At 71.6% G+C, this 55,539-nt stretch carries 54 protein-coding genes and 2 pseudogenes (1 of these 56 only partly in view); 37 read left to right on the top strand and 19 right to left on the bottom strand.

Features of this window, described 5'->3' with window-relative positions:
- The 4 genes in view from ACFY3L_RS48465 to ACFY3L_RS48450 are tightly spaced (at most 28 nt apart) and all read left to right on the top strand, a layout consistent with a single transcriptional unit that may run on beyond the window.
- Window positions 1-612, top strand: the 3' portion of a protein-coding gene (locus ACFY3L_RS48465) for an ABC transporter permease (protein ID WP_389340623.1). It extends 279 nt beyond the left edge of the window; 612 of the gene's 891 nt are visible here — the last part of the coding sequence; its start codon lies off the left edge, out of view; it ends in the stop codon at window positions 610-612.
- Window positions 609-1,610, top strand: a complete 1,002-nt coding sequence (locus tag ACFY3L_RS48460; protein ID WP_389340621.1) for an ABC transporter ATP-binding protein — start codon at window positions 609-611, stop codon at window positions 1,608-1,610. Before ACFY3L_RS48465 ends, ACFY3L_RS48460 begins: the two co-directional genes overlap by 4 nt.
- Window positions 1,607-2,650: an ABC transporter ATP-binding protein gene (locus ACFY3L_RS48455; protein ID WP_389340619.1), complete on the top strand. Its 1,044-nt coding sequence runs from the start codon at window positions 1,607-1,609 to the stop codon at window positions 2,648-2,650. The genes ACFY3L_RS48460 and ACFY3L_RS48455 overlap by 4 nt, the downstream gene beginning before the upstream one ends.
- A gap of 28 nt (window positions 2,651-2,678) precedes the next feature.
- Window positions 2,679-3,512, top strand: a complete 834-nt coding sequence (locus tag ACFY3L_RS48450) for a sugar phosphate isomerase/epimerase family protein (RefSeq protein ID WP_389340617.1) — start codon at window positions 2,679-2,681, stop codon at window positions 3,510-3,512.
- 86 nt (window positions 3,513-3,598) lie between these two features.
- Here the strand turns inward: ACFY3L_RS48450 and ACFY3L_RS48445 are convergent, their stop codons facing one another.
- Both ACFY3L_RS48445 and ACFY3L_RS48440 read right to left on the bottom strand, forming a co-directional pair.
- Window positions 3,599-4,141, bottom strand: a complete 543-nt coding sequence (locus ACFY3L_RS48445; RefSeq protein ID WP_389340615.1) for a hypothetical protein — start codon at window positions 4,139-4,141, stop codon at window positions 3,599-3,601.
- 293 nt (window positions 4,142-4,434) lie between these two features.
- Window positions 4,435-5,001 (bottom strand): RNA polymerase sigma factor, encoded by a 567-nt coding sequence (locus tag ACFY3L_RS48440; RefSeq protein WP_389340613.1) that lies wholly within the window; start codon window positions 4,999-5,001, stop codon window positions 4,435-4,437.
- Between the two features lie 211 nt (window positions 5,002-5,212).
- On the opposite strand from ACFY3L_RS48440, the gene ACFY3L_RS48435 reads away from it, so the two are divergent.
- Window positions 5,213-5,443 carry a hypothetical protein gene (locus tag ACFY3L_RS48435; protein ID WP_389340696.1) on the top strand — a complete coding sequence of 77 codons (231 nt, stop codon included), beginning with the start codon at window positions 5,213-5,215 and terminating at the stop codon, window positions 5,441-5,443.
- Window positions 5,444-5,553: 110 nt separating this feature from the next.
- On the opposite strand, the pseudogene ACFY3L_RS48430 reads toward ACFY3L_RS48435, so the two are convergent.
- From ACFY3L_RS48430 to ACFY3L_RS48420, 3 genes and pseudogenes are all read right to left on the bottom strand, one after another.
- Window positions 5,554-5,688: pseudogene (locus ACFY3L_RS48430) on the bottom strand (AAA family ATPase); the annotation flags it as partial.
- A gap of 40 nt (window positions 5,689-5,728) precedes the next feature.
- Window positions 5,729-6,211 (bottom strand): hypothetical protein, encoded by a 483-nt coding sequence (locus ACFY3L_RS48425; RefSeq protein ID WP_389340611.1) that lies wholly within the window; start codon window positions 6,209-6,211, stop codon window positions 5,729-5,731.
- 147 nt (window positions 6,212-6,358) lie between these two features.
- Entirely contained in the window at window positions 6,359-8,170 is a 1,812-nt protein-coding gene (locus tag ACFY3L_RS48420) for a DUF6461 domain-containing protein (RefSeq protein WP_389340609.1), read from the bottom strand.
- Between the two features lie 702 nt (window positions 8,171-8,872).
- On the opposite strand from ACFY3L_RS48420, the gene ACFY3L_RS48415 reads away from it, so the two are divergent.
- The 3 genes from ACFY3L_RS48415 (at window position 8,873) to ACFY3L_RS48405 (ending at window position 9,939) form a co-directional block, all read left to right on the top strand.
- The gene (locus ACFY3L_RS48415; RefSeq protein WP_389340607.1) at window positions 8,873-9,214 is read left to right on the top strand and encodes a hypothetical protein; all 342 of its coding nucleotides are present in this window, start codon (window positions 8,873-8,875) and stop codon (window positions 9,212-9,214) included.
- 88 nt (window positions 9,215-9,302) lie between these two features.
- Window positions 9,303-9,551 carry a DUF6193 family natural product biosynthesis protein gene (locus tag ACFY3L_RS48410; protein ID WP_389340605.1) on the top strand — a complete coding sequence of 83 codons (249 nt, stop codon included), beginning with the start codon at window positions 9,303-9,305 and terminating at the stop codon, window positions 9,549-9,551.
- 10 nt (window positions 9,552-9,561) lie between these two features.
- On the top strand, window positions 9,562-9,939 hold the full coding sequence (locus tag ACFY3L_RS48405) for a VOC family protein (RefSeq protein WP_389340603.1): 378 nt from the start codon (window positions 9,562-9,564) through the stop codon (window positions 9,937-9,939).
- Window positions 9,940-10,004: 65 nt separating this feature from the next.
- Here ACFY3L_RS48405 and ACFY3L_RS48400 read toward each other — a convergent pair whose 3' ends face one another.
- The 4 genes from ACFY3L_RS48400 to ACFY3L_RS48385 form a co-directional block, all read right to left on the bottom strand.
- Window positions 10,005-10,490 carry a hypothetical protein gene (locus tag ACFY3L_RS48400; protein WP_389340601.1) on the bottom strand — a complete coding sequence of 162 codons (486 nt, stop codon included), beginning with the start codon at window positions 10,488-10,490 and terminating at the stop codon, window positions 10,005-10,007.
- 396 nt (window positions 10,491-10,886) lie between these two features.
- Window positions 10,887-11,456 (bottom strand): DUF6461 domain-containing protein, encoded by a 570-nt coding sequence (locus tag ACFY3L_RS48395; protein ID WP_389340599.1) that lies wholly within the window; start codon window positions 11,454-11,456, stop codon window positions 10,887-10,889.
- A 39-nt stretch (window positions 11,457-11,495) separates the two neighbouring features.
- Window positions 11,496-11,957, bottom strand: coding sequence for a hypothetical protein (locus tag ACFY3L_RS48390; RefSeq protein WP_389340597.1), 462 nt, complete (start codon window positions 11,955-11,957; stop codon window positions 11,496-11,498).
- A gap of 138 nt (window positions 11,958-12,095) precedes the next feature.
- Window positions 12,096-12,518, bottom strand: a complete 423-nt coding sequence (locus ACFY3L_RS48385; protein WP_389340595.1) for a hypothetical protein — start codon at window positions 12,516-12,518, stop codon at window positions 12,096-12,098.
- A gap of 417 nt (window positions 12,519-12,935) precedes the next feature.
- Between ACFY3L_RS48385 and ACFY3L_RS48380 the strand changes: the two genes are divergently transcribed.
- From ACFY3L_RS48380 to ACFY3L_RS48365, 4 genes are all read left to right on the top strand, one after another.
- Window positions 12,936-14,126: an MFS transporter gene (locus ACFY3L_RS48380; RefSeq protein ID WP_389340593.1), complete on the top strand. Its 1,191-nt coding sequence runs from the start codon at window positions 12,936-12,938 to the stop codon at window positions 14,124-14,126.
- 180 nt (window positions 14,127-14,306) lie between these two features.
- Window positions 14,307-14,642 (top strand): hypothetical protein, encoded by a 336-nt coding sequence (locus ACFY3L_RS48375; RefSeq protein WP_389340591.1) that lies wholly within the window; start codon window positions 14,307-14,309, stop codon window positions 14,640-14,642.
- Between the two features lie 452 nt (window positions 14,643-15,094).
- Window positions 15,095-15,571: a response regulator gene (locus tag ACFY3L_RS48370; protein ID WP_389340589.1), complete on the top strand. Its 477-nt coding sequence runs from the start codon at window positions 15,095-15,097 to the stop codon at window positions 15,569-15,571.
- A gap of 69 nt (window positions 15,572-15,640) precedes the next feature.
- Entirely contained in the window at window positions 15,641-16,549 is a 909-nt protein-coding gene (locus tag ACFY3L_RS48365; protein WP_389340587.1) for a universal stress protein, read from the top strand.
- 164 nt (window positions 16,550-16,713) lie between these two features.
- Here the strand turns inward: ACFY3L_RS48365 and ACFY3L_RS48360 are convergent, their stop codons facing one another.
- Both ACFY3L_RS48360 and ACFY3L_RS48355 read right to left on the bottom strand, forming a co-directional pair.
- The gene (locus ACFY3L_RS48360) at window positions 16,714-17,619 is read right to left on the bottom strand and encodes a universal stress protein (protein ID WP_389340585.1); all 906 of its coding nucleotides are present in this window, start codon (window positions 17,617-17,619) and stop codon (window positions 16,714-16,716) included.
- A 14-nt stretch (window positions 17,620-17,633) separates the two neighbouring features.
- A complete protein-coding gene (locus ACFY3L_RS48355) occupies window positions 17,634-19,073 on the bottom strand; it encodes an AMP-binding protein (RefSeq protein ID WP_389340583.1) in 1,440 nt (479 codons plus the stop codon).
- A gap of 290 nt (window positions 19,074-19,363) precedes the next feature.
- Here ACFY3L_RS48355 and ACFY3L_RS48350 point away from each other — a divergent pair.
- Window positions 19,364-19,984: pseudogene (locus tag ACFY3L_RS48350) on the top strand (phosphoribosyltransferase); the annotation flags it as partial.
- A 703-nt stretch (window positions 19,985-20,687) separates the two neighbouring features.
- Here the strand turns inward: ACFY3L_RS48350 and ACFY3L_RS48345 are convergent.
- Together ACFY3L_RS48345 and ACFY3L_RS48340 are read right to left on the bottom strand one after the other, a co-directional pair.
- Window positions 20,688-21,689 (bottom strand): zinc-binding dehydrogenase, encoded by a 1,002-nt coding sequence (locus ACFY3L_RS48345; protein WP_389340581.1) that lies wholly within the window; start codon window positions 21,687-21,689, stop codon window positions 20,688-20,690.
- An 87-nt stretch (window positions 21,690-21,776) separates the two neighbouring features.
- Complete coding sequence (locus ACFY3L_RS48340; RefSeq protein ID WP_389340579.1) at window positions 21,777-22,760, bottom strand: PAS domain-containing methyl-accepting chemotaxis protein; 984 nt, start codon at window positions 22,758-22,760, stop codon at window positions 21,777-21,779.
- A gap of 482 nt (window positions 22,761-23,242) precedes the next feature.
- On the opposite strand from ACFY3L_RS48340, the gene ACFY3L_RS48335 reads away from it, so the two are divergent.
- The 3 genes from ACFY3L_RS48335 to ACFY3L_RS48325 are packed head-to-tail and all read left to right on the top strand — an operon-like array spanning window position 23,243 to window position 26,516.
- Window positions 23,243-24,880 carry an FAD-dependent oxidoreductase gene (locus ACFY3L_RS48335; RefSeq protein ID WP_389340577.1) on the top strand — a complete coding sequence of 546 codons (1,638 nt, stop codon included), beginning with the start codon at window positions 23,243-23,245 and terminating at the stop codon, window positions 24,878-24,880.
- Window positions 24,877-25,710 (top strand): alpha/beta fold hydrolase, encoded by an 834-nt coding sequence (locus tag ACFY3L_RS48330; RefSeq protein WP_389340575.1) that lies wholly within the window; start codon window positions 24,877-24,879, stop codon window positions 25,708-25,710. The genes ACFY3L_RS48335 and ACFY3L_RS48330 overlap by 4 nt, the downstream gene beginning before the upstream one ends.
- Entirely contained in the window at window positions 25,707-26,516 is an 810-nt protein-coding gene (locus ACFY3L_RS48325) for an SDR family NAD(P)-dependent oxidoreductase (RefSeq protein WP_389340573.1), read from the top strand. Before ACFY3L_RS48330 ends, ACFY3L_RS48325 begins: the two co-directional genes overlap by 4 nt.
- 156 nt (window positions 26,517-26,672) lie before the next feature.
- Here the strand turns inward: ACFY3L_RS48325 and ACFY3L_RS48320 are convergent, their stop codons facing one another.
- Window positions 26,673-27,362, bottom strand: coding sequence for an IclR family transcriptional regulator (locus ACFY3L_RS48320; protein WP_389340571.1), 690 nt, complete (start codon window positions 27,360-27,362; stop codon window positions 26,673-26,675).
- Window positions 27,363-27,552: 190 nt separating this feature from the next.
- Between ACFY3L_RS48320 and ACFY3L_RS48315 the strand changes: the two genes are divergently transcribed.
- The 13 genes from ACFY3L_RS48315 (at window position 27,553) to ACFY3L_RS48255 (ending at window position 41,851) form a co-directional block, all read left to right on the top strand.
- Complete coding sequence (locus tag ACFY3L_RS48315; protein WP_389340570.1) at window positions 27,553-28,491, top strand: 3-carboxyethylcatechol 2,3-dioxygenase; 939 nt, start codon at window positions 27,553-27,555, stop codon at window positions 28,489-28,491.
- 189 nt (window positions 28,492-28,680) lie between these two features.
- Window positions 28,681-30,348: a bifunctional 3-(3-hydroxy-phenyl)propionate/3-hydroxycinnamic acid hydroxylase gene (locus ACFY3L_RS48310; RefSeq protein WP_389340569.1), complete on the top strand. Its 1,668-nt coding sequence runs from the start codon at window positions 28,681-28,683 to the stop codon at window positions 30,346-30,348.
- Complete coding sequence (locus ACFY3L_RS48305; protein WP_389340567.1) at window positions 30,341-32,056, top strand: FAD-binding protein; 1,716 nt, start codon at window positions 30,341-30,343, stop codon at window positions 32,054-32,056. The genes ACFY3L_RS48310 and ACFY3L_RS48305 overlap by 8 nt, the downstream gene beginning before the upstream one ends.
- Window positions 32,053-32,886, top strand: a complete 834-nt coding sequence (locus ACFY3L_RS48300; RefSeq protein WP_389340565.1) for a coniferyl-alcohol dehydrogenase — start codon at window positions 32,053-32,055, stop codon at window positions 32,884-32,886. Before ACFY3L_RS48305 ends, ACFY3L_RS48300 begins: the two co-directional genes overlap by 4 nt.
- Entirely contained in the window at window positions 32,883-33,746 is an 864-nt protein-coding gene (locus ACFY3L_RS48295) for a branched-chain amino acid ABC transporter permease (RefSeq protein ID WP_389340563.1), read from the top strand. Before ACFY3L_RS48300 ends, ACFY3L_RS48295 begins: the two co-directional genes overlap by 4 nt.
- Window positions 33,743-35,584 carry an ATP-binding cassette domain-containing protein gene (locus tag ACFY3L_RS48290; RefSeq protein ID WP_389340561.1) on the top strand — a complete coding sequence of 614 codons (1,842 nt, stop codon included), beginning with the start codon at window positions 33,743-33,745 and terminating at the stop codon, window positions 35,582-35,584. Before ACFY3L_RS48295 ends, ACFY3L_RS48290 begins: the two co-directional genes overlap by 4 nt.
- A complete protein-coding gene (locus ACFY3L_RS48285) occupies window positions 35,581-36,306 on the top strand; it encodes an ABC transporter ATP-binding protein (RefSeq protein WP_389340559.1) in 726 nt (241 codons plus the stop codon). The genes ACFY3L_RS48290 and ACFY3L_RS48285 overlap by 4 nt, the downstream gene beginning before the upstream one ends.
- 46 nt (window positions 36,307-36,352) lie before the next feature.
- Window positions 36,353-37,567, top strand: coding sequence for an ABC transporter substrate-binding protein (locus ACFY3L_RS48280; RefSeq protein WP_389340557.1), 1,215 nt, complete (start codon window positions 36,353-36,355; stop codon window positions 37,565-37,567).
- 29 nt (window positions 37,568-37,596) lie between these two features.
- The gene (locus tag ACFY3L_RS48275; protein ID WP_389340555.1) at window positions 37,597-38,445 is read left to right on the top strand and encodes an alpha/beta fold hydrolase; all 849 of its coding nucleotides are present in this window, start codon (window positions 37,597-37,599) and stop codon (window positions 38,443-38,445) included.
- Window positions 38,442-39,233, top strand: coding sequence for a 2-keto-4-pentenoate hydratase (locus tag ACFY3L_RS48270; RefSeq protein ID WP_389340553.1), 792 nt, complete (start codon window positions 38,442-38,444; stop codon window positions 39,231-39,233). Before ACFY3L_RS48275 ends, ACFY3L_RS48270 begins: the two co-directional genes overlap by 4 nt.
- A gap of 1 nt (window position 39,234) precedes the next feature.
- Entirely contained in the window at window positions 39,235-40,167 is a 933-nt protein-coding gene (locus tag ACFY3L_RS48265; RefSeq protein WP_389340551.1) for an acetaldehyde dehydrogenase (acetylating), read from the top strand.
- An 11-nt stretch (window positions 40,168-40,178) separates the two neighbouring features.
- A complete protein-coding gene (gene dmpG, locus ACFY3L_RS48260) occupies window positions 40,179-41,174 on the top strand; it encodes a 4-hydroxy-2-oxovalerate aldolase (protein ID WP_389340694.1) in 996 nt (331 codons plus the stop codon).
- Complete coding sequence (locus ACFY3L_RS48255) at window positions 41,171-41,851, top strand: hypothetical protein (RefSeq protein ID WP_389340549.1); 681 nt, start codon at window positions 41,171-41,173, stop codon at window positions 41,849-41,851. The genes dmpG and ACFY3L_RS48255 overlap by 4 nt, the downstream gene beginning before the upstream one ends.
- A gap of 150 nt (window positions 41,852-42,001) precedes the next feature.
- Here ACFY3L_RS48255 and ACFY3L_RS48250 read toward each other — a convergent pair whose 3' ends face one another.
- Entirely contained in the window at window positions 42,002-43,108 is a 1,107-nt protein-coding gene (locus tag ACFY3L_RS48250) for a uroporphyrinogen-III synthase (protein ID WP_389340547.1), read from the bottom strand.
- Window positions 43,109-43,385: 277 nt separating this feature from the next.
- Here ACFY3L_RS48250 and ACFY3L_RS48245 point away from each other — a divergent pair, with 277 nt between their 5' ends.
- The 8 genes from ACFY3L_RS48245 (at window position 43,386) to ACFY3L_RS48210 (ending at window position 51,316) form a co-directional block, all read left to right on the top strand.
- Window positions 43,386-43,868 carry a TOBE domain-containing protein gene (locus ACFY3L_RS48245; RefSeq protein WP_389340545.1) on the top strand — a complete coding sequence of 161 codons (483 nt, stop codon included), beginning with the start codon at window positions 43,386-43,388 and terminating at the stop codon, window positions 43,866-43,868.
- Window positions 43,865-45,226 (top strand): ABC transporter substrate-binding protein, encoded by a 1,362-nt coding sequence (locus ACFY3L_RS48240; protein WP_389340543.1) that lies wholly within the window; start codon window positions 43,865-43,867, stop codon window positions 45,224-45,226. The genes ACFY3L_RS48245 and ACFY3L_RS48240 overlap by 4 nt, the downstream gene beginning before the upstream one ends.
- Window positions 45,226-46,491, top strand: a complete 1,266-nt coding sequence (locus tag ACFY3L_RS48235) for an ABC transporter permease subunit (protein ID WP_389340541.1) — start codon at window positions 45,226-45,228, stop codon at window positions 46,489-46,491. Before ACFY3L_RS48240 ends, ACFY3L_RS48235 begins: the two co-directional genes overlap by 1 nt.
- Entirely contained in the window at window positions 46,488-47,405 is a 918-nt protein-coding gene (locus ACFY3L_RS48230; protein WP_389340539.1) for a carbohydrate ABC transporter permease, read from the top strand. The genes ACFY3L_RS48235 and ACFY3L_RS48230 overlap by 4 nt, the downstream gene beginning before the upstream one ends.
- A 91-nt stretch (window positions 47,406-47,496) precedes the next feature.
- The gene (gene treS / locus ACFY3L_RS48225) at window positions 47,497-49,203 is read left to right on the top strand and encodes a maltose alpha-D-glucosyltransferase (protein ID WP_389340537.1); all 1,707 of its coding nucleotides are present in this window, start codon (window positions 47,497-47,499) and stop codon (window positions 49,201-49,203) included.
- On the top strand, window positions 49,193-49,804 hold the full coding sequence (locus tag ACFY3L_RS48220) for a hypothetical protein (RefSeq protein ID WP_389340535.1): 612 nt from the start codon (window positions 49,193-49,195) through the stop codon (window positions 49,802-49,804). The genes treS and ACFY3L_RS48220 overlap by 11 nt, the downstream gene beginning before the upstream one ends.
- 59 nt (window positions 49,805-49,863) lie before the next feature.
- Window positions 49,864-50,025, top strand: coding sequence for a hypothetical protein (locus ACFY3L_RS48215; protein ID WP_389340533.1), 162 nt, complete (start codon window positions 49,864-49,866; stop codon window positions 50,023-50,025).
- Window positions 50,026-50,509: 484 nt separating this feature from the next.
- The gene (locus ACFY3L_RS48210; protein WP_389340531.1) at window positions 50,510-51,316 is read left to right on the top strand and encodes a polysaccharide deacetylase family protein; all 807 of its coding nucleotides are present in this window, start codon (window positions 50,510-50,512) and stop codon (window positions 51,314-51,316) included.
- A 6-nt stretch (window positions 51,317-51,322) separates the two neighbouring features.
- Here ACFY3L_RS48210 and ACFY3L_RS48205 read toward each other — a convergent pair whose 3' ends face one another.
- The 4 genes from ACFY3L_RS48205 to ACFY3L_RS48190 all read right to left on the bottom strand — a co-directional run bounded on the left by ACFY3L_RS48205 (window position 51,323) and on the right by ACFY3L_RS48190 (window position 55,371).
- Window positions 51,323-52,486 (bottom strand): serine hydrolase domain-containing protein, encoded by a 1,164-nt coding sequence (locus tag ACFY3L_RS48205; protein WP_389340692.1) that lies wholly within the window; start codon window positions 52,484-52,486, stop codon window positions 51,323-51,325.
- 431 nt (window positions 52,487-52,917) lie between these two features.
- Window positions 52,918-53,361 carry a hypothetical protein gene (locus tag ACFY3L_RS48200; RefSeq protein WP_389340529.1) on the bottom strand — a complete coding sequence of 148 codons (444 nt, stop codon included), beginning with the start codon at window positions 53,359-53,361 and terminating at the stop codon, window positions 52,918-52,920.
- Between the two features lie 323 nt (window positions 53,362-53,684).
- Window positions 53,685-54,608 (bottom strand): hypothetical protein, encoded by a 924-nt coding sequence (locus tag ACFY3L_RS48195; RefSeq protein WP_389340527.1) that lies wholly within the window; start codon window positions 54,606-54,608, stop codon window positions 53,685-53,687.
- A 181-nt stretch (window positions 54,609-54,789) separates the two neighbouring features.
- A complete protein-coding gene (locus tag ACFY3L_RS48190; protein ID WP_389340525.1) occupies window positions 54,790-55,371 on the bottom strand; it encodes a suppressor of fused domain protein in 582 nt (193 codons plus the stop codon).
- Window positions 55,372-55,539 lie beyond the last annotated feature (168 nt).

Here is a 55,539-nt window from a genome sequence, read left to right as displayed (position 1 = left end):
ACCACCTTCGGGCTGGTGGGCGGCTTCTTCCGCGGCTTCATCGGCGGCCTGTCCATGCGGGCCACCGAGGTCGTGCTCGCCTTCCCGCCGATCGTGCTCGCGCTGCTCGTCGTGGCGCTGTTCGGTCCCGGCACGGCGACGCTCATCATCACCATGGGGATCCTGTTCACCCCGACCTTCGCCCGGGTCACCTACGGCCAGGTGCTGTCGGTCCGGCAGCAGGACTTCGTCACCGCCAGCCGGATGCTCGGCGCCGGGCCCGGCTGGCTGCTCTTCCGCGTCGTGCTGCCCAACGTCCTCGGCCCGATCCTGGTGCAGACGTCGCTGACCCTCGCCGCGACGATGCTGCTGGAGTCGGGCCTGAGCTACCTCGGTGTCGGCGTCGTGCCCCCGACGCCGTCGTGGGGCAGCATGATCGCCGAGGCGCAGAACCTGGCCCTGAGCAACCCCGGCTTCCTCATCATCAGCTGCGGCATCGTCGTGGTGACCGTCCTGGCGTTCAGCATCCTCGGCGACAGCCTCGACCGCCGCTTCGACCCGCGGCGCCGCAACCGCCCCGCCGGCGCGACGACGGCGGCCAACGATCTGCGTACGGTTGGGGGTGCCGCATGAGCATGCGTCCGGTCCTCGAGGTCGAGAACCTGTCGGTCTCGGTCGCCTCGGCGCGCGGTGAGCTGACGCTCGTGCACGACGTCAGCTTCGGCGTCTCGGCCGGGCGTACGCTCGGCGTGGTCGGGGAGTCCGGCTGCGGCAAGAGCGTCTCGCTGATGTCCCTGGTGCGGCTGCTGCCGCCGGAGGCGCGGATCGGTACGTTGTCGGTCGTCAGGATCAACGGCCGCGACGTCACCGGGCTGTCGCAGCGCGAGCTCGAGGACGTCCGCGGCCGCGAGGTCGGGTTCGTCTTCCAGGACCCGATGACCGCCCTCAACCCGGTCTACAAGGTGTCGTACCAGGTCGGGCAGGTCCTGCGGCGGCACTTCAAACTGTCCCGCCGGGCCGCCCGGGAGCGGACGCTGGACGTGCTGCGATCGGTCGGGTTCCCCGATCCGAAGCGGGTCGCGTCCAGCTACCCGCACCAGCTCTCCGGCGGCATGCGCCAGCGGGTGGTCATCGCGATGGCGATCGCCGCCGAGCCGCGGCTGCTGCTGGCCGACGAGCCGACCACGGCTCTCGACGCGACCACGCAGGCCGAGGTGCTCGAACTGCTGCTGAACCTGCAGCGGGAGCGGGACATGGCACTGGTACTGGTCTCCCACGACCTCGGCCTGATCGGCGAGGTGGCCGACGAGCTGTGCGTGATGTACGCGGGCACGGTCATCGAGCGGGGTTCGGCGGCGGAGGTGCTGGAGCGGCCACAACACCCGTACTCGCAGGCGCTGCTGGCGGCCGCCCCGGCCCTGGACTCGCCGTCGCACGTGCCGCTGCCGGTCATCCCGGGCGGCCTGCCGGCGCCGGGAGAACTCATCACCGGCTGCCCGTTCCGGCCGCGCTGCGCCCACGCGTTCGACGCCTGCACCGAGCGGCCGCCGTTCGTCAGGGGCGGCCGGGCGGCGTGCTGGCTGCCGGAGCAAGACGACATCCAGCACAGTGAGAAGGCGGTGACTGCGTGAACGACGAGATCCTGCTGTCGGCTCGCGACATCGTGCGCGAGTACCGGGTGGCCGGGTCGGGCACGCTGGGCCGGCGCACCACGATCCGCCCGGTCAACAACGTGAACCTGGACATCCGCCGGGGCGAGACCCTCGGCCTGGTCGGGGAGTCCGGCAGCGGCAAGTCGACCCTCGGCCGCAGCCTCATCATGGTCGACCCGCCCACCAGCGGCACCGTCCAGTTCGGCGGGCAGGACATCACCAGGCTCAGGCGCGGAGGTCTGCGACGCATCCGCACCGACCTGCAGATGATCTTCCAGGATCCGTACGCCTCGCTGAACCCCCGCTGGCGGGCCCAGGACATCGTCGGGGAAGGGCTCGCGCTGCAGACCCAGCTGAGCCGGCGGGAACGCCGTGACCGGGTCGCCGAGGTGCTCGAGCGGGTCGGGCTGCCGGCCGGTGCGGCGGAGAAGTACCCGCACGAGTTCTCCGGCGGGCAGCGCCAGCGTCTGGGCATCGCCCGTGCGCTGGTGCTCAACCCCCAGCTCATCGTGGCCGACGAGTCCGTCTCGGCGCTCGACGTGTCCGTGCAGTCGCGGATCCTCAACCTGCTCCAGGACCTCAAGGCCGACCTCGGGCTGACCTACCTGTTCATCTCGCACGACCTCGCCGTGGTCAAGTACGTCTCCGACCGGGTCGCGGTCATGTACCTGGGGCGGGTGGTCGAGCTGGCGTCGTCGGACGACGTCTACGCCGCACCGCTGCACCCGTACACGCTGTCCCTGCTCAGCGCGATCCCGCAGTCGTCGCGCACGGCCGCACCCGTGCGGCAGCGACTCGTCCTGCACGGTGACCCGCCGTCGCTGAGCCGGCTGCCCAGCGGATGCCCCTTCCGCACCCGATGCCCCTTCGTCCAGCCCACCCGCTGCGACAGCGAACTGCCGCCGCTGCGGGCCGCGGCACCCGGCCACTCGGTCGCCTGCCACTGGGCCGAGGACATCGCCGCCGGGCGGATCACGCCCCGTGCCGACCGGACGGCCACCGCACCGACCCCTGCCTGACCACACCAACCTGTAAGGAGAAGCTGCCGTGCGATTCGGCGCCCACAGCCAGATGCTGGTCCACGATCTCGACGACGCCGCGCTGTGGATCTTCGATCGCGGCCGCGAATGGGGCCTCGACGCTCTGGAACTGCACGTCGCCGACCCTGACACGTTCCCCGTCGACGGAGTGCGGAGCGCCGCCGAGCGGGCCGGCCTCGAAGTCGTCCTCGGCACGGCGCTGCAGGCGCACAACTCGACCGTGAGCGACGACCCGGAGATCCGCGTCCGCGGGCTGCGGCACCTCAAGGGCTGCATCGACGTCGCCGCCCGGATCGGCGCCCGCAAGATCTGCGGTGGCCTGCACTCCGCCAACGGCCACTTCGTCGGACGCGGGCGCACCAACCAGGAGTGGGACCGGTCGGTCGCGGCGCTGCGGGAGGCCGGCGAGTACGCGGGCGAGCGCGGCATCATCCTCACCGTCGAGCCGGTCAGCCGGTACTCGGGGTACTTCCTCAACACGGCGGCGGACGCGGTCACCCTCGTCGACGAGGTCGGGCTGCCCAACGTCGGCATCCAGCTGGACACCTTCCACATGAACATCGAAGAATCGGACCCCGCCGCCGCGATCCGTCTCGCCGGCCGCCGCCTGATGCACTTCCACGCGGTCGAGAACAACCGCGGGGTGCCGGGCACCGGACAGGTGCCGTGGGCGGACTGCTTCGCCGCGCTGCGCGACGTCGGCTACGACGACCTGTGCGTCTTCGAGTTCTTCCCACTCGACCTGCCGGTGATGGCGGTGCGCACCCACACCTGGCGCGAGCTGGCCACGAGCAAGCAGGTCGCGGTCGAAGGCATGCGCAACCTGAAGAACCTCCAGTAGATCGGGGGCTCGTGCGGCGGGCGGCACGGCATGAACGTGCGCACCGAGCCGCTTCGCCGGCCGCTCCGACACGTGCGGTCCGTCGCTCAGCGGGTCCAGGGTTCCGCTGGCAGGCAGGAGGGGCCGGGCTTGCCGTAGACGGTGGTTCCTTGCGGGTCGACGTAGCAACGGCCGAGCCGGTCGAACGGAACGAACAACGGCCGGCGGTCGAGCTCGTTGCCGGCGCTGTCGTAGCTGACCAACTGTGGGCTGTCGCGTTCGCGGACGTCGCCCTGAGCGATGATTCCGAAGGCGCCGTTGGCGATGCGTGCTGTCGTCGTCCTGCCGTCGCCGTGATCGAGCACCAGCCGGTGTACCCGTGCGCTGACCCGCCCGATGGCGACCACGTCGCCGCCGTCCTGCTCGGTCGAGGTGAGCAGGAGCCGGTCAACCGGACCCGGCAGCCAGTCGTGCCGCCAGCCGGGCCTGTCGGTGTCGATGGCAAGGCCGCCGGACCGGCCCCGGTGCGGCGGGTCCCATTCAGTACAGGCGAGATAGTGATCCTCGGTGAGGAACAGCACCGCGACGTGATCGCCGTGCTCGGCGCCCACGGCCAGATCAGCACCGGCTACCGGCAGCCGGGCGTGCATGTCGTTCAACTTGAGGCACCGTCCGGCCGCCGCTCGCAGCGACGGCGACATCTCGCCGGGTCCGAGTGCCAGCAGTTGCTCACCGTCCCCACCGGACCACGCGGATGCCCCGATGGCAGCCACGGCGACGATGCCGGCGAGGGCGAGCCCGACACCGACACGGCGCCGCGCCGGCCGCGCCGGCCGCGCCGGCTGCCGCGCCGGTTCGGTGATGTCGGCGAGAAGCCTGGTGCGTATCTCTTGCACTCTGCCGGGCGGGAGATCCCGCTCCACCGGTGGGGTGAACAGGTCGTTCATCGATCCTCCGTGGTGTCGTGGGACAGCTGGCGGGTCAGCCGGGCGCGCGCCCGGCTGACCCGGGAGCGGAGCCCGGCCTCGGTGATGCCGAGGACGGCGGCGGCGTCGGCGTAGGACACGCCGGACCACACGCACAGCGCGACCGCCTCCCGCTCGGCTCGCGGCAGCCGACGCACGGCGGCCAGGATCGCGCGCATCCGCCGCTCGTCATCGACGCGGGCCGCGACCTCGTCAAACAGATCAGCGTCGGTGCCACGCTCCGCCGGCAGCCGTCGCAGCAGCGCGAGCCAGCGTCGTGCGGAGCGAGCCTCGGTGCGGGCCGTGTTGGCGGTGACCACGAGGAGCCAGGGCAGCGCGGAACCGTCGACCAGGCGAGCGTCCGCACGCCGGCGCCAAGCGACAAGGAACGCTGACTGGGTGACATCCTCGGCCAGCGACCAGGATCCGGTGAGCTTGAACGCGTGGTTGTACACCGCCCGCGCGTAGCGGTCGAACAGCACGGCGAAGGCCGCCGCGTCGCCGGCCGCCGTCGCCGACCACAACTCCTGGTCGGTAGGGCTCATCTGGACCGTCACACCGTACTATTGCCGGCACGCCGCACTCTGTTGCACGTGACTGCGAAGGAAGCGGAGATGTCGGGCGGGCGTTCCGTCGCGGACCGGGCGTCGCGACACCGAGCGGAACAGGATCGCCCGCCGCCTGCTGGCCGATGGGGCGAACCGCGAGGAACTCATCCAGTTCGCACGGTCGGTTGCCTACGACACCGTGTTCTCGATGTTGTACTACCTCGAGGACGACGGCCGCGACGACTGCGACGACCTACCGGCGTGGGCTCTCGTGCAGACTCGAGCCGGCGAGCCGCCGAGCGGACAGGTGCTGGCTGGGTTGTTCGAGGACCTGCTGAGCCTGGACCCGTCTGGCAACGAGGGCGCCGACATCGTGCCGCTGCTGCCCGGCCCGTGGATGAAGCAAGCGGATCCGCCTCCGGGTGACGATGTGGCCTGATCGTCAGCGCACATGTCAGGAGACCGATGGTGGCCAGCGGTGCCCGCGCCACTCGTCCCACGTCGCGAATCCAGCCGGTGGGCTGCCACGTCCCCGGCCGATGGCGGATTCTCGGGCCCGAAGAGAGCCTTCACCCATTCGTCCTTCGTGAGACGAAGCGCTTCCTGCTCGATCTCGATGCGTCGAGCGGCAGTGGTCTTCCCGGTACACGGGAGCCCCACCGTCAGAAACAGCGTCGGTTGCATCATCACCTCACCGACCGAGCCGAACGCCTCATCATCGAAGCTATGTCAGGTGTAGTCGGGTGGCGAATTCGGTGAACGTGGGTGTGACCGGACGCCAGTGGCACTGTCTCGGGTCGCTCCAGAAGTCGCTTGCCACCACGGCGGGGTCGGCCGGGCTGGTGCGCAGGTCCAGTGCCACGGCGACATCGTCACCGGGGTTCCGGTTGACGGCGATCAGTATGGCCTGCTCGACATCGAGCCACGGCAGTTCGACCCGGCCGGCGGTACGACTGCCCCGCGCCGTTCGGAAGAGCGCTGATAGTGACGCTTGGCGAGGGAACAGGTCCAGGGACCTGTTCTCCCGCCGCATCCACTCGATACTGGTCAGGAACACCAGCGGGTCCGCGAACCACGGCATCACCTCGTGCAATGCCGCGGGGTCCGGATCCCGCCAGGCGCCCGCCTCCATGAGCACGACCAGCGCCGAAGGCACAGCAAGCCCGCGAACGGTCCACTCCGCCGGCTCGTGATCATCGGTTGACATCACTCAAGTATGCGATCGCGGGCCGGCACCCAGGACATCGCTTCGGCGTCGTCTGGCAGGGTGAAGACGAGCACGGATTCGTCGAGGCGACGCCACACGAGCCGGCATGCTCATCCGCTTCCACCGTACGGCGAGCGCTGCGCACACTCACCGGACGTCGGGTCGACCAGCTTCCTGGGGCGGGTTTCCCCGGGAGCTGAAGCGGGCCGACCGTGACAGCGCGCGCGGGACGCGGTAGCCGACGCCGGCCTCGAGGATCAGGGTGAGGTCGTCCGCTGTGATGCCACGGCCGGTGAACCGCTCGACCGCCACCAGTCCCTTCTCCGTCCGGTCGCCGGGCTCGGCGAAGTCGAGCCCGGCGAGGACCGCGGCGACCTTCGGCGGGACCGTCTCGTCGCGTCCCCACGGTTCGAACGAGGCGAGCAGTTGGCCGCCCTCGGCGAAGGAGAGCCGGGTTACCGCGTTGACGTTCCAGAACATGCTGGCCGCCCGGCCGGAGGCTGACGCGGCGCACAGCACCGCCGCATTCGAGCCGCGGTAACCGTTGTCCTCCACGACCAGTACCGCGTCGCCGGCATCCAGCGCGGTGACCCACGATTCGATGGCGCCGGATGACGACAGAATACGCCGTATGTCGTCGATCGATTCGGGCCGGTTCGGGTCGGCGCCGAATGCGCGCAGCGTCTGTTCGAGCGTTGCGCCGGCGACAACCGTGACCGTCGCCGCCACCGACAGCGGGCTGCGACGCACCCACCGGTAGGCGTGTTCGGGGCGTGGCGGCCGGACCGGCTCGGGCTCGCCGCGCAGCCGGTGGCCGAGCCGGTCAGTACGCTGGTGCACGGTCTCCGGCGCGGCCGGCGCCGCCCAGACGATGAGCTTGTAGCGCTCGAATTCGGTGTCGAGGTCATCGCGGCCACGGGCGTGCACCCGCACCCGGTAGTCGCCGGGCCATGGCGGGGTCTGCCGGCGCAGCCGCGGACTGTCCGCGCCGTCCGGCGCGATCACCGACGCTCGACCCTCGGCGGCGCGCCAGCTGACCTCGACGATCTCCTCCCACCCTGACTCGACCTCGGCCGGTGCCTGCGCGAGCACGGCCAGTTCGACGCGCACCGATCCCTGCGCGACCCCGGTACGGATGACGACGCCGCCGTCGGTCACGGCCACCAATCCGTTACCGGCGAAGTCGGCCTGCCCGACGACCTCGCGTTCGGTCAGCCCGAACCGGTTCCCGGCCACGTTTGTCGAGCCGTACGTGTGGCGCGGCAGGAGGTACTCCGCGCGGACCTTGGCCAGCAGCGCCGCCGCGTAGGCCGGCGGCATGGGGCGCTCGCGTAGCAGCAGTGCCGCCGCGCCGGCACCGAGGCCGACGATGGCAGCGGCACGCTCCACGACCGCCGGCGGAGCTGCCTGATCGACCACGGCACCGGCGACCGCCACGGCCAGGCCGAGATGGGCGGCGCCGTGACGGGCGGCGATCGCGGGCTCGTCCGTCACCGCCGGCGGGATCGTGAGCAACCGCGCGACCGCCGGGTGTGCCGCGATCCCAGTCGCCAGGGCAACGGTGCGGTCGGCCAGTCCTGGATGCAGTCGCTCCAGCAGTGCGGCGGCGGACGTCGCCTCGCTGTCGTGCCCGCCGGTCGCCACCCAGGCGTACCCACCCGGCGCGGGACGCGGCAGGTCCGCTGTGAGGCTCGGCGCGCCGCTCCAATCGTGACCGGCAACGGCGAGTTCGAGCGCGCCGAGCAAACGCTCCACCAGGAGCGGCCCCAGCGCCCGCAGCGCGGTCAGGCACGCGGGCTCACCCCCGTCCGTACCGTCGAAGGCACGCGCGTCCGGAGTGCGCAACACCGCCTCCTCCGGCGCACCCAGCCGCCCCAGCGTCCGGGCGGGCGTGACGGGAACCCGCCCGGTGAACACCGGCATCGCCGCCGCGACGAAGTCCGCAAGCCCATCACTCATCGTCCGCCCCCCGTCGCCCGATCACGTCGGCCCGTACGCTACCGGACTCATCCAAGCGCACCGATGCAGTCCGCGGCAGCAAGACGGCGGGCGCTTTACCGGCACTCATTCGGAAGGCGGAGGCACAAGATGGGTCTGCCGGCGGAGGCGCCTGGACGGCCGCTTCCAATTGGTCTCAACTCGTTCAGACGAAGCGCCGGACAACTGTGCGTACGGTTTGTGACACCAGGAGACAAGCGCCCCAAGGGCGGTGCGCTGGGTCCGTCCCAGCGCGGCAGGTACACAGGGGAGGATCGGGATGCGGAAGTACAGGCTGTGGGTACTTCCTGCCGTCACCGGCAGGGGCGTGCCGCTGTTCCCCGAGCTGAACAAGCCCCGCCCGGTGCTGACGTAGTCAACGTCGTCTGGACAGTGACCGCTGTTCGAGTCGATCGACGCTATTCTCTCGGCGTGTTGATCAGCGTTACGGCATTCGTCTGCCGCCGGTACGTCGTCGCCGGTCTCGCATGTTCGGTCGTCGCTCTCGCGGGGTGTGACGCCGCTGATCAGGAGGCACCGGGTCCGATGCCGGCATCGACCGGCCGTACGACTCCGCCGCCTGTCGGGCCGTCATCGACGATCTCTCACGGTCCCTCGCAGGTGGGGCGAGTCAGCCCCGCGCCGCCTGACCGAAGGCCCGCGACTGTCCGCTCAGTCCGCGCGGTGCCCGACCAGATCGACCCTTCCGCATGTACCTCACCTGCGCCGGAGGGGCCTGAGGTCATCGCTGACGTCTGGCCCGGCGACTACAGCCCCGAAGATCTCACCGTGACGCTCGACTACAACGGTGATCCGGCAGGCGACAAGTACCGCGGCACCGTGCGAATGCAGTACAACCCCGCCACCAAGCGCTTCACCTACAGGCTTCCGCTGGTCAGTCAGGCGACCCTGCCGCCGCCAGGGAACATCTCCCTCTATGTTCGCGTACATCCGGGAGACGACTCGATGCCGCCGCCGGCCACGTACATCCGAGGCATGGGGTACTGCATGGACCTGCGAAATTGATCATTACCGGTCCGGTGCGAACCGCGGCACAATGGCGGGATGGGTGCGATGGCCGGGGTGGGCCGGCTGGACGCGCGGTGGTACCCGGATGTCGTGGCGGTCGGTGATCTGGCCGGGGCCCTGCCCGTACACCAGCCATGCCGACGTGCACTTCAGCGCCGGCGCCACCGTTTCGCCCCCGGATCCGGTGCCGCACATCCGGCCGCGTCCCCGCGAACGCTACTACGTGTTCGGGCCGCAGCTGGAGCCGGAGTTCATCGGCGAAACCCGCTCGGCCACCGAGGCGCTGTCACTGGTGCTGCAGCACCTGCAACCAGCCGGGCCCGGCGCCGCGTAGCCTGGACGTCATGCCTGTCCAGCTCAACCACACCATCGTCCATGTGCGTGACCGGGACCGCTCCGCCAGGCTCCTCGCCGAGCTGCTGGGCCTCGCGGAGCCGGTTCCGTACGGGCCGTTCCTGGTCGTCGAGCTCGCCAACGGCTGCTCGCTCGACTTCGCGCAGGACGGCGGCGCCATCCATCCCCAGCATTACGCGTTCCTCGTGTCGGAGGTGGAGTTCGACGAGATCCTCGCCCGCATCCGGGCGCACGGGCTGCCGTACTGGGCGGACCCGTACCACCGGCAGCCGGGACGGATCAACACCAACGACGGCGGGCGCGGGCTGTACTGGCAGGACGCCGACGGTCACAACCTCGAGATCATCACCGTGCCGTACGGCGGCTGAGGCCGGGGCTCACGAGTCGGCCTGCGGTTCGCCGACTCACCCGTCACGGGCGGCGCTCGGGGGGCTCAGCTCTCTTGTTCAACTGCCGGATCGTCGGCGGGCGTCGTGCCCGATCCCGTCGTCTGCTGCCGAAAGGCCCACAGCGCGATCAAGCAGTACGGGACCAGCAGGATCACAATGCTGCTGAATGCGTCGTTGAACGGCCAGCGGTCCTGGCCGTCGGCGGGACCCAGCCCGACGCACGCCAGCACCATCGCCCACGCGGCCGGGACCGCGAAGAACCCGGGCCGTGACGCGCCGAACAGGTGAGCGACCATCGGTCCCACGATCGCGATCGCCAGGGGCATCGAAGTGACGGCAAGGAGCGCCGGTCCGAGGTCCGGCAAGCACACGAGGTCGCTGTCGCACGCCGAGGTGTTTTCCGGCGCAAGCCCGATAATCGCGAACGCAACGGCCGCGGCGGTAGCTGCGCTCGCGGCGCCGATGGCCAACCCTCGCAACATCGCCCACACCGGCCACCACGACGCCGGTCGTGCCTGCCTGTCGCTCATGACCGCACTGTGCCACGCTACGGGCCAGCCGGTTGACCGTGAGGACGCACCGCGCGACATCGCCACGAAACCTTCACATTCTGCCGCTGTCCGTGAGCGCGGAGGGCCGGCAGGGCGTTGGTGTAGGGCGCGACTCCGCCGATGAGCGACGCGCCGAAGTCGTGGGGATGTTGTGTACAGCTCGGTGAGCCCCTGGCGGCCCGCCGATCGTCGTGGCACGGTCGGTCGACCACGACGGCAGCGTGGCTGGGGAGCGCGATTCCGCGTCGGTAGCCGGTGTTCTGACCATCTTGTCAGCGTGCGAGTCGACGCACCGCAGAATGTCGCCATCAGGCTGCAAGGCGCGCGTGCTTTCGTGCTCTGATGGCCTGGATCGCCCGCACCAGCGAACCGTGGCTACTGCTGCGGCAGCAGCACGGTGGTGAACTTGCCGGCAAGAAACTCATCGGTCAGCCGGACGCCCGTGAGGAGTTCGGCCAGTGCGAGGGCAGGCGCGTACCAGTCGCTGTCCCACAGCCCCAAGGCTTCGGCGAGCGGCGCCATGTCGGCGGGCAGCCTGTCGTTGCTGGAGTCGTTCAGATCCAGCCAGAACGCCGTCTCTCCGGCGGCCGCCATGGAGAAGCTGGCCGGTCCGGCGATGCTCCAGAACACGTTGACGGCCCGTACGCTCGCCACGGCCTGCAGCACCGGTGCGGATTCGCCGCGGTAACCGCTGAGCGGCTCGACGACCACGATCCATTCGCCCGCCTCGCGGACCAGGACGGAGTCCACGGACGGTCGTCCGGCCAGCGCGACGTCGATCGCCTCGTCGACAGTCAGCATCATCGCGTCCGCCGGATGGCCGCCGAACGCGAGAATGACGGCGTCGTGATTCAGGCCCTGGACGTACGTGACACCCATGCCATCGTTCAACTGCGGCCATGACTCGAGCAATGCCGCGTAGTGCGCAACAACTTCGCCGTACACCACGTCAACGTACCGTCCCCTCCGAGGCTGGGTGGCCGGTCAGGTGCTGTAGGTGCCGTCCCACGGCGGGTTGAAGCCGAGCCGGTCGGGGTAGAGCTCGGCCCAGCCGCCGCGATCGGGGTCGGACTCGTCGATCAGGCCGAACACGACGCCGTCGTAGGTGAGGCGGAACGGCCGGATGGCGATGTCGCCGAACCGCGGCGCATCGAGCTCGTCCAGGAGCGCGGCGAGGATTCGGTCGGCGGCGTCCGGGTCGGTGAGGTAGCGGCTCAGGGCGATCCTGCGGATCGTGGATGCCTCGTGCCGGCCGTCGTGGTCGAAGCGGTGCACGTAGGCGTACCAGCCGAAACTCTCAGCCGGATCGTCGACGTCCCGGCTGGCGCCGTGCACCGCCGCGTAGAACTCACCACCCGCGTGGCGACCGATGGTGTCGGTGCGGTAGCCCGCCTCATAGGCGACCGGTGGGCATGTGTCCCCGCCGCGCGGGCGTTGTGGCTGCACGGCACCGATCCGGCCGAGCTGATCGAACCGCTGTCCGGATGAACGGAAGCGGAGCGGATGCCTGCTACGCATTTCCAGGCAGCACTTGCCTGGCCTCCGAGCATGAGACGGTCGGCGGCGTGCCGCCCGCTCACTCCATCAGGCGGTCATGCGGTCCTGCCAGGCGGGCAGCCCGGGAACCCTGTCGACGTAGCTCAGCCAGGGCACGTCCGGCAGATCGGAGATGATCTCTTCGCGGAAAACGCGGGCCAATTCTGCAGGTACCGGTGCATTCGTCAGACACAACCATGCGATGACCGCACCGTACCTGACGCCGCCTGGCGCTTCCCTGTCGAGGCACAGCCCCTTGGTCCACTCCAGTGCCGCCGCGCCGCTTCCGTGCTCGCGTGCGCGCTGCGCCAGAGCGAGCACGGTGCTGACCTGAGCGCTCGGGACGGTCTCGGCTGCCAGCCGGCTTCGCAGGGCCGCGGTGACATCAGCCCGGTCGGCAGCTCCGGTCGCGAGCGCGTACGCTGCCGCGCACCGCAAGACCGAGGAGTCGTCGCCGAGAAGGGACAGCAATGTGTCGACTCAACGACGATGTCGCCCCACTCGTCGACCTCATCACCGTCCACTGGACGCACCATACCCGGCATCGATGGCCTCTCCGGTGACGCGGTGAGGGGGCGTCGATGGCCAGGCACGTGGCGGCACTCGTGGAGCAGACTCGACGCCATGCCGGGTCGGCGGGGTGATCCGCGGACGGCGTGCCAGAGCGGCTGCTGCGAGTGCCACTCACCCGCGGCGGCAGCGTCGCCGAGGACCGGCTGGCCGGTCACGGGGAAACCGATCGCGGTCGGGCTCTGTGTGAGCCTCAGCGAGTCGGCTGCGCTTCAGGCCGGCGGGTCGGCTGCGCATCAAAGCCGCTTCGGGCGGTCGGCGAGTCGTGGATCACGTTCGAAGGCGGCGCCGGGCCGGGGCGTGACAGAGTCGGTGCCGATGCAACCGCGTACCGAAACCGTCGCCACGCTCGCCCTGGCGGCCCTTGCCTTCATCGTCGTCACCGGCGAGACCACCCCGATCGGGCTGATCAGCGACATCGCCGCTGGGGCCGGCACCACCGAGAGCCGGGTCGGGCTGACGATCAGCTGGTACGCCCTCGTCGCGGGCGGCACCGCGGTCCCGCTGACGCGGTGGACGGCCCGGTTCGACCGCCGCTGGGTCCTCGCCGCGAGCACGGCGGCGTTCAGTGCCGGACACGTCGCGTCCGCCTTCGCCGGGAACCTCACGGTCCTCGCCCTCGGCCGCGGGTTCGCCGCGGTCGGGCACGGGCTGTTCTTCGCGCTCGCCGCACCCACCGCGCAGCGCCTCGCCCGGCCGTCGACGCGTGGACGTGCGGCCGGGCGGGTGATGGTCGGCGGCTCGGCGGCGCTCGTCGTCGGCACGCCGCTCGCCACCGGCCTGGGGCAGCTCGCCGGCTGGCGGGCCGCGCTGCTCGCCATCGCCGCGGTGTCGCTGCTGCTCGCCGTGGCCGTGCTGTTCCTGGTGCCGTCCCTCGCGGACGGGCCAGGCGAGCCCGGCGGGCCCGCGGGCCATCCCCGGCTCGCCGAGGTGCTGCGGCTGCCGGGCCTCGTCGCCGTCCTCGGCGTGCTGGTCGCCACGGTGGTCGGGCACTTCGCGCTGTTCACCTACGTCGCGCCGTTCGCGGCCGAACGACTCGGTTTGCACGGCACCGCCCTGACCGTGCTGCTGCTCGTGTACGGCGTGTGCGCGGTCGTCGGCAGCAACCTCGGTGGGCGGTTCAGCGACACCCGCCCGATCACCAGTACCCGTGCGGCCTCGGTGGTCTTCGTGGTCGCGCTCGCCGGTGTCTGGTCGGCGGGGCTGGCGGCGGCGCCGTACGCGGGAGTGCCGATGCTGCTCGTGTGGGGCGGCACCTTCTCTGTCCTCGTGGTGGCGACCTCCCTGGCGGTGCTGCGGCGGGCGCCGGGCCGTGCCGCCGAACCGGCCAACGCCGTGTACGGCATCGTGTTCCAGATCGGCATCGTCTCCGGCTCGGCCCTCGGCTCATGGTGCTACGCGGCCGGTTCGGTGACGGCGATCCCGCTCGTGGCGATGGCCGCCGGCGCGGTCGCGCTGGCCCTCGTCGTGGCGTGGGGCCGGGCGTTCCGCGCCGCCGACCCCGGCTGAGTCGCACGGGCACGCAGGCGTGGTCCCCGTGCGAGCCGGCGCGGGGCTGCCCGGGGGTCGCTCCATCGACTTGATGATGTCCCTGAGCCAGCCCTTCACGGTGCGGCGCGGCGCCTGGCTCGGGTCCGGTGCGCCGAGCCGCCAGATGATCTCCTGACCGGTGGCGGCGGTTTCGCGGCGGTGGCCTTTGTGGCCGGCGGGGTGGTCTTCGCGGGCGGAGGCGGGGTGGCGGCCTTCGCCGGGGTCGTCGCGACCGGCTTCGCGGGCTGCTTCGTGGCCGGCGGTGTGGCGGTGGTCTTCGCCGCGGCAGACTGCGATGCGGCGGCGGACGTGGACGCAGGCGGGGGACAGGGCGCGGTGGCTGAGGCCGTGCGTGTGGGCGATCTCCAGGGACACGGCCGGCTGCCGGACGAGGCCGAGGCGGCCCTCGAGGGGCATCCGGTCGACGTGGGTGGTGAGGAAGTCGTCGAACGGCACCTGCCCGTCGTGGTGCCGCTCCAGTCGTGGCCGTTGTAGGGCGCCGCGCCGGGCAGGTGCCGCAGGAGGTGGTCGAGCCCGTCGGCCTCCTTCTGGTGAACCGGCGGCGCGAGCACCCGCCACCGTGCACTGCCGACGTCCAAGCCCCTGTCCGTAGCCCGTCCCCGGCCCCGGCCCCGTACGGCACGCAGCAGGCTACCGCCGGTGACCGGGCGATGCCGTTCCCGTGGCCGGCTGCCGAATTCGAACCGATCGGCGGAGGTTCATGTCAGCCGGTGCCGGCGGTCGACCGGCGGCGCAGGTTTCCGGGTGAGGATCTTCGGGCAGTGCTCCAACGGTGCCGTACTGTACCGCTGTCAAGGTCGCCGGCGGGGCGGGCGCGCACCGGAGGGGGTACATGGTGGACAACCGAGGCTCGGCCGCCCGTACGGCCGACTGTGACGCTCCGACCACGCCGCTCGGCGGCGGACCAACCAGCAGAGAGCACCGCGATGCCGACTGAGCCGTCCGTCCTGCAGGTCCTGCTCGTCGAGGACGACCCCGCCGACGTGGCGCTGATGGAGAGCGTCTTCGAAGATCACCGCATCCGCAGCGAGCTGCACCATGTGGCCGATGGCGGGGAGGCCTTGGCGTTCCTCCACCGGGAGGAGCCGTACACCGACGCACCCCGGCCCGACCTGATCCTGCTGGACCTGAACATGCCGCGCGTCGACGGACGCCAGGCGCTCACGCTCATCAAGCAGGAGGACAAGCTCAAGTCGATCCCGGTCATCGTGTTCACCACGTCGTCGACGGAGAGCGACATCGTGGCCAGCTACAGCCGCAACGCCAACGCGTTCGTCACCAAGCCGATCGACCTCGACCAGTTCGAGCGCGTCGTCGCGGAGATCCGCAACTTCTACGGCCACACCGTCACCCTGCCCAGTCGCGTCTCCGACGTCAGCCGCCTCGACGCCGTCGACGAGTGACGCGGCCGGCGTCGGGCCGGTGGCACGTTGGGGGGTGTGAGCCCCGCCGACATGACAGGAGCCGAGGCCATGACCTTCCAAGCCCGGCCGGTGCTCGCCGGCCTCGACGACGCCGACGACGAACTGGTGGCTGTGCGGGCCGGAGCCGTCGAGGCGCGGCTGCGTGACCAGCCGCTGCATCTGTTCTCGGCGTTCGCCCCACCGCCCCCCGATGCGCTCCCCGAAGCGCCGTGGCCGCCGCGCGACGCCGCCCTGGCCCGGATGATGCGGGCAGTCGCCGCCGCGGGCCGGTCGATCGACGTCGACGCCCGGATGGTCTGCGGCGACCTCGCCGCCGCCCTGGTCGCCCAGGCACCGCAGGCGTCGCTGGTCGTCCTGGCCGCGGCAGCGGCGGCTCGCCCGGACGGTGGCTCGGGGGCCTGCCCGGTGGCCTGCCGCAGCGCCGTGCCGGTGCTCGTGGTCCCGGCGCGGCCGGCGACGCAGGGCGCCCCGGTGATGGCCGGGCTGGCCAGCGGCGCCGCGTCCGACGCAATCCTGGAGTTCGCCTTCGACGAGGCGGCGCGCCGCGGCGTGCCGCTGCGCGTGGTCCACCTGAGCGACGCCGCGACCGCGGGGCACTGGCACCGGTCCGAACTTCTCGCGGGCCTGTCCGTGCCGGCGCCGCCGACGGTCGGGTCGACGCCGGCAGACCTGGCCGAGCGGCTGCTGGCGGAGTCGCTGGCCGGCTGGCCGGCCCGGTACCCGGACGTGCGGATCGAACGGTGCGTCGTCCACGGCCCCGACGTGGAGCACGGCATCGCGACGCTGACGCGGGACGCCTGCATGATCGTGGTGGCCGCGCGGAGCCGGCTCGAGACCGGCGCGCGGATCCTCGGCCCGGTCACGGGCGGATTGCTGCGCGACGCGGGCTGCCCCGTAGCGGTCGTCGCCGCGGCCGACCGGGTGCTGAGCGCGCCGAACGGCGACATCTGCCGGTAGGCACACGACCGATCGGTCCGCCGCCGGACCACTGGGGCGGTCGCGGTGGCACCAGGGACCGGTCGCGCACACGGTCCGTTCAGTGCGTCCGTGGTGCGCGGACCGGACGTGCGCCGCACGGCCGTGCGGCCGTGCGGCAGGATCGGCGCGCCCGGTGTGGTCCGCTACGACGGTCCGCGCTCCGCGTGGCGGACGACGGCGACGGGGCAGGCCGCGTGCTGGATGGCGGTGAGGGACACCGAGCCCAGCAGCAGCCCCGCGAACCCGCCGCGGCCGCGGGAGCCGACCACCAGCAGCCGGGCGCCTGCCGACCGGTCGACGAGGACCCCTGAGGCCCGGCCGCGCACGGTGATCGTGCGGAAGTCGACGTCCGGGTACTTCTCCCGCCACCCGGCAGTGGACTCAGCCAGCGTGCGCTGCACGTCCTCGCCCAGGTCGTCGGCGTCGACGATCAGCGCCAGCGGGCCGTCGGGGCGGCTGGACGAGGCTGCCCGCCGGTGGGCCAGGACGGCCGTCAGGCCGGCGCCGCACGACGACGCGTGCTCGAACGCGAACCGCAGCGCGTCGGCGGCGTCGTGCGAGCCGTCGACCCCGACCACGACGCGCCCCGCTTCCGGGCCGGGCGGGCGGTCGAGGTGCCGCACGACCACGACCGGGCAGGGGGCGTGCACAGCGACCTGCGCGCTGACCGAGCCCAGCAGGAGACCGGCGAAGCCGCCGTGGCCGCGGTTGCCGACCACCACCTCGGCGGCGGCCCTGGCGGTGTCCAGCAGCGCCACCGCGGCCGACTCCGGCCGGGTGGCCGTGGTGAGCCGCACCGTGGGCGCGGCCGCTCTCGCCCGGTCGGCGGCGTCGGCGACGATCCGCGCGGCCGCCTCCTGGATCCCGAGCTCGAACGGTGACGGCGACGGCGGGACGGCCGGCGCGTAGATCGGCGGCGGCCACTGGAACGCGTTCAGGATGTGCATCGGCCGGCCGCGGCGCACCGCCTCCGCGGCCGCCCAGTCGACAGCTGCCAGGCTGGATGGGGAACCGTCGACGCCGACGACGACAGCGTGTTCGGCAACCATGGTGACCTCCTGTGCTAGGGGTGAGCTCCGCCGCGGGGCGTAGTGCCGGCGAACCAGTAGTAGCCCTCGTCGTCGCATCTGGCCAGGTCGCCGCTGAGGTACCACCCGCCGGCGAACGCGGCGCGGTAGGACTCCTCGTCGCCGAGGTAGCCGCGGAACATCGACGGGCAGCCGGGGCGCAGGGCCAGCTCGCCGACGGCGCCCGGGGTGTCCAGGACGCGGACGGCGCCGTCGACGATCCGGGCCCGCCCGTCCTCGCCCCGCTCCAGCAGCGCCGCGTCGACGCCGGGCATCGGACGGCCCATGGAGCCGGGCTTGACGTCCATGCCCGCATAATTGCTGATCATGATCGCGCCGGTCTCGGTCTGCCACCAGGTGTCGTGCGCGGGCCGGCCGAAGACCTCCCGCGTCCGTTCCACCGTCTCCGGGCTGAGCGGCTCGCCGACCGAGGCGATGAACCGCAACGCCGGCAGGTCGTGCCGGCGGGCCAGCGGCGCGCCGTGCCGCATGAGCATCCGCAGCGCCGTCGGCGCCGTGTACCAGTTCGTGACCCGGAGCCGCTGCAGCGTGTCGTACCAGCGGCGGGCGTCGAACTCGGCCGCGTCGACGACGACCGTGGCGCCGTGCACCAGCGGCGCGACGATGCCGTACGCGATGCCGGTCATCCAACCGGGGTCGGCGGTGCACCAGAACACGTCATCCGGGTGCAGATCGAGCGCGTACAGGGCGGTGGCGTAATGCGCCACGACGGCCTCGTGCACGTGGACCGCGCCCTTGGGAGCGCCGGTGATGCCGCTGGTGAAGTCCAGCAACGCCATGTCGGCAGGGTCGGTCGGCGGCACCTCGAAGGTGTCCGCCGCCGCGTCGACCGCGGCCGCGAACGACTCGGTGCCCTCCGGCGCGGGGCCGTCGCCGACGACCAGCACGTGACGCAGCTCCGGCAGGGCGCCACGGATCGGTGCCACCCGCCGCCTGTACAGCTCGGGCGTGGTCACCAGGACCTTGCCACCGCCGCGGTACAGCCGTTCCCGGATCGGTGACGGACCGAGCGCCGGGAACAGCGGCGCGCACACGCTGGTGCCGCGCAGCGTGCCGAGCATCGTCACGTACAGCTCGGGAGTACGGTTGAGCAGGGTGAACACGCGGTCACCGCGGCCGATGCCGCTGGCGCGCAGCGCGTTGGCGAAGCGGCCCGTGCGCCGGGCCAGTTCCGCGTACGTGAGGTCCTGCACGGCGCCGGAGCGGTCCACGCAGCGCAGCGCGACGACATCGGCCCGCTCGCCGGCGGCGTGCCGGTCGACCGCCTCGTAGCCGATGTTGAGCCCGCGGCAACCGGGCAGGCCGGACAGCCACGACCGGGCGTGCTGCCAGGTGAAGTCGTGCCGGACCCAGGCGTAGTCGGCCAGGTTGGCCCGCTCGCGGTCGGCCTTCGTCTTCCGGATGCGTTCGCTCATCGGATGCCATCTCCGTTCCTGAGGAACGGCTGCGTCGCGGATGCTCGTCGTGTCCAGCGTCGCGCGGATCGTCCGGCACGCCCAGCGCGGCGTCCCGTCGCGCCCGGCGGGGGTGCGGCGGCGGCACGGGACCTCCGGCCCTGACGGTCGCCGCCGCCACCGCGTCACGGTTGCCGGGTGAGGTCGATGTGCGGGCCGCGCGCGACCCTGTACGAGGTCCGGACGGCGGTCGGTCACTGCATGCGCCCGCGGCAGTGCCGCCGGCCGCCACTGCCACCGGGAGGTGGATCATGCAGATCGCAACCCCGCCCTTCAGCGACCGGGTCGATGCGGGCCGCCAACTGGGTCGCAAGCTGTCCCGGCTGCGCGGCCAGGACGTCGTGGTGCTGGGACTGCCCCGCGGCGGCGTGCCCGTCGCCGCCCAGGTCGCCGACGAGCTGCACGCCCCACTGGACGTCATCGTCGTGCGCAAGCTCGGCGTGCCGTGGCAGCCCGAGCTCGGCATGGGGGCCATCGGCGAGGACGGCGTGCGTGTCCTCAACCCGCGCATCATCAACCTGGCCGGGATCAGCGACGAGGCGCTGGCCGCGGTCGAGCGGACCGAGCTGGCGGCACTGCGCCGCCGCGCCAGGCTGCTGCGCGGCGACCAGCCGGCGATCGACCTGGCGGGGCGGACCGTCGTCATCGTCGACGACGGCATCGCGACCGGGTCCACCGCACGGGCCGCCGCGTGGGTCGCCCGCGCCCGGGGCGCCGCCCGGGTCGTCCTCGCCGTCCCGGTCGCGCCCGCTGACGCGATCGGACCGTTGCTGCGCGACTGTGACGAGGTGGTCCACGTCCGGCCACTGAACCGGCTGTCGTCGGTCAGCGAGTCGTACGAGGACTTCACGCCGACCACCGACGACGAGGTCCGCGACCTGCTCATCCTGCACAGGGCGGCGAGCCGCCCGGCAACGGCCCGGGCGCACTGGCACGACGAGCAGGTCGTCGTCTGCCCGGATGCCCTGCGCATGCCCGGGCGCCTCACCGTGCCCGCCGACGCCGACGGACTGGTCGTGTTCGTCGACGGCAGCGGCAACAGCCGGCACAGTACGTGCAACGAGGACGTCGCCGCCGTGCTGCACCAGGGCGGGCTCGCCACGTTGCTGTTCGACCTGCTCACCCCGGAGGAAGCGGCCGGCCGGGCCGAGGTGTTCGACATCGCGCTGCTCGCCCGCCGGCTCACCGAGGTCACCACATGGGTGCGCGAGCACCCGCTGTGCGCGACGTTGCCGGTCGGCTGGCTCGGTGTCGGCACGGGCGCGGGCGTGGCGTTATGGGCGGCGGCGGAGCCGCATGCCGGCGTCGCGGCGATCGTCTCCCGGGGCGGCCGCCCCGACCTGGCCGGGCGGCGGCTGGCCGCGGTGACCGCCCCCACCCTGCTCATCGTCGGTGGCCGCGACACCCGGGTCCTGGCGCTCAACCGGGCCGCGCAGGCCCAGCTGCGCTGCCCCAACCACCTGTTCGTCGTGCCCGGCGCCACGCACGTGCTCGACGAACCGGGCGCCGTCACCACTGCCGCCAGGCAGGCGCGCGGCTGGTTCCTGAAGCACGGACTACGGCAGGCCGCCGGATCTACGGCGTGACGACGACCTTCAGGCCGGCCCGCCGGACCGCGGTGCGGAACGCCTCAGTGGCCTGGCTCAGTGCGAAGCGGTGCGTGACGAGCGACGCGACGTCCACCCGCCCGCGCTGGACGAGGTCGATCGCGCGGGGATAGACCTGGTTCATCCGCCGGCACATCGCGAACGTCAGGCCCTTGCGCCGGGCCGCCCCGGCCGGGAACGTCGTCGTGTCCTCGTCCGGGATACCGACCAGGACGACCCGCCCGCCGGGGCGGGCCGCGACCACCGCGGCGCGCACCGCCCTGTCGTTGCCGGCCACCTCGAACACCACGTCGGCGTCGACGCCGTCCAACCGGTCCGCGGTGTCGGCCGTCACCGTCTCGTCGGCGCCGAATCCCTGTGCCGCGTCCGTCCGGTGTACGAGCGGATCCATCGCCACCACCCGGGACGCCCCGGCGACTCGTGCGAGCTGGATCAGCAGTAGGCCGATCGGTCCGCAGCCGACGACCGCGACCGACCCGCCGAGCCGCAGGTGGCCGAGGTCGAAGGCGTGGATCGCGATGCCGAGCGGCTCCAGCATCGCGCCGTCGGTGTCGGAGAGGCTGTCGGGCAGCGGGTGCAGCAGGTCCGTCGGCCAGGCCAGCCACTCACGCAGCGCGCCGTCGAGCTCGCCGTGACCGGCGAAGCGGACCGTGGGGCAGAGGTTGCCGTGCCCCTCGAGGCACCTGGCGCAGCGCCCGCACGGGATGGCCGGATCGACGGCGACGCGGCGGCCGTGCAGAGGACCGCCCGTCACGACGCCGGCGAACTCGTGGCCCGGCACGACCGGCCTGCTCAGCTGCGCGTCGCCGATGCCGCCGTGGGTGAACCAGTGCAGGTCCGAGCCGCACAGCCCGACGGCGGTGACCCGCACCAGGCTCATGCCGTCACCGGCGACCGGCCGGGGCTCGCCGGCGACGCGCAGCGCGCCGACGCCGTGCAGCCGCACCGCCACGCCCGCGCTGTCGTCCATCCAGCCATGATGCCCCACCACCGGCCGTTGCCGGCGGCAGGTGCGAGACGAGATGCACCGTTCGGCAGCGGCCCGGCGAGCTGCGGGCTAACGGAATTGCGGTGCTGTCACGTTCTGCTCCTGGACGAGGGAGTCCACCGCCTCCCGGGTGGAGCGCAGCGCCTGCATGGTGGTGTTGATCTCTTGGATGCTCTTGACCGCCTCGCTGGTCTGGAAGCGGATCTCCTTGATCTGCACCTCGATCTGCTCAGTTGCCTGACCCGTCTCGGTCGACAGCTCCTTGACCTCGCCCGCGACGACGGCGAAGCCCTTGCCCGCACTGCCGGCTCTGGCCGCCTCGATGGTGGCGTTGAGGGCGAGCAGGTTGGTCTGGCCGGCGATACTGGTGATCAGCTTGCCGACGTTGCCGATCTCGATGCTGCTGGCGTCCAGCTTGGCGATCGTCGCCGCGGCCTCGTCTGCACGTGCCGCGGCCGCCGTCACGGCCTCGCCGAGGTCGTGGCTGACCTGGCCGAGTTTCGCTGCGGACGCGGTCAGCTGGCCGAGCTGGTGCTCGGCGGTGGCCATCAACGTCTTCTCGTTGTCGATGTCGAACAGCGCCCCGGCGACGCGCAACGGCACACCGTTGCGGTCCCGTTTCGTCGCCCCCGTTGCGCGGAACCAGCGGTAACTGCCGTCCTTCAGCGCCAGCCGGTACTCGATGTCATAGGGGATCCGCCCGGTCCGGTCATTGAGGTGGTTCAGGAACGCGGCCACCACCCGGTCGACGTCTTCGGCATGCAGCCGCGACGCCCAGCTGGACAGGATGTTCGGAAAGTCGCGTTCGTCGGTGAAGCCGAGCATGTGACGGAAGTCCTGCGACCAGTTGAACGTGTTGTTCGGGTTCACCGGGTCGTCCGCCACCACGTCCATGTCCCACAGGCCGATCCCGGCCGCGTCGGTCATCAGTTCGAACCGCTCGATGGCGGCAGACTGCCCGCTGCGCAGCGACTCGACCTCTGCCCGCAAGGCGTCGCACTCCGCCAAGGCCGCAGCCAGTCGCGGGTCGTCCGTCGCCGCGGCACCGATCACGGCCGTGTCCTGTGCTCCGCGCCACCAGCCCATCCGCTTAACTCCGTTCCGCGTCCTCTTTGCCTCCCTATCGACTGCCCGGCGCGGACCTGAGCGTTTTTGGCTGGTCATAGTGTGGCTCAGCAAACCGCCTCGGCGTGAGGCCGGGGCCGGCCGGTCTTCGACCACCGGGCGGACACAAGCCTGGCAATCAGGTCAGGTGGGACCTCGGGTGCCAACCGAGAATTCGTCCCTCTGGGATGCCGCTGCAGCCGTAGCCCGGTTCGACGACTCCGACATCCTGGCATCGCGGTGTGTGATCGGCCGGATATGGCCGTAAGCGGCCAGCCATTCCCTCCTGCACTGTGCGGTGGCCTAGAAGTCTGACCGCCGGCGGGGTTGACAACACGGATGCGTGCCTTGAGGGTGTGTATATATAGCTCTTCGGAGCACTATAGTTGCACACACTCTGATCCGGGTCACAGGAACGGAGCAACCCCCATATGACCGACACCTACGATGTGGTGGTGCTGGGCACCGGCGCGGGCGGCCTGTCCGCAGCGGTCACGGCCGCCGCGCTGGGCGCGTCTGTCGGCCTGTTCGACAAGACGCCGACCGTCGGCGGGACCACCGCCGTCTCCGGCGGTGTCGTCTGGGTCCCCGCCCACGAGCGCCCCGACGCGCCTGCGCCGTTGCCTGCCGAGGACGCGCTGGCCTACCTGGGCGCACTGTCCAACGGCACGATCGACGAGCAGCTCGCGGAGGTCTTCGTGCGCTCCGCCCCGGCCGCCGTCGGGTTTCTGGAGCGGCACACCCCGCTGCGGCTGTCCGTCACCGCCGGGTTCCCCGACTACAAGCCCGAACTGCCGGGCGGCAAGCCGGGAGGCGGGCGGTCGTTGAGCCCCGCGCCGTTCGACGCCACCGGCCTCGGCGAGTGGGCCGATCGGCTGACCGCGTTCCCCAATGACTACAGCAACGTCGGCTTCGATGCGGAGACGCGGGCGCGGATCTGGGGCGACCCGGCCACGACGAGCGACGGCGTGGCCGCCGACAGCAGCGACATGAGGGTGGCCGGTGCCGCGCTCGTGGCCGCGTTGCTGCGCGGACTGCTGGACCTCGGCGTCGAGCCGCAGACCTCCACGCGGGCGGTCGACCTGGTGGTGCGGGACAACACCGTGACCGGGGTCGTCGTCGAAGGGCCGAACGGTCGCCGGGTCGTTCACGCCCGGCGGGGCGTCGTCATCGCCACCGGCGGGTTCGAATGGGACCGCAGCCTGGTGAAGGCGTTCCTGCGGGGTCCGATGAACGGCCCGACCTCACCGCCGAACAACACCGGCGACGGCCTGCGGATGGCGATGAAGGCCGGGGCCGCCCTGGGCACCATGGCCGAGGCGTGGTGGGTGCCGATCGTGCGGATTCCCGGCGACACGTTCGGCGGCCAGCAACGCCACCGCAGCGTCAGGCTGGAGCGCACCCGCCCGCGCACCATCATGGTCAACCGGCACGGTCACCGGTTCGCCAACGAGGCCAGCGACTACCACAGTCTCGGCGGCGCGTTCCATCAGTTCGATCCTGCCCGGTTCGAATACCCGAACCTGCCGGCCTGGATCGTCTTCGACCACACGCATCTGGCGCGCTACGGGTTCCTCGGCGTCACCGCGGAGGAACCCGCACCCGACTGGTTCCACCGCTCCGCGACCCTCACGGAGCTCGCCGGCGCCGTCGGCATCGACGGACCAGTCCTGGACGCGACCGTCGCGTCGTGGAACCGCGACGTCGAGCACCTGCGGGACCCCCGCTTCGGGCGCGGGCAGAGCGCCTACGACGGGCACTGGGGCGACACCAGCGCCCCGAGCGTCGCCGCGCGGACACTCGGCCCGATCGACACGGCACCGTACTACGCCGTGCGCGTCGACATCGGCTGCATGGGGACGAAGGGCGGGCCACGCACCGACGACAACGGCCAGGTCCTCAACCTCGACGGCCAGCCGATCGGCGGCCTGTACGCCGCCGGCAACGCGATGGCCGGGACCACCGGCATGGCCTACGGCGGCGCCGGCGGCACCATCGGTCCGGCGCTCACCTGGGGGCACCGGGCCGCACATCACGCAGTCACCGGTTCGAAGGCGCCGATGGCATGAGACGCGGGACGATTGTCGTGGACGGGCTCACCACCGGCTTCGTGGAGGCCGGCGAGGGTGAGCCGGTGGTGCTCCTGCACGGCGGAGAGTTCGGCGCCGATGCCGAGCTCGCGTGGGAGCACACCATCGCGGCGCTCGCCGAACGCTACCGGGTGGTGGCGCCGGACCAGCTCGGCTACGGCCGGACCGCCAAGGTGATCGACTTCGTGCACGGCAGACGGATGCGGATCCGGCATGTCGCACGGTTCTGTGACGCGCTCGGCATCGAGTCCGCCACGTTCATCGGCAACTCCATGGGTGCGGTGAACCTGCTCGTCGACGCCACCTCCGACGTCCCGCTCCTGCCGATCCGGCGCATCGTCGCGATCTGCGGTGGAGGAGAGATCCTCAGCAACGAGCACGTGGACGCGCTGTACGACTACGACGCCACCTTCCCCGCCATGCGCCGCCTGGTCGCAGCCCTGTTCCATGACCCGTCCTACCCGGCCGACGACGACTACGTCCGGCGGCGGTTCGAGTCCAGCACGGCGCCCGGCGCCTGGGAGGCCGTCGCGGCCGCCAGGTTCCGGCGCCCGGACGCCGCCGTCGCGGGCGGGGGACGTGGGGAGCCGGATTACGGCCGGATCACCGTCCCGGTCCTGTTCGTCGAGGGCGGCGCCGACAAGCTCAAGCCACCCGGATGGGCCGGCCACCTCGCCGGCCAGGTGCGCGACGGGCGCAGCACCGTCATCGACGACGCGGGTCACTGCCCCCAGATCGAGCAGCCGGCCGAGGTGAACCGCCAGATCCTGGACTTCCTGGCCGGCCCGAGCGGCGGCGGTTGCGGATGAGGGGGCAGCTGCGCTCAGACGACTACACCGGCCTCATCCGGCTCGACGGCCAGGTCCATGTCGTCGTCGGCGTCGGGCCGGGCATCGGCCGGGAGACCGCCACGGCACTCGCGGCCGCCGGCGCCTTCGTCGTCTGCGTCGACGTGGACGAGGCCCAGGCCACCGCGGTCGCCGCGGAGGTCGGCGGCGTCGCCGCGGTCTGCGACATCACCGCTCCCGACGCCTTCGCCCAGGTCCTGGCGGACGCCGAGCGACGGTTCGGCCGCGTCGACGGGGTCACCGACGTCGTGGGCCTCGTGCGGTGGAAGCCGCTGCCCGACGCCGGTGACGACGACTGGCGTTGGCAGAGCGACGTGGTCACCGCGCAGGCCGTGCGGGTCCTGCGGACCTCGGTGCCGTATCTGCGGCGGGCCGGCGGGGGGTCGCTCACCTACATCGCGTCCGTGTCCGCGTTCACGAGCGCCCCGGGGCACGGCCTGTACGGGATGGCGAAGTCCGCGCTGCTGTCGATGGTCCGCACGGCCGCCGTCGAGCTCGGACCGCACGGAATTCGGGTCAACGCGGTGTCACCCGGAGCGACGCTCACCCCGCGGATGGCGGCCGACCCGCGGTTCGAGAGCGCGAACCGGGCGAACGCCGCTCGGACACCGCTGCGCAAGCTCGCCCGACCGCACGACATCGCGGCCGCCGTTCTGTTCCTGTCGTCCCGGCTGGCCGGCCACGTGACCGGCCACGACCTGGTGGTCGACGGTGGCCTCACCAACATCTGGCCGCTGGAGCTGCCGGCCGCGGAGGGAGCTTCGTGAAGGGGCCGACGTGGCCGCTGTTCGATCAGGTCGCGGCCGGGTAAGGCGCCGTCGCGCCCTTCTTCGCCGGACTTCCAGCGCCGCTCAAGAGTAGCCGTGCGCGACCCGTTCCGGCGGCTGGAACCGGGGGATGTGTCCTCCGACGTCACCGGGGCGCTATGCGGGCAGCGCCTCGCCGACCTGCCTGGCGGCTTTGAGGATGGACGCCTCGGCGGCCTTGGCCTGGTCCTCGCGGTAGGTGATGAGGTTGAGGCAGGCGCGCGGACGGCAGTTGGGGATGGGTGCCGCCACGCCGTAGCAGCCGATCTCGATCTCGCCGACGCTGGTGGCGTAGCCACGTTCGCGGGCCAGCTTCACCTCCACCGGCTCCCCGGCGACCTGGGGTCCGGCGGCCAGCAGCGCATAGCCCGCCGCGCCGCGGTTGATGGGGGTGCGCATCCCGGCTTTGAAGGCGATGTGGTGCGTCGTGGTGGTCGGCTCGACCAGCTCGATCGACACCGCCTCGGCGCCGTTGGCGACGAACAGGGACACCGTGCAGCCGAGCTCGTCGGCCACCACACGCATGACCGGGATGGCGTGCTCGCGCAGGGTGGGCAGATAGGCGTCGGCGAGGGTGGCGAGGCGTGGGCCGGCCCGGTAGAAGTTGTCGGCGCTCTGGGCGACGAAACCGAAGTCGGCGAGGGTTTGCAGCAGTCGATACGCGATCGAGCGATGGACGTCCAGCTCGGTGGCGAGCTGCTGGATGGTCATGCCGTCGGGCGACTCGACCACCGAGAGCAGCGCCCGAAGCCCGCGGGCGAGGGTCTGGCTGCCCACCTGCGTGCGTCCCGCCGACTGTTCCGTCATGCCTATCCCCTTGTGATCCCTTGATCGGGCCGGTCCGCCGGCTGCCGGCGTCCGGGTCAACAGCTTCCCACGGAGGCGGTCGACCCGTTGACCGGCCGTGCCGGCCGTGCGTAACCTCGTACAAATAACGAGCAGGCTGATGTAAATAACGATACACCCCGGCCCGTCTCGGGTCGAGAGGGGACCCGCCATGCCACTCGCGCTGTGCACGACCTCCCATTCGCCGCTGATCGGCCTCCACGACCCGGATTCGCAGGTGCGGGCCGAGGTCGACGGGGTGCTGGCCCGGGCCCGCGCGTTCGTTGCCGGCTTCGCCCCGGACCTGGTTGTCGTCTTCGCCCCGGATCACTACAACGGCTTCCTCTACGACATGATGCCCGCCTTCTGTGTCGGTGCCGCGGCGAGTTCGGTGGGCGACTACGGCCTGCCGTCCGGCCCACTGGACGTCGACAGCGACGCCGCCCACGCCATCGCCAAGACCGTCCTCGACGCCGGCGTCGACGTCGCCATCTCCGAGGACATGCAGGTCGACCACGGGCTGGTGCAGCCGTTGACCTTCCTCTTCGAATCCCTCACCGCGGTGCCGGTGGTCCCGATCTTCATCAACTGCGTCGCCGAGCCGCTTGGCCCCGCGGTCCGGGCCCGGCTGCTGGGCGCGGCGGTGGGGGAAGCCGCTCGGGGTCTTGACCGCCGGGTGCTCGTCGTGGGGTCGGGCGGGCTGTCGCACGATCCGCCGGTGCCACGGCTGGCGGAGGCGCCGCCCGAGGTGGTCGAACGGCTGAAGCGCGGCCGCAACCCCTCCCGGGAGCAGCGGGCGCAGCGCGAGGGCCGGACCGTCGCGGCGGCCCGCGAGTTCGCGCAGGGCCGCGGCCCCTACCGCCCGCTCAACCCCGAGTGGGACGCGCTCGTCCTGCGGGCCCTCGCGGACGGCGACTTCGACACCCTCGACAGCCGTGGCAACGACTGGTTCGTGGAGGAGGGCGGGCACTCGGCTCACGAGGTCCGCACCTGGATCGCGGCCTACGCGGCGCTGGCCGCCCAAGGTCCCTATGCGGTCAGCTCGAGCTACTACCGCGCCATCCCCGAATGGTTTGCCGGCTTCGCCACCACCACGGCACTGCCCAGGTAGCGCAGCCTCTGACAGGCAACCGCTCCGCACGTGCGGAGCGGTTGCCGGCGTTGCCGGCGTTGCCGGCGTTGCCGGTACGCCCTGCGTGACCTGCGGACAACGGGTTCGAAGTGAGTCTTGACCATGGCGTCATCGCTCGTTAACGTTCGACTATCGCAACAGCATGTGCGATAGATACACGAGGTGAGCATGCGCGACGTTGAGACCCCCGCCGTGACGCAGCCGCTGGATTCCTCCGGCGGCAGCGTCGACGTCGTCGTTGTCGGTGCCGGCCCCGTCGGGCTGACGCTGGCGAACATCCTCGGCGCGAGAGGCGTCAAGGTGCTCGTGGTCGACGAGCGGGCCACCCTGATCGACTACCCCCGCGGGGTCGGGATCGACGATGAATCCCTGCGGACGTTCCAGTCGATCGGTCTCGTCGCGCAGGTCCAGCGGCACACCATCCCCAACCAGATTCTGCGCTTCGTCAACGGCAAGGGACGGCTCCTCGCCGAGATCGCACCGAGCGGCAGGGACTTCGGCTGGCCCAAGCGCAGCGGCTTCGTCCAGCCGCTCGTAGACGCCGAACTGCTCGCCGGTCTCGGGCGGTACGCGTCGGTCGAGACCGCCTGGCAGGTGCGGATGGAGTCCTACGAAGCCGGTGCCGACGCGGTCACCGTGCGGCTCCAGGAGCACACCGGCGCCGTGCGCGAGGTGCGCGCGGCGTACCTCGTCGGCTGCGACGGCGGCCGCAGCAGCACCAGGCAGCTGCTCGGCACGACCTTCGACGGCACCACCTCCTCGACGCGCTGGGTCGTCGTCGACATCGGCAACGACCCGCTCGGCTCGCCGAACAGCTACGTGGGCGCCGACCCGTCCCGCCCCTTCGCGTCGATCTCGATCGCACACGGCATCCGCCGCTTCGAGTTCATGGTGATGGCGGACGAGACCGACGAACAGGTCGAGCGCCCCGAGTTCCTGCACCGGCTCCTCGCGCCGTTCATCCCCCGACCGGCCGAGGCGCACATCATCCGGCACCGCGTCTACACGCATCACTCACGCATCGCCGGCACCTTCCGCAAGGGCCGCGTCCTGATCGCCGGCGACGCCGCCCACCTCATGCCCGTCTGGCAGGGGCAGGGGTACAACAGCGGCATCCGCGACGCGATGAACCTCGGCTGGAAGCTGGCCGCGGTCGTGGCCGGGCTCTGCGACGAGGACCTGCTCGGCACCTACGACGCCGAACGCCGGGGACACGCCAAGGCGATGATCGACCTGTCGACCACGGTCGGGCGCATCATCTCGATCCGCAGCCGCCCCCTCGCCTGGCTGCGCGACCGCATCGCCGGCGCGGCGTCGCTGCTGCCGTCGCTCAAGCGCTACATCGTCGAGATGCGGTTCAAGCCCATGCCGCGGTACGAACGTGGCGCGATCGTCCCCGCGAAGAGCCCGCAGTCGCCGGTCGGCCGGCTGTTCATCCAGCCGCAGGTCGACACCGTCGACGGCACCGTCTTGCTCGACGACGCCCTCGGCACCTGGTTCGCGGTGCTGTGCTGGAACAACGACCCCACGGCCATCCTCGACGAGGAGGCGCTCGACATGTGGCGCGGACTCGGCGCCAGGCTGGTCGCGATCGTGCCGAAGGAACAGCTCGGCCGCACCGCGTTCCCGCCGGAGGTCCTCGTCGTCGGCGACCTCGGCCGCCTGAAGACGTGGTTCGACGGGCACACCGAGTCGGTGGTGTTCCTGCGCCCCGACCGCTGCGTGGCCGCCGTGTCGATCGCGCAGGAGGCGTCGGACGTGTCACGCAAGCTCGCAACCGCGCTGGCCTTCAGCGGGCCGCGCCGGGCCACGGTGGAGGTGACCGGTCATGGCTGACCGCAACGGATACGACCACACGGTCGACGTCCTCGTCGTCGGCTCGGGCGCCGGCGGGCTGACCGCGGCGCTCACCGCCGACGCCCGCGGCCTGTCGACACTGGTGGTCGAGAAGGCCGACCGGTTCGGCGGCTCCAGCGCGCTGTCCGGCGGCGGGCTGTGGGTGCCGGGCGCCCCGGCGCAGACGCGGGCCGGCGTCCACCTGGACCGCGACGAGACCCTGACCTACCTGCGGCACATCACCGCAGGCGCCGTGAGCGAGGCCCGGCTGCGGGCGTATCTGGAGCACGCCGCGGACATGCTCACCTTCCTGGAAGGCACCAGCGAGCACCTCCAGTTCGTCTGGAAGCCCGGCTACCCCGACTACTACCCCGAGGCGCCCGGCGGCTCCACCGACGGCAGCGTCATCAACATCCCGCCGATCGACCTGCGCAAGCTCGGCACGGACGCCGCGCTCCTGTTGCCGCCGCACGCCGTCGCCCCGAGCGGCTTCTGGATCGGACCCAACGAGCTTGTCGACTTCTACCGGCTGCGGCAGACGTGGAAGGGCAAACGCGTCTTCCTCCGGTTGCTCTGGCGGATGGTGCGGGCGCGGTTGACCGGTGAACGGGTCGTGACCATGGGCCAGGCGCTGATGGCCCGATTGATGCTCGCGTTCCGGGAAAGGCGGCTCGACCTCTGGCTCGACGCGCCGATGACGTCGCTGATCACCGACGACGCCGGGCGGGTCGTCGGTGCCGAGGTCCGTCACCGTGGGACGACGCGGCGGATCCGGGCCCGGGGCGGCGTCATCCTGGCCTCCGGCGGGTTCGAGCACGACCCGGCGCTGCGCCGCAGGCACCAGCCCTTCGCCGAGCACACCCTGAGCCTCGGCGCGACCGCCAACACCGGCGACGGCATCGTCGCGGCGCAAGCGGCCGGCGCGGACACCGAGCTGATGGACAACGCCTGGTGGTATCCGGCGGTCCACTGGGGCGGCGGGCGGGTGCAGTTCAGCCTCAACGAGCGGATGATGCCGGCGCAGTTCATCGTCAACGGCGCCGGCGACCGGTACATCAACGAGGCCGCACCCTACGAGGACTTCGGCCACGCGATGATCGCCGGTGAGGCCGCCGGCGTCCGGCACATCCCGTCCTGGCTCATCACCGACGACTGGTGCTGGCGGCGCTACGTCGTCTTCGGGCACCTTCCACTGCCCCGAATTCCGTTCGCGCCGGTCCCGACCGGACGGAAGCTGCCCAGCTCGTGGCTTGCCTCGGGTGCGGTGGTGACCGGCCGCAGCATCGACGAGCTCGCCGAGCGGATGGGTGTGCCGGCCGACCGGCTCCGGCGCACCACCGAGCGCTACAACACGCTCGCCAGGGCGGGCCGGGACGACGACTTCCACCGAGGGGACAGCGTGTACGACCGCTACTACAGCGACATCAGCCTGCCCGTGCCCAACCTGCGACCCCTCGGCGACGGCCCGTATTACGCCTTCGCGCTGATCCTGTCCGACCTGGGCACCAACGGGGGCGTCCGCACCGATGAGCGGGCCCGCGCACTGGGTGCCGACGGCACGGCCATCGCCGGCCTGTACGCCACCGGCAACGTCGCGGCGAGCCTCATGGGGCGAAGCTACGCGGGCGCGGGTGCCACCCTCGGCCCGGCGATGACGTTCGCGTACGTCGCGGCCAACGACATCGCGGCGCACGGGGTGACCGGATGAGCTCTGGATACGCCGGACGCAGCGTCGTGGTCACCGGCTGCGCGTCAGGCATCGGTGAGCGCCTCGTGCACCTGCTGCACCGCCGCGGCGCACGGGTGACCGGCCTCGACCGGGCCCCCACGGCCGCGCCGGTCACCCGGTTCGTCGACGTCGACCTCGCCGACTCCGCCTCGATCGGCGCCGCGGTCGGGGAGATCGACGGCCCCGTCGACGCCCTGTTCAACGTCGCCGGCCTGTCCGGTGCCCTCGACCCGGCCACGATCGTCGGAGTCAACTTCGTCGGCACCCGGGAACTGACCGAGGCGCTGCTGGAACGGATGGAGCCCGGCGCCGCGGTGGTGAACACCGCGTCGGTCGCCGCCTCCCACTACCTGGACCGGCGCGAGCTGGTCGCGGGGCTGCTCGCCACCCAGGACCGGGCGGAGGCGACCCGCTGGTGCCGGGACCACGCGGCCGACATCGGCACCGGCTACGCCGTGTCCAAGGACGCGATCGTCTGGTACACGATGACCCGCGCCGTCGCGCTCGCCGCCGGGGGCATCCGGATCAACTGCGTGGCGCCGGGGCTGACCGCGACCCCGATCCTGGAAGCGTCCCGGGCGGCCCGCGGCGAGGCGTTCCTCGACGCCATCCCGAAGCCGCTCGGCCGCGTCGCCGAGCCCGACGAGCAGGCCAGCGTCCTGGCGTTCCTCAACAGCGACGACGCCAGCTACGTCAGCGGGCAGGTGATCTGGACCGACGGCGGATACCTGGCCGGCGTCGCCACCGGTCAGCTGCCGCACCGCACCGGAAGCGTCGGCACCGCCGCACCGTCAGGAGACCGACCATGACCGAGATCATCGCTGGACTGACCACGGGCGCGATCTACGCGATGGTCGCCCTCGGCTACAACGTGACCTACCTCGCCTCCGGCGTGCTCAACTTCGCCCACGCCAACCTCATGGTCGCCGGGATGTTCGTCGCCTACTGGGCGCACAGCATCGGCGGACTGCCGACGGTGCTGGTGTTCCTGATCGCCTTCGTCATCGCCGGTGCGGTCGGGGTGATCGAGGAACGGTTCGCGATCCGGCCGCTGCGCAACACGTCCGGCAGCGCCGAGTTGGTCACCATGATCGGCGTCGCCACCGTCATCACCGGGGTCATCGCCGTCACCTTCGGCACCGACGCGTTGCGCGTGCCGTTCTTCGGACCGGAGCAGACCGTCGTGCTGCTCGGCGGCCGGGCCCAACCGCTCGACCTGATCATCGTCGCGGCCGCCATCGTCCTCGCGATCGGGCTGCACCTGGTCACCCATCGCACCAGGGTCGGTCTGGCGGCACTGGCCCAGACCGACGACCGCGAGGCGGCGCAGCTGCGCGGCATCGACGTCGGCGGCCTGTCGATGTGGGGCTTCGCGGTGGCCTCGGCCGCCGGTGGCCTGCTCGGGCCGCTGCTGGTCGCCAAGACCTTCGCCGCGACCTCACTGGCGTTGGTACTGGCCGTCAAAGGCTTCGTCGTGCTGGTGCTCGGTGGCGTCGGCAGCCACCGCGGAGTGCTCGTCGCGGCCTTCGGCATCGGCCTCATCGAAGCGTTCGGCGCCCGGTACATCGGGCCGCTCTACCGCGACGTCGTCGTCTTCGGCGTGTTCGCGGTCGTGCTGCTGGCGCTCCCGCAAGGACTCTTCGGCGATCGGAAGGTGAGAGCGGTATGACCCAGGGCACGGCACTGCGCCCCCTGGCCGGCGCGTGGGCCGTTACGGTCGGGCTGCTCATCGCCCTGCCCTGGCTCGGCGCGAGCGGCGCGACACTACGGCTCGTCACCCTCGTGGCGATCCTCGCCCTCGTCGTCAGCGGCCTCAACCTCACCCTCGGGTACGCCGGCGAACTGGCACTCGCGCAGGTCCCGATCTACGCGGCCGGCGCCTACGCCACCGGCTACCTCGCCACCGCGGTGATCAACGACCTGCTCGTCGCGATGGCGGCCTCGATCCTCGTCGCCGTGCTCGTGGGCGTGGTCACCGGGCTGCCCGGGCTGCGCCTCGGTGGCTGGACCCTCGCCATCACCTCGTTCTTCGTCGTGCTGCTCATCCCGTCGGTCGTCGCCGCGTTCGGTGACCGGCTCGGCGGCTACGAGGGGATGATCGGCATCCCCGCCCCGGCGGTCTTCGGCATCGACCTCGACGGCCCGGCGTTCTACGTCGTCGTCATCGCCGTCACCGCGCTGTGGTTCGTCATCTTCCGCAACATCGTGGTGTCCCGGCACGGCGCGTCGCTGCTCGTGCTCAAGCAGAGCCCGATCCTCGCCGCCGCCGTCGGCACCTCACCGCACGGCACCAAGATCGTCGCGTACGCGATCGGCGCCGTCCCCGCCGGGATCGCCGGCTGTTTCGCCGCCTACGTCGACGCCTACCTGTCGCCACTGACCTTCGGCCTCGAACTGTCGATCATCATCCTGGCCGCCGGCATCCTCGGCGGGCCGACGAGCGTCTACGGGGCGGTCATCGGCGCGGCGATCATGCAGATCGGGCCACTGCGGGTGACCGTGTTCGACAAGTACGCCCTTGTCGCGTACGGCGTCTTCCTCATCATCGGCGGGCTGCTGCTGCGCAACGGGCTCGCCGGCGTCACCACCAGGCTCGTGGGCCGGCTCAGGGCGCACCGGCGCCGCGAGCCGGCGACCGCCGACCCGCACCCGGCCCGCGACACGACGGTGGACCTGCCCTCGGTCGACGGCCAGCCCCTGGCGGTGCGGGGCGTGACCAAACGGTTCGGCGGCAACCTCGCCGTCGACGGTGTCTCGTTCGACGCCCTCCCGGGCCGGATCACGGCACTCGTCGGGCCCAACGGCTCGGGCAAGACCACGATCATGAACCTGATCTCCGGCTACTACAGCGCCGACACGGGCACGGTCACGCTCGGGGACAAGGTCATCTCCGGCCTCCCCGCACACCGGGTCGCCCGGCGCGGCGTCGGCCGGACGTTCCAGACCCCGCTGATCCCGCAGGGCCTGACCGTCGCCGACACCATCGTCACCGGCCGGCTCGGCAGCCACCCGGTGTCCCTGCTGGCGACCGCGCTGCGGCTGCCCAGGCATTGGAAGGCACTCGCCGAGGAGCGCCGCGGCAGCCGCGAGATCATGCGGGCGCTCGGACTGGACCGGTACGCCGACCTGCCGGCCGCGGAGCTCGCGCTCGGCACCCGCCGGCTGCTGGAGCTCGGCCGGGCGATCGCCGGCGGCAGCGCGCTCGTGCTGCTCGACGAGGTCGCGTCCGGGCTCGACGAGGAGGACATCCAGGGCCTGGTGCTGGTCCTGACGAAGATGCGGGCCGCCGGTGTCACGGTCGTGCTCGTCGAACACAACTTCTCACTCGTCAAAGCCGTCGCCGACAGCATCGTGGTCCTGGCCGAAGGGCAGGTCATCGCGACCGGCACCCCGGCGCAGATCGCCGCCGACCCCACGGTCGTGCGGACCTACCTGGGCGCGGGCGGCGACATCACCGGCACCCGGGTGACGGCCGAACGTACCGGCGAGAAGGCGGGCCAGGCGTGAGCACGTTGGAAGTGCAGGCCATCGCCTGCGGCTACGGCGACCTGCGCGTCGTCACCGACGCCACCCTCAGCGTCGACGCCGGCAGCGTCACCGCGCTGCTGGGTCGCAACGGCGCCGGCAAGACCACGACCCTGCGGGCCGTCGCCGGCCTGAACAGGATCACGTCGGGCCGCGCCACGCTCGACGGCGTCGACCTCGCCGCCATGCCCGCCTACCGCCGGGCCCGGGCCGGCATCGCCTACGTCCAGGAGGGCAAGCGCATCTTCCGGTCCCGCACGGTCGAGGAGAACCTGCTCCTGGGCACGTACGCGGCCAGGAGCACCGCGCGGGGGCGCGAGCTCATGGGGGAGATGTACGAGCGGTTCCCACTGCTCGCCGAGCGGCGCAAACTGCGGGCCGCGCAGCTCAGCGGCGGCCAGCAGCAGATGCTGGCCATCGCCCAGGCACTGATCGCCGACCCCCGGGTCCTGCTGCTCGACGAGCCGTCCGCGGGCCTCGCACCCGCGATCGTCGGGCAGGTGCTCGACGTCATCCGCGACCTGCGCACGCGCGGGCTCGCCGTCCTGCTGGTGGAGCAGGCGGTCGAGTTCGCACTCGCCGCGGCCGACCGGGTCGTGGTCCTCAACCTCGGCCGCACCGTCCACTCAGGTCAAGCAACCGACACCGGCCTGCGCGAAGCGATCCGCCGCGCCTACATGGCCGAGGAGAGCGAGCTCTCGTGACACCCCACACCCCCCGACACCCCATCCGGACGAAAGAGGCAACGCCGTGAAGTTACCCGGAACACGATTTCGCACGCTCCTGGCCGCCGCAACCGCGGTCGTCCTGCTCGCCTCGGGCTGCAGCGACGACGCCGGGAGCGGCAGCGGCGGCAAAGAGGACTTCGACGTGCTGTTCATCGGCGGCGTCACCGGCCCTTCGGCGACGACGGTCGCAGCGACCACCAAGGCGCTCGACGCGGCCGCGAAGTCGATCAATGAGGGCGGCGGCATCAAAGGCCGCAACGTTGTGATCAAGATCAAGGACTCGCAGGGTGACGCGCGCCGCGCGGTCAGCCTCCTGCAGGAGGAGCTGTCCGGCAACAACCTGCCCGACGTCGTGATCCCCAGCGGCACCAGCGCCGAAGCGCTCGCCATGGTGCCGCTGCTCACCCGCAGCAAGATCACATCCGTCGCGTTCGGCGCCAGCCCGCTGCTCAACGACCCGCAGAAGTACCCGTACCACTTCCAGAGCGTGCCCAACAGCGCCGCCCAGCTGACCGGCCTGCGCAAGCACCTGGAGTCCAAGGGCGCCAAGCGCCTCGGCCTGCTCGTCTCCCAGGACGAGTACGGCAAGGGCGTCGTGTCGGCGGTCAAAGCCCAGCTTGAGGGCAGCGGCATCGAGGTGAAGAACTTCGAGTTCGTGCCGACCGACATCGACCTGTCGGTCTCCTACCGGCGGATGCTCGACGCCAACCCCGACGTCGCCTACATCGACACCACCGGCGACGCGGCGACCCGGCTGCTGCAGGCCCGCGTCCAGACCGGTGCGGTGAACATCCCGACGATCGCCGGCAGCGGCATGTCGCTCACCGCGGGCGGCCCGTTCAAGTACGGCTCCCCGGAGGCCAACAAGAACCTCGAGATCCTCGTGTTCAAGGTCGAGGTCGCCGTGCCCGAGGCGCAGCAGTCGCCGGTCTTCAAGGACTTCCTCGCCCGGTACTCCGGCGGCCAGCCGATCCAGAACAGCCTGTCGACCCCGTCACTGGCCTGGGACCAGCTGCGGCTGATCGCGGCGGCGGCATCGGTGGACGGCGCGCTCAAGGACCTACCCACGTCGCTGGTCGAGTCCATCTACAACCTCAAGGTCGCCGACGGCTACTGGCTCACCGAGAAGCAGTACACGTACACGAAGGACAAGCACACGCCGACCCCGACACCGGACGACTTCCCGTTCATCCCGTCCGTCGCTCAGGTCAACGGCCAGTACCAGGTGAACAAGTAGCTGCTCGCCTGCTCTGAGAAAGGACAGCAATGACACTCTGGACCGACCTTGCCACGACCGCCTTCCGCGTCCACACCGTCCAGGTCGGTGCGTGGTCGACGCGCGTGCTGGAGGCCGGGACGGGTGACCCGCTCGTCCTCATGCACGGCACGGGCGGTCACCTGGAGGCGTACGCACGCAACGTGCCGGCGCTCGCCGAACGCTTCCGGGTGATCGCCTACGACTTCCCCGGCCACGGACGCACCACCCTTACCACCCGCGACCTCGAGATCGCCGACTACACGACGCACCTGCTCGGCCTGCTCGACACCCTCGGCATCGACCGCGCGCATCTCGGCGGTGAGTCGCTGGGCGGGTGGGTCGCGGTCAAGTTCGCCGCGGCCCACCCGGAGCGGGTGGACCGGTTGGTGCTGAACACACCCGGAGGCACGATGGCGATCCCGGAGGTGATGGAGCGGATCCGGTCCCTCAGCCAGGCGGCCGCGGACGACCCGAGCCCCGAGCGCATCCAGGCACGCCTGGCCTGGCTCATGGCGGACCCCACGTCGGTCACCGAGGAGCTCGTGGCGATCCGGCAGGCGATCTATGCCCAGCCCGGGTTCGCCACGTCGATGCGGCATCTGCTGTGCCTGCAGGACCCCGAGATCCGGCAGCGGAACCTGGTCACGGCCGAGGAGCTCGGTGCGGTCGAGGCGCCGACCGTGGTGATCTGGACCAGCGACGACCCGTCAGGTCCGGCGGCCGCGGGCATCGACATTGCCGGGCGCATCCCGCGCGGCACGTTCGCAATGATCGACAAGGCCGGGCACTGGCCGCAGTGGGAGCAGCCCGAAGCGTTCGACGCGATCGTCCTTGACCATCTGTCGGTGCCCGCATGACCGTCACCGATGCGGTCATCGAGGCCGCCGCCGACCGGCTCGACCGGGCCGCCGCACAAGGCGTGCCCTGCCCGCCCGTCGCCGACCTGATCGGCGCCACCGACATCGACGCCGCGTACGCGGTGCAGTCCGTGCTCACCGCCCGCCGCATCGCCCGCGGCGCGCGGATCGTCGGGCGGAAGATCGGCCTCACGTCCGAAGCGGTCCAACGCCAGGTCGGCGTCGACCGGCCCGACTTCGGGGTGCTCTTCGACGACATGCGCTTCCAGACCGGCGCCGTCGTCCCGCTGCGGCTCCTGCTGCAACCGAGGGCGGAAGCCGAGATCGCGTTCGTCCTCGGCGCTGACATCGTCGAAGCGGACGCCGAAGCGGTCCGGGCCGCGGTGGACCATGCGGTCGCCGCGGTCGAGATCGTCGACAGCCGCGTCGCCGACTGGCGCATCGGCATCACCGACACCGTCGCGGACAACGCCTCCAGCGGTGTCTTCGTCCTCGGCGACCAGGCGTTGACACTGGCCGAGTTCACGCCCGCAGACGTGCGGATGCGGATGCTGCACAACGGCGACGTGGCGAGTGACGGCACCGGCCGCGCCTGCCTCGGCGACCCGCTCAACGCACTCGTGTGGCTGGCCCGCACCGCCATCACGCTGGAGGCGCCGCTGCGCCGCGGCGACATCGTGCTCTCCGGTGCGCTCGGGCCCATGGTTCCCGTCGGCGACGGCGACCGGATCGAGGCCGAGATCGGCCCGCTCGGCACGGTGTCCGCAACATTCTCCAAGGAAGGCTGACATGCCCCACCACGTGGCGATCATCGGCTCGGGAAACATCGGCACCGACCTGATGATCAAGATCAAGCGGGCCGGCGGGCCCCTGGAAGTCGCCGCCATGGTCGGCATCGACCCGGCGTCCGACGGCCTGGCCCGCGCGCGGCGCATGGGCGTCGCCACCACCGCCGACGGTGTCGAAGGGCTCCTGAGGATGCCCGAGTTCGAACAGGTCGGCATCGTGATGGACGCGACCAGCGCTGCCGCGCACGTCGCGAACGCGGCGGCCCTGGCGCCGTATCAGCGGCGGATCGTCGACCTGACACCGGCCGCCCTCGGGCCGTTCGTGATCCCGCCCGTCAACCTCGACGAGCACCTGGCCGCCCCGAACATCAACATGGTCACGTGCGGCGGACAGGCGACGGTACCGATCGTCGCCGCCGTCTCACGCGTCACCCCGGTCGCCTACGCGGAGATCGTCGCGACCGTCGCCTCGAAGTCGGCCGGCCCGGGCACCAGGGCCAACATCGACGAGTTCACCGAGACCACGGCGCACGCACTGGAAGCAGTCGGCGGCGCCCGCCGCGGCAAGGCGATCATCATCCTCAACCCGGCCGAGCCGCCGCTGATCATGCGGGACACCGTCCTGTGCCTCATCGGCGACGCCGACCACGAGCAGGTGCGCGCGTCGATCGAGGGGATGGTCGCCGATGTCGCCGGCTACGTGCCGGGATACCGGCTCAAGCAACGGGTGCAGTTCACCCCCGTCGACCCCGACGAGGTCCGGACGCTGCTGACCGGCGACGGGCCAGAGGTCCGGTGGAAGGTGACCGTGTTCCTCGAGGTCGAGGGCGCCGCCCACTACCTTCCCGCCTACGCCGGCAATCTCGACATCATGACCTCCGCGGCGATCCGCGTCGCCGAGCGCATCGCGACCGCATCGGAGGTGGCGGCGTGACCGGCCCGCAGATGTACATCCAGGACGTCACCCTTCGCGACGGCATGCACGCCATCCGGCACCGCATCAGCCCCGAGAAGGTCGGCGCCATCGTCGCGGCCCTCGACGCCGCGGGTGTCGCCGCCATCGAGGTCACCCACGGCGACGGGCTGGCCGGCTCCAGCCTCACCTACGGCCCGGCCAGCAACACCGACTGGGAGTGGATCGACGCCGCGGTCAGTGCGGCGAAACGGGCGACGATCACCACGCTGCTGCTGCCCGGCGTGGGCACCATCGCCGACCTGCGCGAGGCACACGCCCGCGGCGTCACCTCGGTGCGGGTCGCCACCCACTGCACCGAGGCGGACGTCGCCGCCCAGCACATCGCGGCCGCACGGGACCTGGGCATGGACGTCTCGGGCTTCCTCATGATGAGCCACATGCTGCCGCCCGCCGACCTCGCCGCCCAGGCCCGGCTGATGGAGTCCTACGGCGCGCACTGCGTCTACATCACCGACTCCGCCGGCCGGCTGACGACCGAGGACGTGCGGCTGCGGGTGCGGGCGTACCGCGACATCCTCGGCGAGGACACGCAGGTCGGCATCCACGCCCACGAGAACCTGTCGCTGTCGGTCGCGAACTCGCTCGCCGCCGTCGAGGAGGGCGTCTACCGGGTCGACGTCTCGCTGGCCGGGCAGGGCGCCGGCGCCGGGAACTGTCCCATCGAGCCGTTCGTCGCCGTCGCTCAGCTGCGGGGATGGGACCCGGGCTGTGACCTGATGGCCCTCGAGGACGCCGCCGACGACCTGGTGCGGCCACTGCAGGACCGCCCGGTGCGGGTCGACCGGGAGACGCTGACCCTCGGTTTCGCCGGCGTCTACTCGAGCTTCCTGCGGCACGCCGAGATCGCCGCGGCCGCGGCGGGCCTCGACCCTCGGGCGCTCCTCATCGAGGCGGGCCGCCGCAAGCTGGTCGGCGGGCAGGAGGACATGCTCGTCGACATCGCCCTGGAGCTCAGCCGCGGATGACCGTGTACCGCATCAACTACCTCGCCCGGCGCCATCCACAGTGGACGCATGCGGCGTGGGTGCCGCGATGGCGCCGGCACTGGCGGCTGGCCGAGCCCCGGCCGGAGTCGGCGACGGTGCGGCGCTACATCCAGTGCGAGGTGCTGCACGACGCCGACCCTGTGCCGCACGATGGTGTCGCGAGCGCCGAGTACGTCTCGCTCGCCGCTCGCCACGCCAACCGCGCCGCCGCCGGATACCACCGCATCATGCGGCAGGACGAGGTGCAGGTCTTCGATTCGCTCATCGCCGACTGCTCGTTCATCGGCTCGCACCATGTGGTGTTCGGCGCCGGCACCGGTCCGTTCAAGGTGGTGCGGTTCCTGAAGCGGCGAGCGTCGGTCGCGGCCGGGGATTTCGTACGCGCATGGAGGGGACTGCACGGGGCGCGGATGATCGAGGCGTGGCCGGCGATGCTGAGCTATGCGCAGAACGTCGCGGTCGTGCCGGAGCGGCCGGACGGCTGGGGCCTGAACGTCGACGGCTCGGAAGAGCTTTGGTTCGATGCTCTTGCCCCTGCGGTGGCGTGTGCGACGTCCGAGACGCTGCAGCGGATCGGGTCGCACCTGTTCACCGTCACGGCCACCGTCGTCACCGACGAGGTGATCCTCAAGGACGCCCGCGACCCGTCGGCCTGACCGGCAGCACGGTCACGACACGTCGCCCGCGGTCGCCCTGGTCGCGCGCTTGCGGTCGTACATGGCCACATCTGCGGCTCGCAGCAGTTGGCCGGCGCCGCGCCCGCCCGGGTCGTTCGGCGAGCCTGTCCGCAGTTGGCGATCGGAAGGTCAGTAGATGGCGAGGCGGTATCCGCGTCTGATCACGGTATGGACGAGTTCGACGCCGGGCATGGCTCGGCGAAGCCGTGACACTGCCATTTCGATGGCGTGGTCGTCGACGTGGGCGAGGCCGGGGACCTGCTGGCGGAGGTCGGCGCTGGACAGCACCGCGCCCGGCGCCCGCGCGAGGGCGCGCAGGATGTCGACCGGCCCCTGCTGGATGGGGTAGAGCCGGCCGTCGAGGAGGGCGGCGTGGCCGCGAACCTCCAGGGTGGAGGTGCCGATGGTGGCGTGCACGGCCCGGTCGAGGACCGACCTGGCCAGCATCATGGCGGTCTCCTCGTCGAACGGCAGCGGTGGCACTGCCGGCGTGATGTCGTGCGCGCGGAGCACCCCGGCCGCGAGGGGCCCCCGGCTGACGGTGACGATGTGGGCGTCGAGTTGTTCGGTGAGTGCGGGGAGCCGGCCGTGGTCGGCGGCGAAGCGCAGGACGTGGCCGGTGGAGAGCGGGTCGAGCCAGGCGACGGCATCGAGCTGGCGGCGGGTGATGAGCTCTACGACGCGGCGCAGGCCGACGACGTCGTTGGGTGGTTCGGTGCGGTATGTGGGTACTTCGATGACGTCGGCGCCCTGGTCTCGCAGTGCCTGGCACGCCTCCGCCTGCGTCGGCGCGTCGAGTTGTGCCATGATGCGCCGGCCGGTGGGGGCGTGGGTCAGCAGGTAGCGGAAGAGTTCGTCGGCGGACCCGGCGGCGGTGGACAGCAGGTCGCGCAGTCCGTAGCCGCGCAGGGTGTCGGCGGTGCGGGCGTCGGCGGCGAGGAGGCGGGCGGCGCGCAGCGTCTCGAGCAGGCGCTGTGGGCCGGGGGCTGCCTGTAGCCAGGCGCGTGTTCCGGCGGCGGAGGTGGCGAGGACGTCGTGGACCGGCCCGGTGAGGCCGTCGCTGGTGGCGCGGGCGACGGCGTCGCGGTCTGGTTGTGGGACGGCCCGGACGCCTTGGACGGAGACGATCCGGGCGCCGTGGCTTTCCAGGAGGTCGGCGAGGCGGTGCCGGCGCCGGTGGCTGATCACGGCGATGGTGAAGCCGGCGAGCTGCAACGGGTCCGCCGCGTGCTGCACCTGCACCTCCTTTCCGGGACCGGGGCGGGGCCGGGTCCGGATCGTATGCCGCGACCCGCTGGTAGGTCACTGCTTGGCAACATCAGGCCGGATGCCGATCATCAGGGCGCGCCATCCGTCCAGGTCGGCTCGGTCGGACGGGCGCCGGGCGGGTCGATAGTGATCTTGTGAGGCGCTTTGCAGAAGGGTTACACGCGGCGGCGAACCCTGGTGCGCGCCGTCGTCGGAGGCGAACACTCGCAGGGACACGCCGGGTACGCAACCAGGAAGGGTGCGGATGGGCCACAACACGCTGCTGATCCGGGACGCCGACCCTGACGCTGCCGCGCAGCGGCCGGCGAACCTGATCCCCGCCGTGCTCGTCGATCGCGGCGGCAGCCTCACCCTCGACGTATGCGGCCAGCAGATGCCGGTGCCAGGGCTGCGGCGGTACCTCGACCAGCGGCACCTGCAGCAGCACCTCGGCCGGCGCGTGCTCGTCGCGATCCGGCCCGAGCACCTGCACGACGCTTCGGCCGGGCTACCGCCGAGCGCGGGGCCGACGGCGTCGGTGCTGCACGGCACTGTCCGCGGCGTCCGGGGCGACGGGGCGGCGCTGCTCCTGGACGTCGAGGTGGCCGACGCGCCCGGCTGGCAGCCGGCACCGAGGCTGGCGGCGCGGGTGGAGCTGGGCTGCACCGCCGAGGCCGGCGACGCGGTCATGCTTGCCGTCGACCTCCGCCACCTGCGGGTGTTCGCCGCCGACGGTGACCTACGGTGACAACGGCGGCGGGTGCTCGCCGCCGACGGCGACTGGCTGAGACAACGGCGACGACGCCCAGGTCGTGGCGCGGCACCGCCGTCTGGCTGTGCTGCGCCCTGCTGCTGGCGGCTGGCTGCACGGCCGACGCGGACGCCGCCTCGGGCCGCTACAGCGGGGAGTCGGTCGAGGTCGCGGGCAGCTGGACCGGCGCCGAGCAGGCGAACTTCGAACGGGTCCTGCGGGCGTTCGGCGAGCAGACCGGCGCGCGGGTGCGGTACACCTCCGGCGGCAGTGACCTCAGCGTGCTGGTGTCGTCCCGGCTCGCCGGCGGCAGTCCGCCGGACGTCGTGATGATTCCGCAGCCCGGGGTGCTCGCCCAGTACGCCGCGACCGGTGCGGCGAAACCCGCCTCGGGCACGGTCGCCGCCGCGGTCCGGGCCAACTTCTCACCGCAGTGGCAGCAGTTCGGCACCGTCGGCGGGCAGCTCTACGGCGTGCCGTTCAAGGCCGCGAACAAGTCGGTCATCTGGTACCGCGCCGACGCGTTCGCCGCCGCCGGGGTCGAGCCGCCCTCGACGTTCGACGAGCTCACCGCCGTCTCGCAGACCCTCGTCGACTCCGGCACGGCGGCGATGACGGTTCCGGGCGCCGACGGCTGGCCGCTCACCGACTGGTTCGAGAACGTCTACCTGCAGCTCGCCGGGCCGCAACGGTACGACCAGCTGGCCGTGCATCAACTGCCGTGGACGGACCCGACCGTGGTGGAGGCGCTGCGAACCATGGGCCGCTACTGGGCGGCGCCGCAGTTCCTGCAGGGCGGGCCCAAGGGCGCGCTGCAGACGACGTTCACCCGGTCGGTCGCGGACGTGTTCGGCGCGAAGCCGACCTCGGCGATGCTCTACGAGGCGGACTTCGTCGCCACCGAGATCGCCAAGCTCGGCGTCTACCAGGTCGGCCGCGACGCCCGGCACTTCGCGTGGCCGTCGGTCGCCGGCACCGGCGGCACGGTCATCGCCGGGGGAGACGCCGCTGTGGCGTTCACCAGCCGGCCGGTGACGATGGAGCTCATGGCGTACCTGGCGACACCGGAGGCGGCGGCGATCATGGCTGAGCGGGGCGGGTTCCTGTCGGTGAACCAGAACCTGGACACAGCGGTCTACCCCGACGCGACCACCCTGGCGCTCGCGGAGACCCTGCTGCGGGCGGAGACGCTGCGCTTCGACCTGTCCGACATGACACCGCGCAGCTTCGGCGGCGGCAACGGCGCGTCCATGTGGCGACTGCTGCAGGCGTACCTCGCCGCACCGGGCAGCGACCCGGCCGTGGTCGCGGCCCGGCTCGAGGACGCCGCGGCGAAGGCGTACGGGGCGCCGTGATGGGACGCACCGCCAAGTTCTCGACCGCGGCGTGGTTCCTGGCACCCGCCGCCGCCATCGTCGCCATGCTGCTCGTCTACCCGATCGGGCAGACGCTGTGGCTGAGCTTCCACGACGCTGGCGGCCGCACCGCCGTCGGCGCCGCCAACTACGCCGACATCCTGACCACCCCGCAGATCCGCCGGGCGCTGCTCAACAACGCCATCTGGATCGTCGTGGCGCCGAACCTGGTCCTCGCGGTCGGGCTGCTGGTCGCGTTCCTCGCCCAGCGTGTCCGCCGGACCACCGTGATCCAGGTCGTCCTGTTCATGCCGATGGCGATCTCACTGGTCTCCGCCGGCGTGGCGTTCCGGCTCGTGTACGACGAAAGCCCCGACCGCGGAGCCCTCAACGCCGCTGTTGTCACCGCCCACGACGCGGTCCGGCCACCGTCGCCGTACCACGGCGCCCGCCCGCGCGACGAACGGGCGCTGATGCCGGCGGGCGGGGCACTGCAGACCGCCGACACCGTAACCGCCGGTCAGACCGTGCTGCTGCCGCTGGTCGGTCTGGCGCCACGGCAACTGCCGACGCACGCCCGGCAGGCCGGCACCGGCGGCGGCACCGGGGTGCACGGCGTGGTCTGGTCCGACTTCACCGCAGTCGGCGGCCACCCCGGCGCGGTCGACACCGGCGAACGCGGGCTGCCGGACGTCGCGGTCGACGTGATCCGCGACGGCGTCGTCGTCGCCCGGACCCGCACCGCCGCCGACGGCACGTTCAGCGTCCCGCAGCTGCGCGGCGGCGGCTACGTCGTGCGGCTCGCCGCGGACAACTTCACCGCCCCCTTCGCGGGCCTGACCTGGCTCGGCCCGGCGCTGGTCACCCCGGCGCTCATCGGCGCGTACGTGTGGATCTGGGCCGGGTTCGCGATGGTCCTGATCACCGCGGGCTTCGCCGGCATCCCGAAGGAGACCCTCGAGGCCGCCCGCACCGACGGCGCGGGGGAGTGGCAGATCCTGCGCCGCGTCACCGTCCCCATGATGCGGCCCGTCGTCGTGGTCATCCTCGTCACCCTGACCATCAACGTCCTCAAGGTGTTCGACCTCGTCCTGGTGCTCGCACCCGAGTCCGCGCAGGGATCGGCGTCGGTCGTCGCGCTGGAGATGTGGCGGTCGTCCTTCGACCACGTCGGCCGCGGCAGCGCCCTCGGCGTGCTGCTGCTCGTCCTGGTGCTGCCCGGCATGCTGTACAACGTCCACCGGCTGCGCCGGAGCGAACCATGAGCCTGTTCGCCGCCGTCGAGGCCCCGGAGCTGTTGCCGGCTGGGACCGAGCCACCTCCGCCCGTACCGAGCCGCGCCGCCCGGGCCGCGCGCCGGTTCGCCCTGACCGCCGCTCAGGTCACCCTGTTCGTGGTCGGGCTGTGGTGGCTGGTCCCCACCGTCGGCCTCGCCGTGGTCAGCCTGCGCGGCCCAGCCGCCAACAGCGGTGCCGGCTGGTGGACGGTGCTGACCGAGCCCACCCAGCTCACCCTGCGCAACTACCGCGGCCTCGTGGCCGACGGCCGGCTGACCCACGCCCTGTGGAACACCGTGCTGATCTCCGTGCCAGCGACCCTGCTGGTCGTGGCGATCGGCGCCGTCGCCGCATACCCGCTCGCGTGGCTGGCGTTCCGGGGCCGGCACGCCGTCGTGCTCACCGTCGCCGGGCTCGTCGCCGTCCCCGTGCAGACGGCGCTCATCCCCGCCGGGCGGCTGTTCGACGCGGTCGGTGTCGCCGGCACCATCCCGGCGGTCGTCGCCTTCCACGTCGCGTTCGGGCTGCCGTTCGCGGTGCTGCTCCTGCGCAACTTCTACCTTGCCATCCCGCCGGATCTCATCGAGGCCGCCCGCATCGACGGCGGCACCGAGCTCACCATCCTGCGCCGAGTCGTGCTGCCGCTGGCGAAGCCGGCGCTGGCGTCGCTGGCGGCGTTCGAGTTCGTGTGGGTGTGGAACGACCTCATCGTCGCGCTGGTCTTCGCCCGGTCGGACAACGCGCCGATCACCCTCGCACTGCAGGAACAGATGCGCTCCTTCCCGTCCAATGTGGACGTCATCGCTCCCGGCGCGTTCGTCTCGATGGCCGTGCCGCTGCTGGTCTTCTTCCTGTTCCAGAAGTCTTTCACCCGGAGCGCACTGGCCGGCTCACCCCGGTAGCGACACCCCTGTTTCCCCGCCCGCGGCGGCCGGTCGACGTCGACCGGCCGGCCGTGCGGCGGCCCCTACCCCACGCAAGACGGGAACGACGATGCACCAATCCACCCGTACCGCCCGGCGCTTACCGGTCCAGCCCGACTGGTTCCAGCGGGCCGTGTTCTACGAGGTCCTCACCCAGGCCTGCTTTGACTCCAACGACGACGGCTGCGGCGATCTGCTCGGGCTGGTGTCCAAGCTGGACTACCTGCAGTGGCTCGGCATCGACTGCATCTGGCTGCCGCCGTTCTACGAATCACCACGCCGCGACGGCGGCTACGACATCAGCGACTACACCAGGATCAGCCCCGAGTACGGCACCATCGAGGACTTCGTGAGCCTGCTCGACGAGGCGCACGCCCGGGGTATCCGGGTCATCACCGACCTCGTGCTCAACCACACCTCCGACGCACACCAGTGGTTCCAGGAGTCCCGGCGCGACGCGTCCGGTCCCTACGGCGACTTCTACGTCTGGCGCGACGACGACACCGGCTACCCCGACGCCCGGGTCATCTTCGCCGACACCGAGACGTCGAACTGGACGTTCGACCCGGTGCGGCAGCAGTTCTACTTCCACCGCTTCTTCCACCACCAGCCGGACCTCAACTACGACAACCCCGTCGTCGCCGACACCATGCTCGACGTCGTGCGCTTCTGGCTCGACCTCGGCATCGACGGGTTCCGGCTCGACGCGGCGCCCTACCTGTTCGCCCGCGAGGGCACCGAGTGCGCCGGTCTGCCCGAGACGCACGAGTATCTCAAGCGCATCCGGAAGATCGTCGACGACGAGTACCCGGGCACGGTCCTGCTCGCCGAGGCGAACCTGTGGCCGACGGACCTGGTGGAGTACTTCGGCGATGCCGCCGTCGGCGACGAGTGCCACATGGCGTTCCACTTTCCGCTGATGCCCCGCATCTTCATGGCCGTGCGCCGCGAGTCGCGGGTGCCGATCTCGGAGATCCTCGCGCAGACTCCGGCGATCCCCGCGAACTGCCAGTGGGGCACGTTCCTGCGCAACCACGACGAGCTGACGCTGGAGATGGTCACCGACGAGGAGCGCGACTACCTGTACAGCGAATACGCCCACGACCCACGGATGCGGCTGAACCTCGGTATCCGCCGCCGGCTCGCCCCGATGCTCGGCAACGACCGCAACCAGATCGAGCTGTTCACGTCACTGCTGCTGTCGCTGCCGGGCTCGCCGGTCATCTACTACGGCGACGAGATCGGGATGGGCGACAACGTCTACCTCGGCGACCGCGACGGCGTGCGGACCCCCATGCAGTGGAACGTCGACCGCAACGGCGGCTTCTCCCGCAGTGACCCGAGCCGGCTGTACCTGCCGATGAACAACGGCTGGGTATACGGATACCAATCCGTCAACGTCGAGCGGCAAATGGAGGAGCCGGCGTCGCTGCTGCACTGGACCCGCAAGATGCTGGCGATCCGCAAGCGGCACACCGCGTTCGCCTTGGGCGACTTCACCGAGCTCAACGGCTCCAACGGTGCTGTGCTCGCGTTTCTGCGCCGGTACCAGGACGAGGTGCTCTTGTGCGTCCACAACCTGTCGAAGCATCCCCAGCCGGTGCAGCTGCCGCTCGGTGACCTGTTCCACGGCCACGTGCCGGTGGAGCTGACCGGCGACACGGTGTTCCCGGGCATCGGCCGGCGCCCGTACCTGCTCACCCTGCCCGGCTACGGCTCCTACTGGTTCCGCATCATCCCGCCAGGCCGGAACCGGGGTGGTGACCGTGCTCGATGAGCACGACGCCGACCTCTTCGAGGCGAGCCTGCTGCTGCTCGCCGGGACGGCGCCGCTGCGCCACGCGACGGCCGCGCGGCGGCGCACCGAATGGGAGGTGGTCGCCGCCGCGTGGGCCGGCCCGCCACTGCGGGTCGAGTTCGAGGCGGAGTACGCCGCGGCCCGGTTCGCCGAGGTGATGCGGGCCGTGCCCGAGGCCGACTGCTGGACGGGCCGCCTCGAGGCGGGCATCCGCCGCCGGTTCGAGACGTTCGTCGTGGACGTCACCGCGCCTGAACCCAGCGACGTGCTGGGCCGTCTGCAGGACGAGTGGACCCGGACCGCGGAGCTGCTGCTCGGTGACGGGGCCGCAGACGAGGCCCGGCTGCGCGCGCGTGCAGTGGCGGTCTGGCGGTCCGCGCTGCTGACCGCGGCGCCCCGGCACTCACGGGCGGGACTGCGGCTGCGAGCCCCGGACGGCCGGTCGCTGCGGCTGCTGATGCGCTCCGCGCAGGTCCTCGGCGTCGCCTGCGAGGCACACACGGGACGGGGCCGGCAGATCCTGTCCGTCGGCGGTCGCGGCGCGGTGACGCTGCGCTCCACCACACGGGCCGCGTCCTGAACGGTGCCGGCCACCGACGCGATGGAGGCGGTCGAGGAATTGGTCAGCGGGGAGGACTGATGCTGACGCAGCGGCTGGCGGCCGTGGAGGCACGGGTCGCGCGGTGCCGGCAACTGGCCCGCGCCGACCCGGTCCGCCACCCCGCCGACCTGGGGCTGGCGCTGGCGGAGCCCGGCGCCGTGCACTCTAGGCGCTGGTGTGACCGCGCCGCGATCGGTTGAGCACGTAGAGCACGGCGAGGCTGCCGAGGGTCATGGCCGTGCCGGCCCGTCATGAGGGTGTCGTCGGTGGTGCCTGCCGAAACGAGGACCAGCACGTGGACGCCGGCGAACGCGGATGCGAGAGTGGACGGAGCATCGAAATCGACCTGGCGCACGGCTGTGCCATCGCCTGAGCTGCTACCGGCGACGGCGGCGGCGGGCGTCTGGGTCGCAAGCCGATCGAAGATCGATCCGCCGAGCGCGCCGGAGACGCCGGTGACCAGCATCCACCCCGGCCGCGGACACGGCTTCGACAGGACGCGCCTGCACCAGGTCGCCGGGGCCTACCTGCAGAGAACGGCTGAGGTCCCGGCTCGGGGATGCCCATGACGGAGAGCTCGGGGTAACCCCTGACGGTGCCGGTGAACCAAACCGGTCGTTGGGAGGACGCCCCGTCGGGTGCCCGCGTGGCACGATGCCGCCAGGGGACTGACGGGGGAGCAGGATGGCGCTGTCGCGACGACGATTCCTGGCGGGGGCGGGGCTGGCCGCGGGCGGGGTGCTGGCCGGTGCGGCGGGCGGTCCGCTCGCCCGGCGCGCGTTCGGGCTGGACCACCCGCCGCTGAGCGGTGGGTACGCGTCGGCCGCCGATGTGCTGGCCGACGCGCAGTCGCCGAGCACCACCATCACGTACCACGTGCGCACCGACGAGCCGGTCGTCGCGTTCACATTCGACGACGGGCCGGCGCCGAAGTGGACGCCCATGGTGCTCGACGCCCTCGACGAGTGGCAGGTGCCGGCGACGTTCTTCATGGTGGGGCGCAATCTCCGGCGGCACGCGGACGTCGTACAGGGGCGGCTGGACCGGCACGAGATCGGCAACCACACGTGGTCACATCCGGACCTCGCCACGCTCGACCTGCGCCACGCCGTCGACGAGGTGCGCCGCGGCGACGACGCGATCCGCGAGGTGACCGGGCGCGCGCCCACGCTGCTGCGGCCGCCCTACGGCCACCTCGGCGGATCCACCGTCCTCGCCGCCGACAAACTCGGCTACCGGCTGGTGCTGTGGTCGCACCAGATGGACGAGCGGCGCTACCGCCGCGACCCGCAGGGTCAGGTCCGAGCCATCGTCGACGCCGTGCAGCCAGGGTCGATCGTCCTGGCGCACGACGTCGGCCAGCCGCGCCGGCTGGTGGCGCTGCGCCACCTCGGCGAGATGTTCGCCGGCCTGCGGGCGCGGGGCTTCCGCCTCGTGACGGTGTCGGAGCTGCTCGCCATCGGCCAGGACGACGCCGCCCGCCGGCCCTGACGAGCCCTATCGCCCGATCGCACAGAGCGCGGCGTCCACGCTGCCCGCCACGTCGGTGACCATCTGCTCGGTGGTCGGCAGGGCGGTCACGGTGACGACCACGCTGCGGCCGTCGGTCGTGGCGAGGTTGCGGGTCTCGAACCCCTGGATGTCGCCGCCGTGCCCCCAGCCGTCGCCGCCGCAGGGCAGCGGGTGCCGGGCGATGCCGAGGCCGTACTGCCAGTCGCCGGCCGGCTCGAAGCCCGGCGCCGCCACGGTGCGCAGCATCGCCGCCTGCTCGGCGGGCCTGAGCAGCCTGCCGTCGAGCAGCGCCGAGAAGAACGTGCGCAGATCCGCCGGCGTCGAGATCAGCTGCCCGGCGGACCAGCCCAGCGACGGGTCCATCTGCGTGACGTCGACCCACGCGGCGCCGGGCGCGGTGGCGACGTACCCGTGCGGATGCGGGTCCGGCAGCCGCTGCTCCCCGAGGCCGGGCCAGGAGGTGTCGCGGAGCCCGAGCGGTTCGATGATCCGCCGGGTGATCTCCTCACCGACGGGGCGCCGCGTCACCTCCTCGACGATGAGACCGGCGAGGACGTAGTTGGTGTTGCTGTACTGCCACCGGCTGCCCGGCGCGAACTGCGGCGGCTTGGTGAGCGCCGCGTCGACGAGCCGGCGCGGCTCGAAGTAGGCGTGCGCCAGGCCGACGAGGTCCTCGGGCCGGGTGAACAGGACGTCGTCGTAGTCGGGCAGCCCGCTGGTCTGCTGCAGCAGCTGCCGCACGGTGATCCTCGACCCGTCGTTACCGTTGCCGCGCACCACACCGGGCAGGTAACGCTCGACGGTGGCGTCGAGGTCGATGCGGCCCTCACCGGCCAGCTGCAGCACGACGACGGCGGTGAACGTCTTGGTGTTGCTGCCGATGCGGACGTGCCCGTTGCGCGGCACCGGCCGCCCGGTACGCAGGTCGCCGACGCCCGCGGTGTAGTCACGGACCCGCCCGTCGGCGCCCCGGACGGAGGCGAGCGCGCCGGGGAACCCGTCCTCGCGCACGAGCTGGTCGAGCCGCTGCTGGACCGCGTCGGCCCGGCGGGCCTCGGGACCGGCGAAAGCGGCGGGCGCGGCAGGCGCGGTGCCCACGGCGAGCACGGCCGAGGTCCCTGCCGCCACGAGTACTGTACGGCGCGTCATGCTGGACATGCGTCCTCCTCGATGTCTGTGATGAGTACATCCACGACGCTATGGCCGCGAACGACGCACATCGATCCAGCAGCCTGCCCGGCCGTGGTGGTGCACGCTGTACCTCCGGGTGCGAACGCACGTGCGGGCCGCTGCAAGGGTTCCTCCGCATGGCCAGGCTGCTGCGGCGCTCGCACCGGGAGTGCGGTAGCTCGTCCGGACGATCGGCGAGCCCGAGTTCGGCGGCGAGGACCCGACGCTGCGCATCGCGGCCATCTGGTTCGCGCGAGGTCGCCCGTGAGGTGCCCGCCGGTGTCGACCGCGCGACGCCGTCCCGGCGCGACGAGTCCGACGTGCGGGAATGGCTGACCGGGTACCTGCGCGAGCGCCGCTTCATCCTGGGCTGGACGGACGCTGCGCCCGACGCAGCAGAGCCCTTCCGGTCAGGCGCAGGCCTTGTCCAGGGCGGTCTTCGCGACGCCGGCGGCGTCGACCACCCCGGTCTTGGGCGTGCCGCGAGCGGCGGAGAACTGCTCCAGTGCGGCGACGAGCCGGGTCAGGGCCTCCTTGAGGTCCGGGTCGGAAACGGTGGCGGTCAGCGGGCGCAGCTGCTTCGCCCACTCCTTCGCCAAGCCGTCCTGCTCCGCGACCGCCGCCGCGGCGGCGGTGGTGTCGCCCCGCTTGATGGCGGCGAGGGCCTTGCCGTCGGCCTCGATGAAGGCAGGCAGGTACAGCTCGGCGGTGTCCTTGAGGCCGCGGCACTCCGGTCCTGGGGAGCCGCCGGTCCGGGCGGCGGCGCTGGACGCGGGGGTGCCCGGGTCGCCGCCGCAGGCCACACCCGACAACAGAACGACCGCCGCGACCATGATGGCCATGAGGAACCGCATGCCGGTCACTGTAACGGCCGGACCGCTCAGCTCAGACGGGTCGTGCCCGTGTTGGAAATGCCGCTGAACGACGTGCCGTCCAGCAGGTGCACGGTTACCTCGAGCTTCGAGTAGAACGGGATGCCGTACTGGATCGGGCTCGTGGTCGAGGCGTCGCAGCCCGCGGTTGAACCGTGGCTGAAAACACTGCCGGTTGGCGACAGGGCGCTTGATCACGTGCGCTATGCCGCTGGTCTCGCGCAGTGCCGGCGCCTTTGTCGTCACAGCGAGCGACGCGCTCCGGCGGCGCTTCCTGTCTGCCGATGAGTGTGCGTGGCCGTGCCCTATCCGACGAGACGGTTCCGGAGGCGTGAACCCGGTTCCTCGCCGTGGAGCAGTTCGAGAACCCAGGTGGTCTCGAGCGGGCCGATAGGGTCACGAAGGGCCCGCAGGACGACTGGGTGGTCGCATCCGGCGGTTGAGAGCTGATCAGCCAGTTCCGTCAGATCTGGATCGTCCCCAGTGGACATGCTGGTTCGTAGCGCGGGCACCGATCGCCAGTTGGGGTTGACGGTCGCGTGGTAGGCGGCCACGACGTCGTTCATGAACGTCCTCCACTGCGGGAACGGAAAGTGGCCACTGCCTGGGCTTCGGATGGTGGGCGGGCCCCAACCGTCGTCCTCGGCTTCTGTCAGTGCCCAGCCCTCGGTGCTGGACGTCCATCGGTACCCAGATCCCCTTTCACGACAATCCCAGTGGTCGAGCTGATAGGCCAGGCGCTCCGGCAAGGTGGGGCCGAACCGCGGGTCCGGCAACGGTGGCCCTTCAGTGAGCAGGTCCAGCGCGACAGCGAGCATGGGCCGTGCAGCGCGGACCTCCTCGTCGGTGGTCAGCGGCGTGAAGCGCGATAGCAGCGCGAGCAACGGACCCGGGTGTCGCACCTGTACGTCGCGCAGGGCGGCCAGCCGGGCAATGTATTCCAGCTCGAGCCATCGGAAGGTCCACGGCAGAAACTGGGAGCAGTCGTCGTCGTAGCCAAGTTCGGGCAGCAGTTCATCGCCCTGACGGAGGAAGAGTGTCATCAGGTTCGGGTTCTGCAGCATCCGAACCTCCAACGACATCGCACCAGCAGTCAGCAGCACGAGCTCCGTCTCGAGTTCGGGTGGATCATCATCGAAGTCCTCCCAGGGCCGGTCGAGATAGCCGTCCCAGAATCCGTAGTCCAATACGATCCGTCGGATCACATCACGCCCTGCGGAGATCACCACAGAGCGATCTTCGCCTGACCGGGGACGGGTGTCGAGCGCCCAGTGCCGCCATCCTCATCTGTCGCCGAGGGTGACCGCGAGTTGACCGCATCCGTCACGCCGCGTGATGAGGTTGCGCGGCGACCGGCGCGCTGAACTGCCGATGAGCGCGCGCCGTCATCACGAGTACGGCGTGATTCAGCTACTGCGAACGTTCGGCGAAGATGTCGACATGCTCCAGGAGCGATTGGGCGAACTCGACGGGTGGCAGGTTTCTTCCTCGTTCACGTTCCGTGTCCGTTATCGGTACGACGTTGATGACGCGAACAGCGCCCACGCTGGTGCGGACATAATCCAGACCATCAGCGCTCAGGGGCCCGGCAAGGAAAACCGCTCGGCACCCCGGAAAGGTTGGGAAGTCCTCGCCCAGACCGATCATGTGCCCCCAGTTCAGTTGCGTGCTCGTAACGAACGGGTGTATCGCAAGATTGGCCAACCGGCGGGCGATGGCGCCCTCGTCGGAACGCGTGAGCCGCCCACGTCGCCGGAACTGGAGTTCGGCCCGGCCGCCTCCACCTGGTCCCGGTGTCCCCGACATTTCATTGGCCGCCATGCCGATGGTGGCGAACGAGGTCAGATTCGCCGTCGGCGTGGGCCGATAGACAAGCACGTCCAGCCGGCTGATCGGTGCGTGCTCGTCTTCGAAGAGGAAGCCGTCGTCTTCCTCGCCCTGATGGGTGCGGTAGGCGTTGAAGATGTCTCGCAGAACAGGAGCAGCGGCCACAGCTGCGGATTCTACTGTCGGCGATCGGGGCGACCGACGGCATCCGGATCTGACGCGAATCACGCGTCCGTGTCGGAACCTGTCAAGTCAAGTGAGACAGTTTCTTGATTTTGTTTAGCTTTGTGCTGGTGGAGGGCTGGTCGCTGCCGTGGCGGTGATCTGTTCGAG

This window comes from Dactylosporangium sp. NPDC000521 (genome assembly GCF_042898305.1).
Taxonomy (GTDB): domain Bacteria; phylum Actinomycetota; class Actinomycetes; order Mycobacteriales; family Micromonosporaceae; genus Dactylosporangium.
Note: the sequence above shows the minus strand (reverse complement) of the source record. Positions and strands in the feature narration are given on the sequence as shown.

What these genes read in the sequence shown, in the direction of transcription:
- ACFY3L_RS48460 (WP_389340621.1), top strand. Translation starts at nt 609, where the DNA reads ATGAGCATGCGTCCGGTCCTCGAGGTCGAGAACCTGTCGGTCTCGGTC.
- ACFY3L_RS48315 (WP_389340570.1), top strand. Translation starts at nt 27,553, where the DNA reads ATGCCACTCGCGCTGTGCACGACCTCCCATTCGCCGCTGATCGGCCTC.
- ACFY3L_RS48295 (WP_389340563.1), top strand. Translation starts at nt 32,883, where the DNA reads ATGACCGAGATCATCGCTGGACTGACCACGGGCGCGATCTACGCGATG.
- ACFY3L_RS48305 (WP_389340567.1), top strand. Translation starts at nt 30,341, where the DNA reads ATGGCTGACCGCAACGGATACGACCACACGGTCGACGTCCTCGTCGTC.
- ACFY3L_RS48420 (WP_389340609.1), bottom strand. Translation starts at nt 8,170, where the DNA reads ATGAGTGATGGGCTTGCGGACTTCGTCGCGGCGGCGATGCCGGTGTTC.
- ACFY3L_RS48265 (WP_389340551.1), top strand. Translation starts at nt 39,235, where the DNA reads ATGCCCCACCACGTGGCGATCATCGGCTCGGGAAACATCGGCACCGAC.
- ACFY3L_RS48245 (WP_389340545.1), top strand. Translation starts at nt 43,386, where the DNA reads ATGGGCCACAACACGCTGCTGATCCGGGACGCCGACCCTGACGCTGCC.
- ACFY3L_RS48355 (WP_389340583.1), bottom strand. Translation starts at nt 19,073, where the DNA reads ATGAGCGAACGCATCCGGAAGACGAAGGCCGACCGCGAGCGGGCCAAC.
- ACFY3L_RS48360 (WP_389340585.1), bottom strand. Translation starts at nt 17,619, where the DNA reads ATGGTTGCCGAACACGCTGTCGTCGTCGGCGTCGACGGTTCCCCATCC.
- ACFY3L_RS48335 (WP_389340577.1), top strand. Translation starts at nt 23,243, where the DNA reads ATGACCGACACCTACGATGTGGTGGTGCTGGGCACCGGCGCGGGCGGC.
- ACFY3L_RS48435 (WP_389340696.1), top strand. Translation starts at nt 5,213, where the DNA reads ATGTTGTACTACCTCGAGGACGACGGCCGCGACGACTGCGACGACCTA.
- ACFY3L_RS48290 (WP_389340561.1), top strand. Translation starts at nt 33,743, where the DNA reads ATGACCCAGGGCACGGCACTGCGCCCCCTGGCCGGCGCGTGGGCCGTT.
- ACFY3L_RS48425 (WP_389340611.1), bottom strand. Translation starts at nt 6,211, where the DNA reads ATGTCAACCGATGATCACGAGCCGGCGGAGTGGACCGTTCGCGGGCTT.
- ACFY3L_RS48310 (WP_389340569.1), top strand. Translation starts at nt 28,681, where the DNA reads ATGCGCGACGTTGAGACCCCCGCCGTGACGCAGCCGCTGGATTCCTCC.
- ACFY3L_RS48205 (WP_389340692.1), bottom strand. Translation starts at nt 52,486, where the DNA reads ATGACGCGCCGTACAGTACTCGTGGCGGCAGGGACCTCGGCCGTGCTC.
- ACFY3L_RS48440 (WP_389340613.1), bottom strand. Translation starts at nt 5,001, where the DNA reads ATGAGCCCTACCGACCAGGAGTTGTGGTCGGCGACGGCGGCCGGCGAC.
- ACFY3L_RS48235 (WP_389340541.1), top strand. Translation starts at nt 45,226, where the DNA reads ATGGGACGCACCGCCAAGTTCTCGACCGCGGCGTGGTTCCTGGCACCC.
- ACFY3L_RS48200 (WP_389340529.1), bottom strand. Translation starts at nt 53,361, where the DNA reads ATGCGGTTCCTCATGGCCATCATGGTCGCGGCGGTCGTTCTGTTGTCG.
- ACFY3L_RS48215 (WP_389340533.1), top strand. Translation starts at nt 49,864, where the DNA reads ATGCTGACGCAGCGGCTGGCGGCCGTGGAGGCACGGGTCGCGCGGTGC.
- ACFY3L_RS48365 (WP_389340587.1), top strand. Translation starts at nt 15,641, where the DNA reads ATGACCTTCCAAGCCCGGCCGGTGCTCGCCGGCCTCGACGACGCCGAC.
- ACFY3L_RS48270 (WP_389340553.1), top strand. Translation starts at nt 38,442, where the DNA reads ATGACCGTCACCGATGCGGTCATCGAGGCCGCCGCCGACCGGCTCGAC.
- ACFY3L_RS48320 (WP_389340571.1), bottom strand. Translation starts at nt 27,362, where the DNA reads ATGACGGAACAGTCGGCGGGACGCACGCAGGTGGGCAGCCAGACCCTC.
- ACFY3L_RS48300 (WP_389340565.1), top strand. Translation starts at nt 32,053, where the DNA reads ATGAGCTCTGGATACGCCGGACGCAGCGTCGTGGTCACCGGCTGCGCG.
- ACFY3L_RS48255 (WP_389340549.1), top strand. Translation starts at nt 41,171, where the DNA reads ATGACCGTGTACCGCATCAACTACCTCGCCCGGCGCCATCCACAGTGG.
- dmpG (WP_389340694.1), top strand. Translation starts at nt 40,179, where the DNA reads ATGTACATCCAGGACGTCACCCTTCGCGACGGCATGCACGCCATCCGG.
- ACFY3L_RS48325 (WP_389340573.1), top strand. Translation starts at nt 25,707, where the DNA reads ATGAGGGGGCAGCTGCGCTCAGACGACTACACCGGCCTCATCCGGCTC.
- ACFY3L_RS48405 (WP_389340603.1), top strand. Translation starts at nt 9,562, where the DNA reads ATGCCTGTCCAGCTCAACCACACCATCGTCCATGTGCGTGACCGGGAC.
- ACFY3L_RS48230 (WP_389340539.1), top strand. Translation starts at nt 46,488, where the DNA reads ATGAGCCTGTTCGCCGCCGTCGAGGCCCCGGAGCTGTTGCCGGCTGGG.
- ACFY3L_RS48380 (WP_389340593.1), top strand. Translation starts at nt 12,936, where the DNA reads ATGCAACCGCGTACCGAAACCGTCGCCACGCTCGCCCTGGCGGCCCTT.
- ACFY3L_RS48410 (WP_389340605.1), top strand. Translation starts at nt 9,303, where the DNA reads ATGTCGTGGCGGTCGGTGATCTGGCCGGGGCCCTGCCCGTACACCAGC.
- ACFY3L_RS48330 (WP_389340575.1), top strand. Translation starts at nt 24,877, where the DNA reads ATGAGACGCGGGACGATTGTCGTGGACGGGCTCACCACCGGCTTCGTG.
- ACFY3L_RS48345 (WP_389340581.1), bottom strand. Translation starts at nt 21,689, where the DNA reads ATGGACGACAGCGCGGGCGTGGCGGTGCGGCTGCACGGCGTCGGCGCG.
- ACFY3L_RS48275 (WP_389340555.1), top strand. Translation starts at nt 37,597, where the DNA reads ATGACACTCTGGACCGACCTTGCCACGACCGCCTTCCGCGTCCACACC.
- ACFY3L_RS48445 (WP_389340615.1), bottom strand. Translation starts at nt 4,141, where the DNA reads ATGCACGCCCGGCTGCCGGTAGCCGGTGCTGATCTGGCCGTGGGCGCC.
- ACFY3L_RS48210 (WP_389340531.1), top strand. Translation starts at nt 50,510, where the DNA reads ATGGCGCTGTCGCGACGACGATTCCTGGCGGGGGCGGGGCTGGCCGCG.
- treS (WP_389340537.1), top strand. Translation starts at nt 47,497, where the DNA reads ATGCACCAATCCACCCGTACCGCCCGGCGCTTACCGGTCCAGCCCGAC.
- ACFY3L_RS48400 (WP_389340601.1), bottom strand. Translation starts at nt 10,490, where the DNA reads ATGAGCGACAGGCAGGCACGACCGGCGTCGTGGTGGCCGGTGTGGGCG.
- ACFY3L_RS48370 (WP_389340589.1), top strand. Translation starts at nt 15,095, where the DNA reads ATGCCGACTGAGCCGTCCGTCCTGCAGGTCCTGCTCGTCGAGGACGAC.